52 protein-coding genes (2 of these 52 running past the window's edge) are annotated in these 56,085 nt (G+C 70.0%); 30 read left to right on the plus strand and 22 right to left on the minus strand.

Features of this window, described 5'->3' with window-relative positions; all coding sequences use genetic code 11:
* The 8 genes from tssH to AC07PU_RS13730 all read left to right on the plus strand — a co-directional run.
* A protein-coding gene (gene tssH / locus AC07PU_RS13695) for a type VI secretion system ATPase TssH (protein ID WP_495318099.1) crosses the window boundary here: on the plus strand, positions 1 to 2,212 show its 3' portion. The gene continues 494 nt to the left of window position 1, outside the view; the window shows 2,212 of its 2,706 coding nt (coding positions 495-2,706); the start codon falls outside the window, past its left edge; its stop codon occupies positions 2,210 to 2,212.
* A gap of 742 nt (positions 2,213 to 2,954) precedes the next feature.
* Entirely contained in the window at positions 2,955 to 3,314 is a 360-nt protein-coding gene (gene clpS / locus AC07PU_RS13700) for an ATP-dependent Clp protease adapter ClpS (RefSeq protein ID WP_093342210.1), read from the plus strand.
* Between the two features lie 68 nt (positions 3,315 to 3,382).
* The gene (clpA, locus tag AC07PU_RS13705) at positions 3,383 to 5,704 is read left to right on the plus strand and encodes an ATP-dependent Clp protease ATP-binding subunit ClpA (protein WP_093342208.1); all 2,322 of its coding nucleotides are present in this window, start codon (positions 3,383 to 3,385) and stop codon (positions 5,702 to 5,704) included.
* A 180-nt stretch (positions 5,705 to 5,884) separates the two neighbouring features.
* Positions 5,885 to 7,330 (plus strand): cardiolipin synthase, encoded by a 1,446-nt coding sequence (cls, locus tag AC07PU_RS13710; protein WP_093342207.1) that lies wholly within the window; start codon positions 5,885 to 5,887, stop codon positions 7,328 to 7,330.
* A gap of 46 nt (positions 7,331 to 7,376) precedes the next feature.
* A complete protein-coding gene (gene sbcB / locus AC07PU_RS13715) occupies positions 7,377 to 8,819 on the plus strand; it encodes an exodeoxyribonuclease I (RefSeq protein WP_296801497.1) in 1,443 nt (480 codons plus the stop codon).
* A 16-nt stretch (positions 8,820 to 8,835) separates the two neighbouring features.
* Entirely contained in the window at positions 8,836 to 9,279 is a 444-nt protein-coding gene (locus tag AC07PU_RS13720) for a DUF3574 domain-containing protein (RefSeq protein ID WP_495318103.1), read from the plus strand.
* Positions 9,266 to 9,826: a GNAT family N-acetyltransferase gene (locus AC07PU_RS13725; RefSeq protein WP_495318105.1), complete on the plus strand. Its 561-nt coding sequence runs from the start codon at positions 9,266 to 9,268 to the stop codon at positions 9,824 to 9,826. The genes AC07PU_RS13720 and AC07PU_RS13725 overlap by 14 nt, the downstream gene beginning before the upstream one ends.
* Before the next feature lie 96 nt (positions 9,827 to 9,922).
* Positions 9,923 to 11,605 carry a cyclic peptide export ABC transporter gene (locus AC07PU_RS13730; protein ID WP_495318107.1) on the plus strand — a complete coding sequence of 561 codons (1,683 nt, stop codon included), beginning with the start codon at positions 9,923 to 9,925 and terminating at the stop codon, positions 11,603 to 11,605.
* Positions 11,606 to 11,609: 4 nt separating this feature from the next.
* Here the strand turns inward: AC07PU_RS13730 and AC07PU_RS13735 are convergent, their stop codons facing one another.
* Positions 11,610 to 12,020 carry a GFA family protein gene (locus AC07PU_RS13735; RefSeq protein WP_495318109.1) on the minus strand — a complete coding sequence of 137 codons (411 nt, stop codon included), beginning with the start codon at positions 12,018 to 12,020 and terminating at the stop codon, positions 11,610 to 11,612.
* Between the two features lie 114 nt (positions 12,021 to 12,134).
* On the opposite strand from AC07PU_RS13735, the gene AC07PU_RS13740 reads away from it, so the two are divergent.
* The gene (locus AC07PU_RS13740) at positions 12,135 to 12,977 is read left to right on the plus strand and encodes an NAD-dependent protein deacetylase (protein WP_495318111.1); all 843 of its coding nucleotides are present in this window, start codon (positions 12,135 to 12,137) and stop codon (positions 12,975 to 12,977) included.
* 12 nt (positions 12,978 to 12,989) lie between these two features.
* On the opposite strand, the gene AC07PU_RS13745 is transcribed toward AC07PU_RS13740, so the two are convergent.
* Both AC07PU_RS13745 and AC07PU_RS13750 read right to left on the minus strand, forming a co-directional pair.
* Positions 12,990 to 14,270, minus strand: a complete 1,281-nt coding sequence (locus AC07PU_RS13745; RefSeq protein ID WP_093342198.1) for an amidohydrolase family protein — start codon at positions 14,268 to 14,270, stop codon at positions 12,990 to 12,992.
* A 58-nt stretch (positions 14,271 to 14,328) separates the two neighbouring features.
* Complete coding sequence (locus tag AC07PU_RS13750; protein ID WP_093342197.1) at positions 14,329 to 14,778, minus strand: hypothetical protein; 450 nt, start codon at positions 14,776 to 14,778, stop codon at positions 14,329 to 14,331.
* A gap of 176 nt (positions 14,779 to 14,954) precedes the next feature.
* On the opposite strand from AC07PU_RS13750, the gene cysC reads away from it, so the two are divergent.
* Positions 14,955 to 15,491, plus strand: coding sequence for an adenylyl-sulfate kinase (gene cysC, locus AC07PU_RS13755; RefSeq protein WP_256222447.1), 537 nt, complete (start codon positions 14,955 to 14,957; stop codon positions 15,489 to 15,491).
* Positions 15,488 to 16,384, plus strand: coding sequence for a hypothetical protein (locus tag AC07PU_RS13760; protein ID WP_093342194.1), 897 nt, complete (start codon positions 15,488 to 15,490; stop codon positions 16,382 to 16,384). Before cysC ends, AC07PU_RS13760 begins: the two co-directional genes overlap by 4 nt.
* Here the strand turns inward: AC07PU_RS13760 and AC07PU_RS13765 are convergent.
* The 11 genes from AC07PU_RS13765 to AC07PU_RS13815 all read right to left on the minus strand — a co-directional run bounded on the left by AC07PU_RS13765 (position 16,363) and on the right by AC07PU_RS13815 (position 27,264).
* On the minus strand, positions 16,363 to 17,286 hold the full coding sequence (locus tag AC07PU_RS13765; protein ID WP_093342192.1) for an ABC transporter permease: 924 nt from the start codon (positions 17,284 to 17,286) through the stop codon (positions 16,363 to 16,365). The genes AC07PU_RS13760 and AC07PU_RS13765 overlap by 22 nt on opposite strands.
* Positions 17,283 to 18,347, minus strand: coding sequence for an ABC transporter permease (locus AC07PU_RS13770; protein ID WP_495318307.1), 1,065 nt, complete (start codon positions 18,345 to 18,347; stop codon positions 17,283 to 17,285). Before AC07PU_RS13770 ends, AC07PU_RS13765 begins: the two co-directional genes overlap by 4 nt.
* Complete coding sequence (locus AC07PU_RS13775) at positions 18,347 to 19,942, minus strand: ABC transporter ATP-binding protein (RefSeq protein WP_495318115.1); 1,596 nt, start codon at positions 19,940 to 19,942, stop codon at positions 18,347 to 18,349. Before AC07PU_RS13775 ends, AC07PU_RS13770 begins: the two co-directional genes overlap by 1 nt.
* Positions 19,939 to 20,676 (minus strand): alpha/beta fold hydrolase, encoded by a 738-nt coding sequence (locus tag AC07PU_RS13780; protein WP_495318117.1) that lies wholly within the window; start codon positions 20,674 to 20,676, stop codon positions 19,939 to 19,941. The genes AC07PU_RS13775 and AC07PU_RS13780 overlap by 4 nt, the downstream gene beginning before the upstream one ends.
* Positions 20,667 to 21,614 carry a 5'-methylthioadenosine/S-adenosylhomocysteine nucleosidase gene (locus tag AC07PU_RS13785; RefSeq protein WP_495318119.1) on the minus strand — a complete coding sequence of 316 codons (948 nt, stop codon included), beginning with the start codon at positions 21,612 to 21,614 and terminating at the stop codon, positions 20,667 to 20,669. The genes AC07PU_RS13780 and AC07PU_RS13785 overlap by 10 nt, the downstream gene beginning before the upstream one ends.
* An 8-nt stretch (positions 21,615 to 21,622) precedes the next feature.
* Positions 21,623 to 22,624, minus strand: coding sequence for a BMP family protein (locus AC07PU_RS13790; RefSeq protein WP_057594817.1), 1,002 nt, complete (start codon positions 22,622 to 22,624; stop codon positions 21,623 to 21,625).
* 128 nt (positions 22,625 to 22,752) lie between these two features.
* Positions 22,753 to 23,382 (minus strand): uracil phosphoribosyltransferase, encoded by a 630-nt coding sequence (upp, locus tag AC07PU_RS13795; RefSeq protein WP_093342184.1) that lies wholly within the window; start codon positions 23,380 to 23,382, stop codon positions 22,753 to 22,755.
* 58 nt (positions 23,383 to 23,440) lie between these two features.
* The gene (locus AC07PU_RS13800; RefSeq protein WP_495318122.1) at positions 23,441 to 24,850 is read right to left on the minus strand and encodes a URC4/urg3 family protein; all 1,410 of its coding nucleotides are present in this window, start codon (positions 24,848 to 24,850) and stop codon (positions 23,441 to 23,443) included.
* Positions 24,847 to 26,199 (minus strand): GTP cyclohydrolase II, encoded by a 1,353-nt coding sequence (locus AC07PU_RS13805; RefSeq protein ID WP_495318123.1) that lies wholly within the window; start codon positions 26,197 to 26,199, stop codon positions 24,847 to 24,849. The genes AC07PU_RS13800 and AC07PU_RS13805 overlap by 4 nt, the downstream gene beginning before the upstream one ends.
* A 107-nt stretch (positions 26,200 to 26,306) precedes the next feature.
* The gene (locus tag AC07PU_RS13810) at positions 26,307 to 26,789 is read right to left on the minus strand and encodes a DUF6152 family protein (RefSeq protein ID WP_296782862.1); all 483 of its coding nucleotides are present in this window, start codon (positions 26,787 to 26,789) and stop codon (positions 26,307 to 26,309) included.
* Between the two features lie 43 nt (positions 26,790 to 26,832).
* Positions 26,833 to 27,264: a hypothetical protein gene (locus AC07PU_RS13815; RefSeq protein ID WP_203206202.1), complete on the minus strand. Its 432-nt coding sequence runs from the start codon at positions 27,262 to 27,264 to the stop codon at positions 26,833 to 26,835.
* A 162-nt stretch (positions 27,265 to 27,426) separates the two neighbouring features.
* On the opposite strand from AC07PU_RS13815, the gene AC07PU_RS13820 reads away from it, so the two are divergent.
* The 3 genes from AC07PU_RS13820 to AC07PU_RS13830 all read left to right on the plus strand — a co-directional run bounded on the left by AC07PU_RS13820 (position 27,427) and on the right by AC07PU_RS13830 (position 31,134).
* A complete protein-coding gene (locus tag AC07PU_RS13820; RefSeq protein ID WP_203201135.1) occupies positions 27,427 to 28,005 on the plus strand; it encodes a sigma-70 family RNA polymerase sigma factor in 579 nt (192 codons plus the stop codon).
* Positions 28,002 to 28,643 (plus strand): DUF1109 domain-containing protein, encoded by a 642-nt coding sequence (locus tag AC07PU_RS13825; RefSeq protein ID WP_296799299.1) that lies wholly within the window; start codon positions 28,002 to 28,004, stop codon positions 28,641 to 28,643. The genes AC07PU_RS13820 and AC07PU_RS13825 overlap by 4 nt, the downstream gene beginning before the upstream one ends.
* 148 nt (positions 28,644 to 28,791) lie before the next feature.
* Entirely contained in the window at positions 28,792 to 31,134 is a 2,343-nt protein-coding gene (locus AC07PU_RS13830; RefSeq protein ID WP_495318126.1) for a DUF6351 family protein, read from the plus strand.
* Between the two features lie 37 nt (positions 31,135 to 31,171).
* Here AC07PU_RS13830 and AC07PU_RS13835 read toward each other — a convergent pair whose 3' ends face one another.
* Together AC07PU_RS13835 and AC07PU_RS13840 are read right to left on the minus strand one after the other, a co-directional pair.
* Positions 31,172 to 31,879, minus strand: a complete 708-nt coding sequence (locus AC07PU_RS13835; protein WP_495318128.1) for a Crp/Fnr family transcriptional regulator — start codon at positions 31,877 to 31,879, stop codon at positions 31,172 to 31,174.
* Positions 31,880 to 31,901: 22 nt separating this feature from the next.
* Positions 31,902 to 33,416, minus strand: a complete 1,515-nt coding sequence (locus AC07PU_RS13840; protein WP_495318130.1) for a helicase HerA-like domain-containing protein — start codon at positions 33,414 to 33,416, stop codon at positions 31,902 to 31,904.
* Between the two features lie 101 nt (positions 33,417 to 33,517).
* Here AC07PU_RS13840 and AC07PU_RS13845 point away from each other — a divergent pair, with 101 nt between their 5' ends.
* From AC07PU_RS13845 to fabG, 10 genes are read left to right on the plus strand one after another with little or no spacing between them, the layout of a single operon-like run.
* Positions 33,518 to 33,823 carry a phosphopantetheine-binding protein gene (locus AC07PU_RS13845; RefSeq protein WP_057596224.1) on the plus strand — a complete coding sequence of 102 codons (306 nt, stop codon included), beginning with the start codon at positions 33,518 to 33,520 and terminating at the stop codon, positions 33,821 to 33,823.
* A gap of 5 nt (positions 33,824 to 33,828) precedes the next feature.
* Positions 33,829 to 34,479 (plus strand): COG4648 family protein, encoded by a 651-nt coding sequence (locus AC07PU_RS13850; RefSeq protein WP_093342169.1) that lies wholly within the window; start codon positions 33,829 to 33,831, stop codon positions 34,477 to 34,479.
* A gap of 46 nt (positions 34,480 to 34,525) precedes the next feature.
* Positions 34,526 to 36,253 carry an AMP-binding protein gene (locus AC07PU_RS13855; protein ID WP_495318133.1) on the plus strand — a complete coding sequence of 576 codons (1,728 nt, stop codon included), beginning with the start codon at positions 34,526 to 34,528 and terminating at the stop codon, positions 36,251 to 36,253.
* Positions 36,250 to 37,266 carry a lysophospholipid acyltransferase family protein gene (locus tag AC07PU_RS13860; RefSeq protein ID WP_093342166.1) on the plus strand — a complete coding sequence of 339 codons (1,017 nt, stop codon included), beginning with the start codon at positions 36,250 to 36,252 and terminating at the stop codon, positions 37,264 to 37,266. The genes AC07PU_RS13855 and AC07PU_RS13860 overlap by 4 nt, the downstream gene beginning before the upstream one ends.
* Entirely contained in the window at positions 37,241 to 37,876 is a 636-nt protein-coding gene (locus AC07PU_RS13865; RefSeq protein WP_495318135.1) for a LolA-related protein, read from the plus strand. The genes AC07PU_RS13860 and AC07PU_RS13865 overlap by 26 nt, the downstream gene beginning before the upstream one ends.
* Positions 37,873 to 40,290 carry an MMPL family transporter gene (locus AC07PU_RS13870; RefSeq protein ID WP_495318137.1) on the plus strand — a complete coding sequence of 806 codons (2,418 nt, stop codon included), beginning with the start codon at positions 37,873 to 37,875 and terminating at the stop codon, positions 40,288 to 40,290. Before AC07PU_RS13865 ends, AC07PU_RS13870 begins: the two co-directional genes overlap by 4 nt.
* A 16-nt stretch (positions 40,291 to 40,306) precedes the next feature.
* On the plus strand, positions 40,307 to 41,128 hold the full coding sequence (locus tag AC07PU_RS13875) for a polysaccharide deacetylase family protein (RefSeq protein WP_495318139.1): 822 nt from the start codon (positions 40,307 to 40,309) through the stop codon (positions 41,126 to 41,128).
* A complete protein-coding gene (locus AC07PU_RS13880; RefSeq protein WP_495318141.1) occupies positions 41,125 to 41,889 on the plus strand; it encodes a class I SAM-dependent methyltransferase in 765 nt (254 codons plus the stop codon). Before AC07PU_RS13875 ends, AC07PU_RS13880 begins: the two co-directional genes overlap by 4 nt.
* Before the next feature lie 2 nt (positions 41,890 to 41,891).
* Positions 41,892 to 42,368, plus strand: coding sequence for a hotdog family protein (locus AC07PU_RS13885; protein WP_495318310.1), 477 nt, complete (start codon positions 41,892 to 41,894; stop codon positions 42,366 to 42,368).
* On the plus strand, positions 42,365 to 43,096 hold the full coding sequence (gene fabG / locus AC07PU_RS13890; protein WP_495318143.1) for a 3-oxoacyl-ACP reductase FabG: 732 nt from the start codon (positions 42,365 to 42,367) through the stop codon (positions 43,094 to 43,096). The genes AC07PU_RS13885 and fabG overlap by 4 nt, the downstream gene beginning before the upstream one ends.
* Before the next feature lie 7 nt (positions 43,097 to 43,103).
* Here fabG and AC07PU_RS13895 read toward each other — a convergent pair whose 3' ends face one another.
* The 5 genes from AC07PU_RS13895 to AC07PU_RS13915 all read right to left on the minus strand — a co-directional run bounded on the left by AC07PU_RS13895 (position 43,104) and on the right by AC07PU_RS13915 (position 46,696).
* A complete protein-coding gene (locus AC07PU_RS13895; protein WP_093342156.1) occupies positions 43,104 to 43,796 on the minus strand; it encodes a P-loop NTPase family protein in 693 nt (230 codons plus the stop codon).
* Positions 43,797 to 43,845: 49 nt separating this feature from the next.
* Complete coding sequence (locus AC07PU_RS13900) at positions 43,846 to 44,076, minus strand: hypothetical protein (RefSeq protein ID WP_495318145.1); 231 nt, start codon at positions 44,074 to 44,076, stop codon at positions 43,846 to 43,848.
* Positions 44,077 to 44,197: 121 nt separating this feature from the next.
* Positions 44,198 to 45,493 carry a type II toxin-antitoxin system HipA family toxin gene (locus tag AC07PU_RS13905; RefSeq protein ID WP_495318147.1) on the minus strand — a complete coding sequence of 432 codons (1,296 nt, stop codon included), beginning with the start codon at positions 45,491 to 45,493 and terminating at the stop codon, positions 44,198 to 44,200.
* Positions 45,490 to 45,846 carry a helix-turn-helix domain-containing protein gene (locus AC07PU_RS13910; RefSeq protein ID WP_495318149.1) on the minus strand — a complete coding sequence of 119 codons (357 nt, stop codon included), beginning with the start codon at positions 45,844 to 45,846 and terminating at the stop codon, positions 45,490 to 45,492. The genes AC07PU_RS13905 and AC07PU_RS13910 overlap by 4 nt, the downstream gene beginning before the upstream one ends.
* Before the next feature lie 91 nt (positions 45,847 to 45,937).
* Entirely contained in the window at positions 45,938 to 46,696 is a 759-nt protein-coding gene (locus AC07PU_RS13915) for a hypothetical protein (RefSeq protein ID WP_296782825.1), read from the minus strand.
* A 148-nt stretch (positions 46,697 to 46,844) separates the two neighbouring features.
* Between AC07PU_RS13915 and smc the strand changes: the two genes are divergently transcribed.
* From smc to def, 5 genes are all read left to right on the plus strand, one after another.
* Positions 46,845 to 50,360, plus strand: a complete 3,516-nt coding sequence (smc, locus tag AC07PU_RS13920) for a chromosome segregation protein SMC (RefSeq protein WP_495318151.1) — start codon at positions 46,845 to 46,847, stop codon at positions 50,358 to 50,360.
* A gap of 13 nt (positions 50,361 to 50,373) precedes the next feature.
* The gene (locus AC07PU_RS13925; protein WP_093342147.1) at positions 50,374 to 51,471 is read left to right on the plus strand and encodes a cell division protein ZipA C-terminal FtsZ-binding domain-containing protein; all 1,098 of its coding nucleotides are present in this window, start codon (positions 50,374 to 50,376) and stop codon (positions 51,469 to 51,471) included.
* 80 nt (positions 51,472 to 51,551) lie between these two features.
* Positions 51,552 to 53,645, plus strand: coding sequence for an NAD-dependent DNA ligase LigA (gene ligA / locus AC07PU_RS13930; protein ID WP_495318153.1), 2,094 nt, complete (start codon positions 51,552 to 51,554; stop codon positions 53,643 to 53,645).
* Between the two features lie 111 nt (positions 53,646 to 53,756).
* Positions 53,757 to 54,218: a hypothetical protein gene (locus AC07PU_RS13935; protein ID WP_256222437.1), complete on the plus strand. Its 462-nt coding sequence runs from the start codon at positions 53,757 to 53,759 to the stop codon at positions 54,216 to 54,218.
* A gap of 69 nt (positions 54,219 to 54,287) precedes the next feature.
* Positions 54,288 to 54,827 carry a peptide deformylase gene (def, locus tag AC07PU_RS13940; RefSeq protein ID WP_495318155.1) on the plus strand — a complete coding sequence of 180 codons (540 nt, stop codon included), beginning with the start codon at positions 54,288 to 54,290 and terminating at the stop codon, positions 54,825 to 54,827.
* Positions 54,828 to 54,866: 39 nt separating this feature from the next.
* On the opposite strand, the gene AC07PU_RS13945 is transcribed toward def, so the two are convergent.
* Entirely contained in the window at positions 54,867 to 55,256 is a 390-nt protein-coding gene (locus tag AC07PU_RS13945; protein WP_093342144.1) for a DoxX family protein, read from the minus strand.
* 221 nt (positions 55,257 to 55,477) lie between these two features.
* On the opposite strand from AC07PU_RS13945, the gene AC07PU_RS13950 reads away from it, so the two are divergent.
* Positions 55,478 to 56,085, plus strand: the 5' portion of a protein-coding gene (locus tag AC07PU_RS13950) for an amino acid ABC transporter substrate-binding protein (RefSeq protein ID WP_203201111.1). 427 nt of this gene lie beyond the right edge of the window; the window shows 608 of its 1,035 coding nt (coding positions 1-608); its start codon is at positions 55,478 to 55,480; its stop codon lies beyond the right edge, outside the window.

Genomic DNA, 56,085 nt, shown 5'->3' on the forward strand with positions numbered 1-56,085 from the left:
TGGCTCGGACACCGTGTCGGTGTTTCCCGGCGAAGCCGGTCTCGCGATGGCAGCAGTCACCCCGGCCAGCTCCGCGCTGGCCGCCTACTGCGCCGATCTCACCGAGCATGCACGCGCGGAGCGGATCGACCCCGTCATCGGCCGTGGCCAGGAGATCGCCACCATGGTCGACATCCTGTTGCGTCGGCGCCAGAACAACCCTTTGCTCACCGGCGAGGCCGGCGTGGGCAAGACCGCGGTCGTCGAGGGGCTCGCGCTGGCGATCGCCAGAGCCGAGGTCCCGCCGAAGTTGCGCCATGCGCGACTGCTGAGCCTCGACGTCGGCGCATTGTTGTCCGGGGCCGGCGCGCAGGGCGAGTTCGAGCACAGGCTCGAGGCGTTGCTGCAGGAAGCGACGCAGTCGACTCGGCCGGTGATCCTGTTCATCGAGGAGTTGCATGCGTTGGTCGGCGCAGGTGACCGGGATGCAGCGCGAGATACCGCCAATCTCCTGAGGTCGGTTCTTGCGCGCAGTGCGTTGCGCGTCATCGGCGCCACCAATCGGCGCGAATGCAGGCGTCACGTCGAACAGGATCCGGCGCTCGCGCGCCGCTTCCAGGTGCTGCAGATCATGGAGCCGCAGGCGGCAGACGCCATCGACATGGTGCGGGGATTCGCCGCCACCTTCGCCGTGCACCATGGCGTGACCGTGCTCGACGAAGCGGTGCGCGCCGCTGTCGTGTTGTCGCATCGCTACCTGCCTGCGCGGCAGTTGCCCGACAAGGCCATTGGCCTGCTCGACACGGCCTGTGCGCGCGTAGCCATGTCGCTGCACGTGCCGCCACCGGCCGTAACGGGCCTGCGACAGCGGATCGCGGCGCTTGCGGTCGAGGTCGGGCTGCTGCGCGACGAAACCAGGATGGCCCGGGGTTGCGAGACCCGGCTGGCACGGCTGATCGCGGTGCGCGATTCGCTCGAGCAGATCCGCGATGAGCTCAGGGCGCAGAAGAACAAGTGGCGGGGGGAGAAGGCGCTGGTCCGGCAGATCCAGGCGCTGAGGGTAGAAGAAAGAACGGAGGGGGAGGGTGAGCCGGACCATCTTCCGCACCTCGATTCATCGGTGCTCGAGCAGGAGCTTCAAGGCCTTCAGCAAGACACGCCGCAAGTCTTCCTTCAGGTCGACGAAGCGGTGGTTGCAAAGATCGTCGCCGAGTGGACCGGTATCCCCACCGGGCGGCTGCTCACCGACGAGGTCCTGGCCATGCTTCAGCTGCGGCAGGTGCTCGAGCAGCGCGTGCTCGGGCAGGCGGGCGCGCTCGACATCATCGCGCGGCGCATCCAGGCGGCGCACGCGCGATTCACGGATCCGTGCAAGCCCGCCGGCGTGTTCCTACTGGCCGGGCCTCCCGGTGTCGGCAAGACCGAAACGGCGCTGGCCTTGGCCGAGGCGATGCACGGCGGCGAGCAGACCCTCATCACCCTGAACATGAGCGAGTTCCAGGAGCCTCACAGCGTGGCGATGCTTCGGGGCGCACCTTCGGGCAGCGTCGGATACGGGGAGGTCGGCGTGCTCACGGAGGCCGTTCGCCGCCGGCCCTATGGCGTCGTGCTGCTGGCCGAGGTCGAGAAGGCCCATCCCGACGTGCACGAGGTCTTCTGCCAGGTGTTCGACAAGGGATGGCTGGAGGACGGCGAAGGACAACGCGTCGACTTTCGCCACACCACGATCTTGCTCACCAGCAGCGTCGGCTCGGCTTTCATCGAGCACGCCTGCAGGAACCCGGCGGCGATGCCCTCGGCCGACGCCTTGTGTTCAGGCCTGGCGGTTCCGTTGCGCCGCGTCTTTTCCGCTGGCTTTCTCGACCGCGTGACGGTGGTGCCATACCTGCCGCTGTCGACGCCCGTCATGGCCGGCATCGCCGCGCTGCATCTGCAGCGCATCGCGGACCGGATGGGTGAGCAGCACGGCATCGATCTGAGCTACGCGGACGATCTCGTCGCTCATGTCATCGGGCGATGCCGGGTCCATGACACCGGCGCGCGGCAACTCGTCGCGTTCATGGAGCAGCAGCTGTTGCCGGTTCTGTCGGGGCATTGGCTCGACGCACTGCGGGACAAGCGCGAGATCGTCCGCATGCATGTGAGCCTCCGAAGCCATGGCGCCGAGATGCTTGCGGACGGATCGCCAAGCGGTGCCGGGAAACGCATCGCCTGCCACATCGAGTACGCCTGAGGTGCTTTCACCTGGGTTCATCCCTCGGCTTGAATTTCAACCGGGCGTGACATACATCTGCGGGTGGATTGCTACGGATTTCCGTTGAAAACGGACGCCTGAACCCAGGCGGCTGTCGGGTGGCGACCCGAGGCGGCGCCGAATCGGTTGGCGAGCGCTGCGCCGACGCACCCGAACCGCGTCAGTTGGAACAGTTTGGCAAGCCATTTGCGTCTCCGACGGGGCGGCGCTGCAGGGGGCATTCCGCTGGCGCACCTCGCCGGTGCCGGCCGTGCTGCCTGCCGAAGTTGTTGCAGGTGAACCCCCGGGCTTGTGAACGCTCTGGCTGCCGACGGGTGAGACGGCGGGCTGTCGGCGTGATGTTTACGGACAGGACGCAGGGGCGAGGACCCCGAGGCAGGCGGTGGAGGAAGCCATTCGGCCCGATAGGCGCGGCGAAAAAAGGCGGACGCGCTCTCGAGCTGTGGAGCCCATTCCGGCCCAGAACCCCGGCTGCAAGACCTCGGCGCCAAGGAAATCACCGATTTCCCAGCGGAACTGCCGCCCGCCGAACACGCCCAAAGGCCCAAATTGCCGGTCCCCCGAAAGCCTGTTCCGCGGAATATCCGCGCTGGATATCGTCAAAATCCGTTGAACGGATTTTTGACGGCGTATGAGACGCAAGCCTCTTGATTTGTCGAATTCTCGCCACCAGCTTTTCCCGAGCCGGCACGGCGCTTGCACGCTCTATAGAATCTTTTTCATGGCAACGAGAATTCCTTCGACCCCTCCCACGCCACCGGTGCGCAAACCGGCGCGAGACGACGGAGATTCGGTCGTCCTCGAGCGGCGTCCGCAGAAAACGGCGCCTCCCCAGATGTACCAGGTGGTCATGCTCAACGACGACTACACGCCCATGGAGTTCGTGGTCGTCGTCTTGCAGGAGTACTTCAGCAAGGACCGCGAAAGCGCCACCCAGATCATGCTCAAGATCCACCTCGATGGCCGCGGCGTCTGTGGGGTCTATTCCCGCGACATGGCGGCCACCAAGGTCAACCAGGTGATGGAGGCGGCCAAGCAGGCAGGGCATCCTTTGCAATGTGTCAGCGAACCCGTGGAATGAACCTGTTGATTTAGGCAAGCTCCAACCCATCTGAGAACTTATTTACAGCAAGGCAAAAAGGAAATCACATGATTGCCCAGGAACTGGAAGTCAGCTTGCACATGGCCTTCGTCGAGGCCCGGCAACAGCGCCACGAGTTCATCACCGTGGAGCATTTGCTGCTCGCTTTGCTGGACAACCCGAGCGCCGCGGAAGTTCTGCGCGCCTGCTCGGCCAACGTCGACGACCTGCGGGCGTCGCTCACCAACTTCATCAAGGACAACACGCCCCAGGTGGCGGGTACCGACGATGTGGACACCCAGCCCACGCTGGGCTTCCAGCGCGTGATCCAGCGCGCCATCATGCACGTGCAGTCCACCGGCAACGGCAAGAAGGAAGTCACCGGCGCCAACGTGCTGGTCGCGATCTTCGGCGAGAAGGACTCGCACGCGGTCTACTACCTGCACCAGCAGGGCGTGACCCGCCTCGACGTGGTGAACTTCATCGCCCACGGCATCAAGAAGAGCGATCCGCCGGAAGCTGTCAAGGGCAACAGCGAAGCCTCTTCGAACGAGAGCGAAGAGGGCGGCGGCGAGAAGAACGAGAAGGCCTCGCCGCTCGAACAGTTCACGCAGAACCTCAACCAGATGGCCAAGGACGGCAAGATCGATCCGCTGATCGGCCGCGAGTACGAGGTCGAGCGCGTGATCCAGATCCTGTGCCGCCGGCGCAAGAACAATCCGCTGCTGGTCGGCGAGGCCGGCGTGGGCAAGACCGCGATCGCCGAGGGCCTGGCATGGCGCATCACGCAAGGCGACGTGCCCGAGATCCTGGCCGAGTCGAACGTGTTCTCGCTCGACATGGGCGCGCTGCTCGCGGGCACCAAGTACCGCGGTGACTTCGAACAGCGCCTCAAGGGCGTGCTGAAGTCGCTCAAGGACAAGCCGAACGCGATCCTGTTCATCGACGAGATCCACACCCTGATCGGCGCCGGCGCGGCCTCGGGCGGCACGCTCGACGCCTCGAACCTGCTCAAGCCGGCGCTCTCGAGCGGCCAGCTCAAGTGCATCGGCGCGACCACCTTCACCGAATACCGCGGCATCTTCGAGAAGGATGCGGCCCTGTCGCGTCGTTTCCAGAAGGTCGACGTGGTCGAGCCCTCGGTGCAGGAAACCGTCGACATCCTCAAGGGCCTGAAGTCGCGCTTCGAGGAACACCATGGCGTGAAGTACGCGGTGGCCGCACTGCAGGCCGCGGCCGAGCTGAGCGCCAAGTACATCAATGACCGTCACCTGCCCGACAAGGCGATCGACGTCATCGACGAAGCGGGCGCGGCACAACGCATCCTGCCGGCGAGCAAGCGCAAGAAGACCATCAGCAAGACCGAGGTCGAGGAAATCGTCGCGAAGATCGCGCGCATTCCCCCGGCCAACGTCAGCAACGACGACCGCGGCAAGCTGCAGACGATCGAGCGCGACCTCAAGAGCGTGGTGTTCGGCCAGGACAAGGCGCTCGAGGTGCTGGCCTCGGCCGTCAAGATGGCGCGTTCGGGCCTGGGCAAGGGCGACAAGCCGATCGGCTCGTTCCTGTTCTCGGGTCCCACGGGCGTCGGCAAGACCGAGGCGGCCAAGCAGCTCGCCTACATCATGGGCATCGAGCTGATCCGCTTCGACATGTCGGAGTACATGGAACGTCATGCGGTGAGCCGCCTGATCGGCGCGCCTCCGGGCTACGTCGGTTTCGACCAGGGCGGTCTGCTGACCGAGGCCGTCACGAAGAAGCCGCACTCGGTGCTGTTGCTCGACGAAATCGAGAAGGCGCACCCGGACATCTTCAACGTGCTGCTGCAGGTCATGGACCATGGCACGCTGACCGACAACAACGGGCGCAAGGCCGACTTCCGCAACGTCATCATCATCATGACGACGAACGCGGGTGCCGAGACCATGAACAAGGCGACCATCGGCTTCACCAACCCGCGGCAGGCCGGCGACGAAATGGGCGACATCAAGCGCCTGTTCTCGCCCGAATTCCGTAACCGGCTGGATGCCATCGTCAACTTCAAGGCGCTCGACGAGCAGATCATCCTGCGCGTGGTCGACAAGTTCCTGCTGCAGCTCGAAACGCAGCTGGCCGAGAAGAAGGTCGAGGTCACGTTCACCGACAAGCTGCGCAAGCACCTGGCGAAGAAGGGCTTCGATCCGCTGATGGGCGCACGGCCGATGCAGCGCCTGATCCAGGACACGATCCGTCGTGCACTGGCCGACGAACTGCTGTTCGGCCGCCTGACCGAAGGCGGGCGCCTGGAAGTCGACCTCGACGAGAAGGACGAGGTGCTGCTCGACATCCAGCCGCTGCCGAAGAAGGAAGGCAAGTCCAAGCCCGAAGCCGAGGAAGCCGCGACCGGCTGATCCCCGCCGATCGACGGGACATTCGCCCTCAAAAGGCCGGTAGCATCGCGCTGCCGGCCTTTTTTCTTTTCCTCGGGCGGGCGCTTCAGGGATGGAAAGCGGCGTGCGGCCAGGCCGATCGCGCCTTTTCCCGATGCCTGCGGTGTCCTCGGGCCGGCCCCGACGTCCGATCGCTTCGCCTTGATCCTCCCCGAACTCAGTCCCGAATGGAAAACCGGCCTCTCCCTGGCATGGAGCGGCTACATCGCCGTGCTGTCGGTCTGGATCGTGATGCAGAAGCGCGCGCCGGTGTCGACGATGAGCTGGATCCTGTCGCTGGCGCTGCTGCCGTTCGCGGGCTTCGTCATCTACTACTTCCTCGGGCCGCAGCGCCTGCGCAAGCAGCGGCTCAAGCGCCTGCGCACCCGCGCGAACGCCAATGCGCAGGCCGACCTGGCGCGGCTGCGCGACGCGGCCGAGCATGCGCCACCGGCGCTGCAGCAGATGGCGCGGCTGGGCACCGCGACCTGCGGCATCCCGGTATCGAGCGCCACCGGCGTCGAACTGCTCTCGGGCGGGGCGCGCACCTTCGACGCGATCTTCGAGGCGGTGCGCGCGGCGCGCGACCACGTGCATCTCGAGTACTACATCTTCGAGCCCGACACCATCGGCACCGCGCTGCGCGACCTGCTGGTGGCGCGCGCGGGCGAGGGCGTGAAGGTGCGGCTGCTGATCGACGCGCTGGGCTCCCAGCGCATCGGCCGCAAGTTCATGGCGCCGATGCTGGCCGCAGGCGTGCAGGTGGCGCTGTTCCACGACACCAAGATCGGCCGTCGCCTGCGCCCGGTGACCAACTACCGCACTCACCGCAAGATCGTGGTGTGCGACGGCCGCGTGGGCTTCACCGGCGGCGTCAACATCACGGACGAGGAAGACAAGCGCACCCGTCCCGACGCCTACCACGACGTGCACCTGCGCGTGGAAGGCAGTGCCGTGCGCTGGCTGCAGACCACCTTCATGGAGGACTGGACCTATGCCACCGGCGAGGACCTGCACAGCTTCGGCGACGGGCTCGATGCCATGCTGCCCAAGGTGGAGGCCGGCGAGATCCCGGTGCAGATCGTCACCAGCGGGCCCGACAACACGCTCGAGGCCATCCACCGCATGCACGTCGAGGCGATCCACAACGCCAACCACCGCGCCTGGCTCACCACGCCTTATTTCGTGCCCGGCGAGCCCGCGCTGATGGCGCTCACCAGCGCCGCGCTGCGCGGCGTCGACGTGCGGCTGCTGGTGCCGCGGCGCAGCGATTCGGCCATCGTGAGCGCCGCCGCGCGCTCCTACTTCGACGAACTGATCGCCGCCGGCGTGAAGGTGTGGGAGTACAAGGCGCGCATGCTGCACTCCAAGACGCTGGTGGTCGACGACGACTGCGCGATGATCGGCACCGCGAATTTCGACAACCGCAGCTTCCGGCTCAACTTCGAGGTCTGCGCCGTGGTTTATGGTCCGGCCCTGGCCCGGCCGCTGGCGGCGCAGTTCGAGACCGACCTGCACAGCTCGGCCGCGGTGCGCGCGCATCGGCCGCAGCCCTTTTGGCAACGGCTCGGCGACTCGATCGCGCGGCTGTCGTCGCCGCTGCTCTGAGGCCGGGCGCCGCACCCGGTATCCGCTTTCGCTTTCCCACAACGACATGACCGCTCAAACCTTCCTCTGGCACGACTACGAAACCTTCGGCGCCGTGCCGCGCCGCGACCGGCCCTCGCAGTTCGCCGCCATCCGCACCGACGCGGCGCTCAACGAGATCGGCGAGCCGCTGATGATCTATTGCAAGCCCGCGCCCGACTACCTGCCGAGTCCCGAGGCCACGCTGATCACCGGCATCACGCCGCAGCTGTGCCTCGAACGCGGCCTGCCCGAGCACGAGTTCGCGGCGCAGATCGAGCGTGCCTTCTCGCAGCCCGGCACCATCGGCGTGGGCTACAACACCATCCGCTTCGACGACGAGGTCACGCGCTTCCTGTTCTGGCGCAACCTCATCGATCCCTATGCGCGCGAGTGGCAGAACGAGTGCGGTCGCTGGGACCTGCTCGACGTGGTGCGCCTGACCTATGCGCTGCGGCCCGACGGCATCCAGTGGCCGAAGAAGGAGGACGGCAGCGCCAGCTTCAAGCTCGAGGACCTCGCCAAGGCCAATGGCCTGCTGCACGAGTCGGCGCACGATGCGCTGTCGGACGTGCGCGCCACCATCGCGCTGGCGCGGCTGATCCGCAACGCGCAGCCCAAGCTGTTCGATTTCGCCTTCGCGCTGCACCGCAAGGACCGCGTGGCCAGCGAGCTCGGCCTGCCGGCGGTGCGCGAGACCGCGAAGCCCTTCCTGCACGTCTCGGGCATGTTCCCGGCCGAACGCGGCTGCCTGGCCGTGATGTGGCCGCTGGCCAGCCATCCCACCAACAAGAACGAGCTGCTGGCCTGGGACCTCGCGCACGACCCGAGCGAGCTGCGCGACCTCGATGCCGACACCGTGCGGCTGCGCATGTTCACGCGCGCCGCCGAACTGCCCGAGGGCGTGGTGCGGCTGCCGATCAAGGGCGTGCACCTCAACAAGTCGCCGATGGTGGTGGGCAACCTGCGCACCTTGGCGGCGCCCATGGCCGAGCGCTGGGGCATCGATCTCGACACGGCCATGCGCCATGCCGCGATCGCGCGCGACCTGCCCGACATGAGCGCGATCTGGGCCAAGGTCTACGAACGGCCGAAGGAGGCCACGCCCGATGTCGACGAGGACCTCTACGGCGGCTTCGTCGGCAACGGCGACCGGCGCCGGCTCAACCAGCTGCGCGCGCTCTCGCCGGCCGAGCTCGCGAAGGACCGCACCGGTTTCGACGATGGGCGGCTCGAGGAGATCGTGTTCCGCTACCGCGCGCGCAACTGGCCCGAGACGCTGAGCGAGGAAGAGACGCAGCGCTGGGAAGAGCACCGCGCGGCGCGGCTGTTCGAGGGCGAGGGCGGTGCCCGCACGGTCGAGGGCCTGTTCGCCGAGATCGATGCGCTGTCCGAGACGGTGGACGAGCAGGGCGAGGAACTGTTGGGCGCGCTCTACGACTACGCCGACGCGATCGCACCGTCGCGCTGAACCTGCGGGGTCGTTCATGCCGATGCCATCGACGCGACGATTCCCGCGCGGACTCGCAGCCGCGATGCTGGCGCTGTCGCTGGCGGGATGCGGCTCGCTCCCCGCATCGCCAAGTGCAGCGGCCTGCGCCCCAGGCCTCTCGCCCTTCGAACGCGACACCCTCTATTTCGGCCGCGCCATTCCCACCGGCGGCCAGGTGTCCGAGGCCGAGTGGTTGCGCTTCCTCGACGGCACCGTGACCCCGGCCTTCCCGCAGGGCCTCACCGTGATCGACGCCGTGGGCCAGTGGCGCGGCGAGGCGGGCGCGGTGGTGCGCGAGCCCTCGAAGATCGTGGTGCTGCTGCATCCGCGCGACGACAAGGCCGACGCGGCCATCGCCCAGGTCATCGCGGCCTACCGCCAGGCTTTCGCGCAGGAGGCCGTGCTGCAGGAAAGGCAGGCCGTCTGTGTCCGGTTCTGAACAGAAGACCGCAACGGATGTCGTCCGGCGACTGGTGCCGGCCGATGCGATGGCCTATCGCGCGCGCATGCTCGATGCCTACGAGCGGCATCGCAGCGCCTTCACCTCGACGGCGGCCGAGCGCGGCGCCTTGCCGCTGCGCTGGTGGGAAGAGCGGCTGGCGCCGGGCGACGACACGGCCGACGTGGTCTATGGCGCCTTCGACGCCAGCGGGCTGGTCGGCGCGGCCGGCCTGAGCTTCGAGCGGCGCGAGCGCGCGCGGCACAAGGCGACGCTGTTCGGCATGTCGGTGGCCGAATCGGCCCGGCAGGCGGGCTTCGGCCGCCGGCTGGTGCTGGCGCTGCTGGACCATGCCCGCCAGCGGCCGGGCCTGCGCCTGGTGCAGCTCACCGTGACCGAAGGCAACGATGCCGCCCAGCGGCTCTACGAACGCTGCGGCTTTCAGTCTTTCGGCATCGAGCCGCTGGCGATCGCGCTCGACGGCCAACTGCTGGGCAAAGTGCACATGTGGTGCGACTTGCTGCAGCCCGGCCACTCGCAAGGCTGAGCCCGGGGCAGGGCGGCCTCGCCCGGCTGCTACGATCCGCGGCCTTCTCGCTGCCGGACCGCGCCATGCGGCCTTCGTTTCGCCGAACCAGCCCGAATGCCCCAAGCCTCCACCACCGATCTCTTCCTGGGCCCGAACGGCCTGCTGCGCCGCCATGCGCTCGGCCTTGGCGTGGCGACACTCGCGGGCGTCGGCGGCAGCGCCGCGACGGTCGCGCTGCTCGCGCTCATCAACCGCATGCTGCACGCCGAGGGCGGACTGGCCTCGGGCCTGGCGCTGGCCTTCGTGGGCCTCGCACTGCTCACGCTGGCCGGGCGCGTGCTTTCCGACGCGCTCACCAACCGCATCGGGCAGGACATCCTGCGCAGCCTGCGGACCCGGCTCGCGCAGCGGATCCTCGCGGCGCCCATCGACGAGCTCGAGCGCTTCCGCACCCACCGGCTGACACCCGTCTTGACGCACGACATCGGCATGGTGAGCGGCCTGTGCCTGGGCCTGCCGATGACGGTGGTCTCCGCGACCATCGTGCTCGGTTGCCTGGCCTGGCTGGTCTGGCTCTCGTGGCAGCTCGCGGCGCTGCTGGCCGTGGTGATGGCGGGCGGTATCGCGATCCACCGGCTGGCGCTCGAGCGCGCCATCGCCGGCTTCGACGCGGCGCGCGAGGGCGAGGACGCGTTGCACAAGGCCTGGCGCCGGCTCGGCGACGCGGCCAAGGAACTGCGCCTGAGCCGCGGCCGTCGCGCGCAGGTCTACCAAGGCGAGATCCTGCGCAGCGTCGACGAAATCCGCCAGGCCAGCGTGAAGGCCGGCGATGCCTTCTCGTTCGCGCACGAGGCCGGCTCGGCGCTGTACTTCCTGTTCATCGCCGTGGTCTTCGGCGCGGCCCGGTTCTGGAACCTGTCGGCCGAGGCGCTCAGCGGCTTCGTGCTGGCGCTGCTCTACCTCAAGGGGCCGATGGACCAGGTGCTGGGCTTCCTGCCGTTCTTCGCACGGGCGCGGGTGGCGCTGGTCCGGGTCGCCGAACTGACCGAGCGCTTCGAGAGCCCGGAACCCGGTCTGGCCGATGCCGTCGTCGGCACGGGGTCGCGCCCGGCCTTCGCCGAGGCCATCGCGCTCAGCGGCGTCCGCTACGCCTTCACGCCCGCGGAAGCCGAAGACGGCGCGCAAGCCGCGCAGGTCGCCGCGCCGTTCGTCTTCGGCCCGATCGACCTGCGCATCGCGCGCGGCGAGATCCTCTTCATCGCGGGCGACAACGGCTCGGGCAAGACCACCTTCCTCAAGCTGCTGACCGGCCTCTACCTGCCGCAGTCCGGCACGCTGACGGTCGATGGCGAGGCGGTGACCGACGCCAGCCGCGACACCTACCGCCAGCTGTTCTCGCCGGTGCTCTCGGACTTCCACCTGTTCGAGGCGCTGACCGACGAGCCCGGCCTCACGCACGCGCAGCGCGACGACCTCGCGCGTGCCGGCCTGGCGCGGCTCGCGCTCGAGGGCAAGGTGGCGGTCAACGACGGCGCCTTCAGCACCATCGACCTCTCGACCGGCCAGCGCAAGCGGCTCGCGCTGGTGCATGCCTGGGTCGAGGCGCGGCCCGTGATGGTGTTCGACGAATGGGCGGCCGACCAGGATCCGAGCTTTCGCCACCAGTTCTATACCGAGCTGCTGCCGGAACTGCGCGCCAAGGGCCACACGCTGGTCGTCATCTCGCACGACGACCGCTATTTCGGCGTGGCCGACCGCGTCGTGCACTTCCGCGACGGGCGCATCGCCGCCGCCTGAGATTTCAGGTGGCCTGGCCCTCGACCGCGGGCAGCGCGCCGAGGTCTTGCGACCAGTCGAGCGCCGAGCGGCACCATTGCCGGCGCCGCGGCGGCAGCAGCGCGCGCTGCGCCAGCGGGCCGATGCGCAGCGAGTAGGCCGGCGGCGTGTCGCTGTCCGCACTCGATGCGATCGGCGTGCCGCAGTGCGCGCAGAAGCTCTGGCGCCGCCGCGTGCCGCTCTCGGCCGTCTTCACGTAGACCTTCGGCGTACCGCTGAGGAGCCGGAAGCTCGCGGCCGGCACGGTGGCCGACACGCGGTAGGCGGTGCCCGAGAGCACCTGACAGTCGGTGCAGTTGCACAGCGCGACCTTCTCGGGGTCGACCTCGGCTTCGTAGCGGATGCGGCCGCAATGGCAGGCGCCCTGGACTTTCATGCGAACTCCTCGTGGGGGATGGCGGCATCGTAGGAAGGACCGCGCGCGGCCGCAACGGCGGCCCCGATTTCCCCCGTGCGCACGGCCATGGGCCGGCCCACGTATGCTCCCCGCATGGACGCCACCGCCGCCGCGCTCGCCGACTTCGCCACGCGCCACCGCAAGCTGTTCGTGCTGACCGGCGCGGGCTGCAGCACCGAATCGGGCATCCCCGATTACCGCGATGCGCGCGGCGAATGGAAGCGGCCGTCGCCCGTGACCTACCAGGCCTTCATGGGCGAGGAGGCGACCCGACGCCGCTACTGGGCGCGCAGCCTGATCGGCTGGCCGACCATGGCGCTGGCCCGGCCGGGCGCCGCGCACCGCGCGCTGTCGCGGCTCGAGGCGGCCGGTCGCGTCGGCCTGCTGCTGACCCAGAACGTCGACGGCCTGCACGAGGCCGCCGGCAGCCACGCCACCATCGACCTGCACGGGCGCATCGACACCGTGCGCTGCATGGGCTGCGAACGCCGCCTGCCGCGCGCTGAGCTGCAGCGCGAACTGCGCGCGCGCAATCCGCGCTGGGCCGCGCTCGAAGCGCGCGCGGCACCCGACGGCGATGCCGATCTCGAGGGCCATGACTTCTCGGCCTTCGACGTGCCGGCCTGCGCCCATTGCGGCGGCCTGCTCAAGCCCGACGTGGTGTTCTTCGGCGAGAGCGTGCCGAGGGAACGCGTCACCGCGGCCTTCGCGGCGCTCGACGCCGCCGATGCGGTGCTGGTGGCGGGCTCATCGCTGATGGTCTATTCGGGCTTCCGCTTCGTGCAGGCGGCCGCGGCGGCCGGCAAGCCGGTGGCGGCGGTGAATCTCGGGCGCACGCGTGCCGACGATCTGCTGGCGCTCAAGGTCGAGCGGCCAGTGGGCGAGGCGCTCGCGGCACTGGCCGAGGCGCTGGCGCCCGAACCGCGCGCGGCCTGAGGCAGCGAAAGCTCAGGCCTTCGGCAGGCTCCAGCTCGTCGCGTCGCCGCGGCCCGGCAGGTGCAGCGAGGCCGTCGCCGCCGGCGTCTCGGCCAGCAGCCGGCCCTTGCGGAACACCTTCAGGCGCGTGGCGCGCAGCCGGATCGCCTCGACGGGATCGCGCGCCTGCAGCAGCACGAAGCTCGCATCGCAGCCGGCCTCGAGGCCGTAGTTCTCGAGGTGCATCACGCGCGCGGCGTTCGTGGTCACGGCCTCGAAGCACTGGTGGATGCCGGCCTGGCTGGTCATCTGCGCCACGTGCAGGCCCATGTGCGCCACCTCGAGCATGTCGCCCGAGCCCATGCCGTACCAGGGGTCCATCACGCAGTCGTGGCCGAAGGCGACGTTGACGCCGGCGGCCAGCAGCTCGGGCACGCGCGTCATGCCGCGGCGCTTGGGATAGCTGTCGTGGCGGCCCTGCAGTGTGATGTTGATCAGCGGGTTCGAGACCACGCTCACGCCGGCCTCGGCGATCAGCGGCAGCAGCTTGCTCACGTAGTAGTTGTCCATCGAATGCATCGAGGTGCAGTGCGAGCCCGTGACCCGGCCCTGCAGGCCCAGGCGCTGCGTCTCGAAGGCCAGGGTCTCGATGTGGCGCGACAGCGGGTCGTCGGATTCGTCGCAGTGCATGTCGACCAGCTTGCCGCGCTCGGCCGCGATCTCGCACAGCCGCTTCACGCTGGCCGCGCCGTCGGCCATGGTGCGCTCGAAGTGCGGGATGCCGCCGACCACGTCCACGCCCTTGTCGAGCGCGCGCTCGATGTTCTCGAGCCCGCCCGGGATGCGCAGCGCGCCGTCCTGCGGGAAGGCCACCAGCTGCAGGTCGAGGTACGGCGCCACGCGGCGCTTGACCTCGAGCAGCGCATCGACCGCCAGCAGGCTGGCATCGCTGGTGTCGACATGCGAGCGCACCGCGAGCAGCCCCTTGGCCACGGCCCAGTCGCAGTAGGCCAGCGCGCGCTCGATCAGCGCCTCGGCCGTCAGCAGGGGCTTGAGCTCGCCCCACAGCGCGATGCCCTCGAGCAGCGTGCCGCTCTGGTTGACGCGCGGCAGGCCGTAGCTCAGCGTGGCGTCCATGTGGAAGTGCGGGTCGACGAAGTGCGGCGCGACCAGCTGGCCGGTGGCATCGAGCGTGTCGTGCGCCGGCGCGGCCAGGCCGGCCGTGACTTCGGCGATGCGGCCGTCCTGCACGGCGATCGACATGCCGGTGCGGCCGTCGGGGAGGGTGGCGTTGGTGAGGAGGAGGTCGAGCATCGTGGGGCTTGGGGATCGTTGTGGGGAGATTCGGCCTGGCGTGGCCGGTTGGCTGGCCTCAGCGCGTGCGCTGCGGCCGGAAGCGGTACTGGCCCGGTGCCGGGCCGACCTCGATGGTCACGCGCCGCAGCTTGTCGTCGTGCCCCGAGTCGGCCTTGGCCGTCAGGACGATGCCGCGCGGCGTGGCGCGGCAGGTCAGCTCGCTGAGCGCGATCTCGGCATGGTCGTTGTCGAGCTCGGCGATGGGGACCGTGTGCGCGGCCTGCAGGCTGCCGTTGGCGTCGCGCGCCATCCATTGCACATAGAGAAAAGACTGCGCGTACTGCTCGGCATGCACCACGCGGTAGGTGCCCTGGTGGTTCGGTCCCCAGGTGCCGCAGAGCTGGACCCAGGTGACGGCATCGGGCGTCTGGAAGCGGTCGTAGCCATAGTCGGTGCCCAGCGCATGGGCGGCCGTGCCGCACGCGAGCACGGCGGCGATCGAGGCGGATTGGAGGAAGTTCGGCATGGTGTGTGGAGGGCGATGGCGGGCCGTCGTAATTCTCTACTCAGAATTTTTTACCTTGCAGAGACAAAAGTCCGAGGGGTGCCGCTTACGCTTTGAAAACAATGAAGCGCGATGACCTTGACTTCGGACCTGGCGTCCTGGCACTGCCGGGGCATCCCGGCGGTCCATCATGCGTCATGTGGATGACCGGGCTGTCCGGCGCGGGCAAATCCACCATCGCGCAGGGCCTGCGGGCCCGTCTGCAGAGCGAGCAGGTGGCCAGCGTCGTGCTCGACGGCGACGAGGTGCGCGCCGGCCTGAGCCAGGGGCTGGGATTCAGCCAGGCCGACCGCAGCGAGAACATCCGCCGGATGGCCGAGGTCGCCCGGCTGCTGAGCCGGCAGGGCATGGTCGTGATCGTCGCGGCCATCACGCCGTTGCAGGCGCAGCGCGCGATGGCGCGCGAGATCGTCGGCGAGGCCTACCGCGAGATCCACGTACATGCGCCGTTCGCGCTGTGCGAGCAGCGCGACGTGAAGGGGCTCTATGCCCGGGCGCGCCGCAACGAGATCGCGGCGTTCACCGGCATCTCCGACAGCTACGAGCCGCCCGTGGCGCCCGACCTGGTGATCGACACCTCGGTCTGCCGGCTGGCCGACGCCGTGGAATCGCTGATGCTGGCTTTCGGCACGGCCCCGCGCGCGGCCGGTGCGCCGATCGGCGTGCACGCATGAAGCACCACCTGCTGATCGCCGGCACGGGCCGCGCGGGCACGACATTCCTGGTGCAGTACCTTGCCGAATGCGGCCTGGACACCCACATCGCGCGCGACCAGTACCGGGGCTACGACGAGGACGCCAACGCGGGCCTCGAGGACCTGCCGCTGAACGACCCCGACGCGCCCTACGTGATCAAGTCGCCCTGGCTGTTCGAGTACGTGGAGCGCGTGCTGGCTGACGAGCAGACGGTGGTCGACGCCGTCGTCATCCCGATGCGCGGCATCGTCGAGGCGGCCGCCAGCCGCACCGTCAACGAGCTGCGCGCGCGCCATGCCATGCCCGGCCTGCACGATGACTGCAAGCAATGGGAGACCTGGGGCACGACGGCTGGCGGGGTGGTCTATTCGCTCAACCCGATCGACCAGGCGCGCCTGCTCGCGCTCGGTTTCCACGAGCTGCTGCATGCGCTGGTGAAGCGGAACGTGCCGATCGTGCTGCTCGACTTCCCGCGTTTCATCGAGGACCCGGACTATCTCCACGATGCCTTGAGCGCCACGCTGGGCGACGGCGTCGACCGCGCTTCGGCCCTGCGCGCCCATGCCCGCGTCGCGGAGCCGTCGAAGGTGCGCATCGGACGCGAGCTGGCCGAGCCGGCCGCCGATGCCGAGGCCGTGGGCACGCCGCGTCTCGCGTTCCCGAACCATGCCGCGCTGGACCGCAGCGCGCTCAAGCGCGAACTGGCCAACGCGAGCCGCCGCGTCGCGCAGCTGGAACGGCAGATCGCCGAGCTGCGCAACTCGCGTTCATGGCGCATCACCGCACCACTGCGTGCACTGGTGCAGCTGCTGCGCCGCGGCGGCGAACCGGCGCTGCCGGCCGCCACCCCTCAGCGTTCGCCCTTGCGGTAGGGCTTCATCAACGCCTGCGGATAGCTGGCCTTGCGGGCCACGAGCACCAGCGCGAGGATCGACAGCAGGTAGGGCAGCATCAGGTACAGCTGATACGGCAGGAAGGCATCGCCCGATTGCTGCAGGCGAAGCTGGAGCGCATCGAAGAAGGCGAACAGCAGCGCGCCCAGCAGCGCCTTGCCCGGCCGCCACGAGGCGAACACCACCAGCGCGACGCAGATCCAGCCGCGGCCGTTGACCATGTTGAAGAAGAAGGCGTTGAAGGCCGACAGCGTGAGGAAGGCGCCCGCCACGCCCATCAGCGCCGAGCCGGCCACGATGGCGCCGGTGCGCGTGGCCGCGACCGACACGCCCTGGCTCTCGGCCGCCTGCGGGTTCTCGCCGACCATGCGCAGCGCCAGGCCCAGCGGCGTGCGGTAGAGCAGCCAGGCCACCGCGGGCACCAGCGCCAGCGCGAGCAGGGTCAGTGGCGTCTGGGCGCCGAGCACCGGGATGTGCAGCCACTCCATGGGCGCGAAGGGCACGATGGTCGGCGGCGTGTTGACCTTCGGGAAGCTCACGCGGTAGCCGAAGTAGCTGAGCGCGGTCGCGAGCATGGTGATGCCCAGCCCCGACACGTGCTGCGAGAGCGCCAGCCCCACGGTCAGGAAGGCATGCAGCAGCCCGAACACGGCGCCCGTGAGCGCCGCGATGCCCACGCCCGCCCACAGCGGCGCGCCCAGGTACACCGCGAGCCAGCCGGTGAAGGCGCCCGCGACCATGATCCCCTCGATGCCGAGGTTGAGCACGCCGGCGCGCTCGCACAGCAGCACGCCGAGCGTGCCGAGGATCAGCGGCGTGGCGATGCGCAGCACCGCGACCCAGAAGGCCGGGTTGGCGAGGATGTCGAGCAGGTCGGTCATCGGCTCCTCCGCACGCGGTACTGGGTCAGCAGGGTCGCCACCAGCACCGCGATCAGCGAGGCCGCGACGATCACGTCGGCGATGTAGGTCGGCACGCCGACGGCGCGGCTCATGGTGTCGGCGCCGACCAGCACGCCGGCCACGAACACGCCGGCCGCGATCACGCCCAGCGGATGCAGGCCGGCCAGCATCGCGATCACGATGCCGGTGTAGCCATAGCCGGGCGACATGTCGAGCGTGACGTAGCTGGTGCGGCCCGCGACCTCGATCGCGCCCGCCAGCCCGGCCAGCGCGCCCGACAGCAGCGCCACCGAGACCACGGTGCGCGTCACCGGCACGCCGGCGAAGGCGGCGGCGCGCGCATTGGCGCCGACGGCGCGAATGTCGAAGCCCAGCACGGTGTACTTGAAGACCGCCCACACCATCACCGCGAGCGACACCGCCCACAGCAGCCCCGTGTGGACGCGGGTCTGGGCGATCAGCTTGCCGAGCTCCAGGTCCGACTGCAGCGACACGCTCTGCGGCCAGCCCATGGCGGTCGGGTCCTTCATCGGCCCGTCGAGCATCGCCGACACGCCCAGCAGCACGATGAAGTTGATCAGCAGCGTGGTCACGACCTCGTCGACGCCGAGCCTGTTCTTCATCAGCGCCGGGCCCAGAAGCATCAGCGCGCCGGCCACGGCGGCGGCCAGCATCATCAGCGGGAACAGCAGCCAGGGCGACAGCTCGAAGCCGGTGCCGCCGTGCATGCCGCCCACGGCGACCGCGGCCAGCGCACCCGCGTAGAGCTGCCCCTCGGCGCCGATGTTGAACAGCCGCGCCTTGAACGAGACCGTGGCGGCCAGCCCGGTGAGGATCAGCGGGATCGCGCGCGTGAGGGTCTCGCTCCAGGCGAACACCGAGCCGAAGCCGCCCTGCAGCAGCAGCGCATAGGTGCGGCCCACGGGCGCGCCGGCCCACAGCACCAGCAGCGCGCTGATCGCGAGGGTGAAGGCGACCGCGCCGATGGGCGCCAGGACCAGCGCGGTGCGCGAGGCCTGGTGGCGTCGTTCGAGCCGCATCATGGCGTGGCCTCCTTCGCGGCGGTGGAAGCGGTGGCGCCGGCCATCGCCAGGCCGATCGCCTCGCGCGTCCAGGCCGAGGCGGCGCGTGCCTCGCCCAGGTGGCCGCCGTGCATCACCGCCACGCGGTCGCCGAGCGCCAGCACCTCGTCGAGGTCGTCCGAGATCACGAGCACGGCCGCGCCGGCATCGCGCGCGGCGATCAGCTGCTGCTGCACATAGGCCACGGCGCCGATGTCCAGGCCCCAGGTCGGCTGGTGCGCCACGATCAGGCGCGGGGCCTGGGTCGGGTACCTGCGTTCCTCGTCGCGGCCGGGCTCGGGCTGCTCGGGCGGCAGCAGCGCGCGGCCGAGGATCAGCTTCTGCATGTTGCCGCCCGACAGCGAGCGCGCCGGCGCCAGCAGGCCGGCGCCGCGCACGTCGAAGGCCTGCTCGATGCGGCGCGCATGCAGCCGCGCGGCCGCGCGCTTCACGAACATCGCGCCGCGCGAGAACACCGGGCTGCGCAGCCGCTCCGACACCGCGTTCTCCCACACCGGCAGGTCGCCGACCACGCCGACCGCATGCCGGTCCTCGGGAATGCGCGCCACGCCGCGCTGCACCAGCCGCGCGGGCGAGGGCGGCAGGGCGCGGCCCATGAGCTGCGCGCGGCCCGCGGTGGCGCGGCGGGTGCCGCACAGCAGCTCGGCCAGCGCCACCTGCCCGTTGCCCGAGACGCCCGCGATCGCGGTGATCTCGCCCGCGCGCAGCGTCAGCGAGACCTCGCGCAGCCGGTCCTGGCCGCCGCTCTTCGAGGCCGCGGTGCTCACGCGGTCGAGCACGCAGACCGCGTCGCCGACCGACTTGGCGGGCCGGCGCTGTGGCGCCTCGACCGCATGCCCGACCATCCACAGCGCGAGCTGCGCCTGCGTGGTGTCGGCCGTGGCCGCCTCGGCCACCAGCTTGCCGCCGCGCAGCACGGCCACGCGGTGCGACACGCGCAGTACCTCGCCGAGCTTGTGGCTGATGAAGATCACCGACAGGCCCTGCGCCACCATCTGCGAGAGCGTGGCGAACAGCGCCTCGCTCTCCTGCGGCGTGAGCACGGCGGTCGGTTCGTCGAGGATCAGGATGCGCGCGCCGCGGTACAGCGCCTTGAGGATTTCGACCCGCTGGCGTTCGCCCACCGACAGGCTGCCGATGGTCGCCTCGGGCCGCACCGGCAGCCCGAAGCGCTGCGCCACCTCGAGCAGCCGGGCGCGCGCGGCCGCGCGGCGCGACAGCGGGAGCCACAGCGACTCGGTGCCCATGGTCACGTTGTCGAGCACGCTGAGGTTGTCGGCCAGCGTGAAGTGCTGGTGCACCATGCCGACGCCCGCGGCCAGCGCGGCCTTGGGGTTGCCGGGCGCGAGCGGCGCGCCGAAGACCTCGATGCGGCCTTCGTCGGCGACGTAGTGGCCGAACAGGATCGACATCAGCGTCGACTTGCCGGCGCCGTTCTCGCCGAGCAGCGCCAGCACTTCGCCGGCGCGCAGGTCGAGGGAGATGGCATCGTTGGCGACCAGGCTGCCGAAGCGCTTGGTGATGCCTTCGAGCCGGAGCACGTTGGGATTCATGGTGTGGCGGGCGCGTACAGGGCGCGCTCGCGGCAGAAATTGTCGATGACCCGGGCCGCGGCGGCGGGCGAGGCCTGCAGCAGTCCGTGCGGCCCGTCGAGCCGGACGATGCGCAGCGCCGGCAAGGCGCGCTCGATGATCGCGGCCGCCTTCGCGGGAACCAGGCGATCCTGCAGCGCCTGCAGGTACAGCGCGGGCACGCGGATGCGGGGCAGCAGCGCGGTCACGTTCACGCGCTGCACCGCCTGCAGGCGATGCGCCATCACGGCCGTCGAGACCTTGCCGAGCGCGGCCTGCAGTTGCGCGCGCAGGCGCGGGTCGGCGTCGCGCCCCAGCAGCATGCGTTGCATGGGGCCACGCAACGGTGCCGCATGCAGGAACTTCATCGCCAGCCCGAGCAGGCCGCCGCGCAGCAGCGCGAGCCCGGGCGCGGGGGCTCGCGCGAAGCTGCAGCACAGGATGAGGCCGCGCAGGCCCGGCGGTGGCGTGGCCGCGATCGCGATGGCGAGCGGGCCCGAGAAGGATTCGCCGAGCAGCACGAAGGGCTCGCCGGCCGGCAGCTGCGCGCGGATGCGGGGCTCGAGTTCGTCGTAGCCCTGCGGCTCGGAGCCCGGGTAGCGCACGATGTCGACTCGCGTGTGCGGGTCGAGGGCTTCCTGCAGCGGTTCGAAGAGATCGCCCGTGCCATCCATGCCGGGCAGCAGAACGAGGCGGATCGGCGCCGTCACTTCCACGCAGCCAGGAACGCCAGCATGACCTTCGCGGAGTTGTCGGCCGCGATGTTCATGAAGGTGCCCATCTCGTTCTCGCCATCGCCGCCGCCGGCCAGGTCGCTGAGCGAGCGGAAGGCGATGTAGGGCACGCCGTTGCTGTAGGCCACCATGCCCACGGCCGCGGTCTCCATGTCGAGCACGTTGGCCTGGAAGGTCTTGAAGGTGTATTCGCGATAGGCCTTGTTGTCCATGAAGGCCTGGCCCGAGACGCCGTTGCCGCCCACCACGAGCTGAGGCTTGCGCGCGAGGCACTTGCCGGCGCTGCAGCTCGCTAGGTCGACGTTGCGGATGCCGCGCGCCACCTCGAGCATCTTCGGGTCGGCCTCGAACCAGAACTTGCGCTCGATGCCGGGCCGCGCGGCCGAGCGCACCTCGACCGGTCGCGGGAACATCATGCCGAAGTTGGGCAGGGTGGCGTCGGTGATGAAGGGCGGGGCCGCGTACTTGCCGGGCGCGGTCTCGCGTGCCATCAGCACCTCGAGGTACTGGCCCCACTGGGCCGGCACCGTCACGTCGCCGACGTGCAGCGCGGGGTTCACGCCGCCCGCGATGCCGCTGAACACGATGTTCGTGACGCGAAAGCGGTCGAGCGCGAGCTGCGTGTTCATGGTCGCGTTGGTCATGCTGATGCCCGAGAGGAACAGCACGACCGGCTTGCCCTCGAGCGTGCCGGTGGTGAATTCGACGCCGTTCACGCCGTGCTTCGCCGCGCCCTGCAGGCGCGCGAGCAGCAGCTTGAGTTCGGGCTCGAAGGCCGAGATGACCGCGATGCGCGGCGTGTCGTCGAGCCGGGTGCCGCTGTTGATGCTGACGCCGGTGCCCTTGTAGACACCGACGCAGCCCGCGAGGCCGAAGGCCAGCACGCCGGCCGCGAGCAGGGAACGCCAGCGCGGGGTCATCGGGCGGCTCACTTCGCGGTGGACTTGGGTTGGCCGTCGTCCACCTTCACGGTGAACTTGCCGGCGAGGATGTCCGCCTGCTTGGCCTTGACCTTGGCGACGATCTCGGCCGGCACCTTCTTCTCGAAGGTGCCCAGCGGCGCGAGCTCGGAGCCCTTGTACTTCATCTGCGAGTAGATGCCGTAGTCCTCGGCGGCGAACTTGCCTTCCTTCACCAGCTTGATCGCGCGGTCGGCCGAGGGCTCGAAGTTCCACAGCGCCGAGGCGACCACGGTGTCGGGGTACTGGGCCTGGGTGTCGATCACGTTGCCGATCGCGAGCTTGCCCTTTTCCTTGGCCGCGTCCGAGACGCCGAAGCGCTCGGCGTACATGATGTCGGCGCCCTTGTCGATCATCGCGAAGGCCGCTTCCTTGGCCTTGGGCGGGTCGAACCAGCTGTTGATGAAGCTCACGCTGAACTCGACCTTGGGATTGGTCTCCTTGGCGCCGGCCATGAAGGCGTTCATCAGGCGGTTGACCTCGGGGATCGGGAAGCCGCCGACCATGCCGATGCGGTTGCTCTTGGTCATGCCGCCGGCGACCATGCCGCTGAGGTAGGCCGGTTCCTGGATGTAGTTGTCGAACACGCTGAAGTTGGGCGCCTGCGGCTTGAGCGAGGAGCCCATCAGGAAGGCGACCTTCGGGAAGTCCTTGGCGACCTTGCGCGCCGCGGCCTCGACGCCGAACACCTCGCCGAGGATCAGCTGGTTGCCGCCGGTGGCGTATTCGCGCATCACGCGCTCGTAGTCGGCGTTGCTGACGTTCTCGGTGGCCTTGTACTCGATCTCGCCGCGCGCCTCGGCGGCCTTCAGCGCCTTGTGGATGCGGCCGACCCATTGCTGCTCGAAGGGGACGGTGTAGACCGCCGCCACCTTGAGCTTGGCCTGCGCGAGGGCGAGGCCGGGAAGGCCGGCCGCGAGGGCCGCGGCGATGGCGATGGAACGAACGATCAGGGGGCGGCGTGCTGTCACGGTGCTTCTCCTCGGGTGATGGATCTGGTGGAACTGGTGCGGGCTCGGATCGTCGCACCGCGCCCTGCGCGGGGCGGTGGACCGATGCTGCGAAGCAGGAACCGGGCCGCTTCTCTTCTTGTCTGCGTTTACTTGGTGCCGAAGATGCGGTCGCCGGCGTCGCCGAGGCCCGGCAGGATGTAGCCGTGGTCGTTCAGTTCGCGGTCGATCGCTGCGGTGTAGATCGGCACGTCGGGGTGTGCCTTCTGCATGGTCGCCACGCCCTCGGGGCAGGTCAGCAGGCAGACGAACTTGATCGACTTGGGATTGAGTTCCTTGAGTCGCTCGACCGCCGCCACCGCCGAGTTGCCGGTGGCCAGCATCGGGTCGACCACGATCACGTCGCGGCTGTCCATCTCGCCGGGCATCTTGAAGTAGTACTCGACCGCGGTCAGCGTCTTCGGGTCGCGGTACAGGCCGATGTGGCCGACACGTGCACCGGGCACCACGGTGAGCATGCCGTCCAGGATGCCGGTGCCCGCGCGCAGGATCGACACCAGCACCAGCTTCTTGCCGTCGATGACCTTGGCCTGCATGGTCTCGAGCGGCGTCTCGACCTCGACGTCCTGCATCGGCATGTCGCGCGTGACCTCGTAGGCCATGAGCATGCTGATCTCGTTGAGGAGCCGGCGGAAGCTGTTGGTGGACGCGTCCTTGCGGCGCATCAGCGTGAGCTTGTGCTGGACGAGGGGGTGGTCGAGGAGGTGGACGTTGCTCATTGGAATTCTTCGATTCGTTCTGCGTTGGCGAAACCCGGAAGTCTAAAAGACTGGCGAACTAGAACACGGTACCGTCGCTCTCGATCTGCAGCGGTGGCGCACCGTCGCGCAAGCGCTGTGCCAGTGCCCGGCCCGCGGCCCAGGTGCCGCCCTCGAGCACGCAGGCCAGCGGCAGCTGTTCCTCGCTGCGGCCGAGCACCTTGCGCACGCGCGGCGCCAGTTCGTCGAGCAGGGCCACGGTGAGCGCGCGCCACTCGACGATGAACTCGTCGCCGGCCTTCCAGCGCCGTTCGAGCAGCGCCGCGTCCTTGGGCACGATCACGCCGCTGTCGATCAGCAGGCCGCCGTTGCGGTACTCGGGCAGCGCGGTCAGGGCCTCGAGGTGGCGCACCTTCACGCCGGCCCACTCGAAGGGCTCGAGCAGCGAATAGGTCAGCCACTGCGAGAGCTTGTGGAAGGGCATCCAGCCGTTGGTGAGGCCCGGGCCCGGCACCGCGCTGTGGCGCCAGCAGTCGCCGAGCGCCAGCGCGGGATCGCCCGAGCCGATGCCGCCGGGGTTGTCGCTGCCGTCGGCCGCGATGCTGTCGACCGCATTGGCCGAGGGCCAGATGCGCGACAGCGCATCGAGCAGCAGCGACAAGATCGCGTGCGCGCCGATCTCGGCGGTGGGCGGCGCGGCCGGGCCGAAGGGGCCGACCAGCGCGTCGAACAGGTTGCCGGGCCGGCCGTCCTCGCCGAACACTTCGGGCTGCTCGGCCAGCGCCTCGCCGAGCCGGCGCAGCAGCGTGGCACGGCCTGCGAGGCCGACCAGCGGATTGACCTCGCTGACCTGGAAGGCGGCGCCGAGCCGGTCGGTGACCAGGCTGCGCAGGCCGGCGGCATCGGCCTGCAGCGGACGCTCGGGGTCGGAGGAGAACAGGCCGCTGGTGAAGGCGTGGAAGCTCGCCACGCCCAGGCCCTCGGAACGCGTGAAGCGCTCGCCGCTGGCCGGTTCGGTGTAGTGCCAGTCGGGGCCGGCACCGGCATCGAGCAGCACGCTGACCAGCACCAGGTCGATGTGGGCGCGCGCGCGCTGCCGCGCGTCGGCCTCGCCGAGCAGTTCATTGAGCTGGGCCAGGCGGTCGACGCCGCCGGCCTCGAAATGGCGCCAGCGGCTGTGATACGGGATGGTGTCCCACGGATAGCGCTCGCGCGTGACCTCGGCCACGGTGCGCGCAGCGTCCTCGAGCGCGTTGTCGTCGCCGATGCGGAACCAGCGCGATTCGCCTTGGCGCGCGCGCGCCAGCAGGCCGGCGGCGCGGCGGCGCACTTCGGCGGTGCTGCGCAGCAGGCGCGCGGCGCCCGCGGGATGGCAGGCATCGACCGCGAACTCGATCGCGGGATCGACCCGGCCCTCGTCGCCGGGCCGCAGGCTGCCCGAGCCGTCGACGGGAAGATGGTCGCGAAAATCGTTGTTGCTGCTCGTCATTCGTTCAGTCCCCGGCCCTTGGCCTTCTTGAGTTCCTCCGCGTCCGGCACCGGGCCCGGCGTGAAATAGCCGGCGGCCATCTTGGCGTCCATCTCGACGCGCGCGTCGGCGGGAATCAGTTCGTCCGGAATGTTCACGCGTTCGCCGATCTCGATGCCCGAGCCGACGATGGCGTCGAACTTCATGTTGCTCATCGACACCAGCCGATGGATCTTGCGGATGCCCAGCCAGTGGAAGACGTCGGGCATCAGCTCCTGGAAGCGCATGTCCTGCACGCCGGCCACGCATTCGGTGCGCGCGAAGTACTGGTCGGCGGTGTCGCCGCCGACCTGGCGCTTGCGCGCGTTGTAGACCAGGAACTTGGTGACCTCGCCGAGCGCGCGGCCTTCCTTGCGCGAGTAGGCGATGAGCCCGACGCCGCCGCGCTGCGCGCCCTGGATGCATTCCTCGATGGCGTGCGTGAGGTAGGGCCGGCAGGTGCAGATGTCGGAGCCGAACACATCGGAGCCGTTGCACTCGTCGTGGATGCGCGCCGTGAGCTCGACCTCGGGATTGGCGAGGTCGCGCGGGTTGCCGAAGATGTAGAGCGTCTGCCCGCCGATCGGCGGCAGGAACACCTCGAGGTCGGAGCGCGTGACCAGCTCGGGGTACATGCCGCCGGTTTCCTCGAACAGCACGCGGCGCAGGTCGGTCTCGGAGCAGCCGAAGCGCCGCGCCACCTCGGGCAGGTACCAGACCGGCTCGATCGCGGCCTTGGTCACCATCGCGGCGCCGCCGGCCGTGAGGAAGTGGCCGTCGGCCTTGAGGCGGCCGCTCTGCAGCGCCTCGATCACCTCGGGCAGGATCACGTGCGCCTTGGTGATGGCGATGGTCGGGCGGATGTCGTAGCCGGCCGCGAGTTCGTTCTTGAAGGCATCGGCCACCAGCGCGCCCCAGGGGTCGAGCGAGACGATGCGCCCGGGTTCGCCCCACTGCGGATAGGGGCCGATGATGTCGGTGGGCGCGGTGTTCGTGAGGTCGGCCTTGTGCTCGCGCTTGAGCGCGCCCGCGGCCACGGCGAGGGCGCGGTAAACGCTGTACGAGCCGCTGTGCGTGCCGATGACGTTGCGGTGCGCGCGCTTGGTGGTGGTGCCGACGATCGGCCCGCGCTCGGTGGCGGTGGCCGCGCCCCAGCGGATCGGCAGTGCGCCGAAACCGCCGCTGTGCGAGGTCAGCCGGATGTGGCCGCTGGGCGTGGGGATGACGGTCTGGACCGGGAGCGCGGCGGCCGAGGGAACCGGTGGCACCGGCGCGGTGGGAGGAACGGGGGAGGCGGAGGACGAAGGGATCGCAGTGCTGTCGACGGACATGAATGGCCCTCAAAAAATGCAATGTACCGATCGACCGCATGGCTTGCAAGCCGGGGAACGACGGACAACGCCGCGTGCGCGGCGCGGCGGAGGGCGCGAGAAGAAGCTCAGGCCGGCGAGGAGCGCAGCCCGTAGACCTTGCCGTCGACGAACAGGTATTCGGCGCGCAGCACCGCGTCGCCTTTCTCGCCGGTGAAGGTGAAGCCCAGCACGCCGAGCTGCGTGCCGGTCTTGATCTCTTCCACGCCCCAGGCCGACAGCCGCGTGAGCGGCGCGAGCTCGACCAGCCACTTGCGGTCGCGCCGCGTCGGCAGCTGGGCCTTGGCGAGCAGCGCGGGGCCGTCGACCGAGGCGCTCTGCTTCGGCAGCGCGCGCTGCTTCAGGTCGGCCGGCAGCGCGGGTTTCTCGGGCAGCTCGAGTTCGAGCTCGCCATGCGGGTTGCGCCACATCACGCGGGTGGCGCGGCCCTCGAGGTAGAGCGGACGCTCCTGGTCGAAGCTGCTCCAGCCATGGTGCGCGCGTGCCGGCAGCGCGAAGCCCAGGCCGAGGCCCAGCGAACTGGCAACGAAGGCGCGTCTTGGCAGCGGCATGGCGTTCTCCTCGGAGGAAAGGTGGGAGCGGGCCGAGGCCCGCTCAGGCATAGGCGATCCAGCGCCCGCAGATGATGACAGCGAGCCAGAAGGCCAGCGACAACAGGCACTGCAGCCGTCCGGTCTTTGCGGCGGGCCCGTCGAGCAGGGCGGAGCCCCCGCGCGCATGGAACAGCGCCGCGTTCGCGCCGGCCAGCGCGATCAGCAGCAGCTTGATGCGGAAGGCCGGGTTGGCCAGCAGCTCGCCGGGCTGGCCCGCGAACATGGCCAGGCCGGTGGCGGCGCACAGGCCGAAACCCGCCAGCGCGGGCGTCAGCGTGAGGCGCGCGAGCCGGGCCGCGGGCAGGTCGCGGCCCAGGCCCAGCGCGCGCAGCTCGAACACCAGCAGGCCGCCGAACAGCATCGCGATGCCGACGATGTGCACCGCCTCCAGCGCCGGGTAGGCCCAGGGATGCGAGACGAGTCCTTTGAACACCGGGGCGATGCCGGACGACATGGGCGCTCCTTGCAGGGGTGCGGCGCAGCTTAGTCCAGCGAACGGCGCGGCAGGGCCAAGGCCCGCGGCCGCGCGGGCTCTTGCGGCGGCGCGGCACAATCCGTCGGAACTTTTTCGACGAGGCTGTAACCAGCCGGTCCGATGGCACGAAACAACGAAGGCAGCAGGATGCAAACGAGCGACGCCGAGGCGGCGCTGCGCAGCCTCTTCCTTCGCGGCCTCGACGGCGACGCGAAGGCGTACCGCGACTTCCTGCAGCGACTCAGCGCGCACCTGCGCGCTTTCCTGGGCCGGCGGCTGTTCGGCTGGCCCGATGATGTGGAAGACCTCGTCCAGGAATGCCTGCTCGCCATGCACAACCAGCGCCATACCTACCAGAGCGACCAGCCTTTGACGGCCTGGGTGCATGCGATCGCGCGCTACAAGATGATCGATCTGCTGCGCGCCAAGTCCTCGCGCGAGGCGCTGCAGGACCCGATAGACGATGAACAGGGCCTGTTCGCGGCCTCCGACATCGAGGCCAGCGATGCGCGTCGCGACCTCGGCGGCCTGCTCGAGACCCTGCCCGAGCGCCAGCGCCTGCCGATCGTGCACGTGAAGATCGAGGGCCTGTCGGTGGCCGAGACCGCGAGCCTCACGGGCATGTCCGAATCGGCGGTCAAGGTGGGCATCCACCGTGGGCTCAAGGCATTGGCCGCGCGCTTCGGGAGCGCCGCATGAAGACCGACGATCTGGTCGCCATGCTCGCCGCCGGCCCGGTGGCCGTGCCGCGCCAGGCGGCGAGCCGGCGGCTGGGGCTGGCGCTGGCCATCGGTGCGCCGCTGTCGCTGGCGATCCTGCTGGTCGAATACGGGCCGCGGCGCGACCTGCTGCAGGCCCTGTTCTGGCCGATGTTCTGGGTCAAGCTGCTGTTTCCGCTGGCGATCGCGGGCGCGGCCTTCGTGATGGTGCAGCGGCTCGCGCGGCCGGGCGTGCCGGTGCGCCGGGCCTGGATCGGTGCCGTGCTGCCGGTGCTGGCGGTCTGGGCGCTGGCCGTGGTGGCCTGGTTCGATACGCCGATGGAAGGGCGCATGCCCTCGCTGATGGGCCAGTCGTGGCGCGTCTGCGCCATGAGCATCGCGGTGATGGCGCTGCCGGTGTTCGTCGGCGCGATGGCCGCGCTGCGCAGCCTCGCGCCGACGCGGCCCGCGCTGGCCGGCGCGGCGGCCGGTGCGCTGGCCGGCGGGGTGGGCGCGGCCGTCTATGCGCTGCACTGCATGGAGCTCACGGCGCCGTTCCTCGCGGTCTGGTACGTGAGCGGGATCGCGGTGCCGGTGCTGGTGGGCGCCTTGCTGGGGCCGCGGCTGCTGCGCTGGTAGAGGCCGGCGCGGGCAGCGCCTGCGAGCGCTCGTACGTCTCACTGGGACAAACCCTGTCCCGCGGCGAAATGTCGTTCGCTGAACAGTTCGAAAAGAGCGAAAGGATTGCAATCGCGTCGCGTTTCTCTCACAACAACAGGAGACATCGATGCGAGACATCCTCAGAACGGGACTGCGGGTCCTGGGCCTGTGCGCGGTCGTCACCCTCGCAAGCTGCGGCGGCAGCGGCGGCGGCGGCGTGGCACTGCCGATTCTTCCGCCCTCCGGCTCGCAGCCGGAATCGCCACCGCCGGCGGCGACGGGCGAACTCAAGATCAGGACGCTGTCGAACCGCGCCGACATGATCAGCGACGGCGATGCCTACGTCGAGATCGTGCTGCCCGAAGGCAAGAGTGCGCTCGACCTCGCGGTGGACCTCGACGGCAAGGACATCTCCTCCGCCTTCGCGCTGCGCGCCAACGGCCGCGTGCTCGGCACCGTGACCGGGCTGCGCGTGGGCAGCAACACGCTCACCGCCACGCTCAAGTCGACCAAGACGGGCGCGAAGCTCGCGATCGAGAACTTCGCCCGCGGTGGCAATATCTTCGCGGGCACGCCGGTGCAGCCGTGGATCTGCGCCACGAAGGCCGGCTCGGTCACGACCGTGACGGTGCCCGGCACCGGCCTGTCGGCCAGCGCGACCACGCAGGTGAGCGGCCTCGACGCCGACCCGGTCGACGCCGACTGCAATGCGCCCACCATCTACACCTACTACTACCAGCCCAAGGCCAAGGAGGGCACCGACTGCGGCCAGCAGCCCTTCGGTCCCTACGCCTGCTTCCTGCAGTACGACCCGGCCAAGCGCCCGAAGGACGCCGAGATCGCGAACTTCACGACCGACCGCGGCGACACCGTGAAGGCGCTGCTGCGCGTGGAGCTGGGCACGATGGGCCGCAGCGAATACCAGGTGGCGGTGTACTTCGATCCCGCCAAGCCGTGGACGCCGTGGGAGCCGCAGAAGGGCTGGAACGGCAAGGTGCTCTGGAAGATGGGCGCCTCGGCCTCGGGCAACCGCTTCCAGCAGAACCCGGGCACGGCGCTGTTCGACGACAACGCGCTGCGCGCCGGCTTCATGACGGTCAATTCGCAGCTCACCAACCACAACGACAACAACAACGAGTTCCTCGCGACCGAGAACATCATGATGGTCAAGGAACACATCATCGACACCTATGGCGAGATCCGCTACACCATGTCCGACGGTGGCTCGGGCGGCTCGATGATGCAGACCGTGCCGGCCTCGGTGATGCCCGGCCTGCTCGACGGCCTGCAGACCGGCTACAGCTACCCCGACGCGGTGACGACCTGGATCGAGACGCGCGACTGCGGCAACCTCTGGCGCTACTACGGCACCGGCCCGGGTGCCGGCCTGTCGCCGGCGGCGCGCGCGGCCATCGAAGGCCATCCGACGGCCGACTACTGCACCAACTGGGTCTATTCCTTCCTCGCGCCGCAGAACCCGGTGCAGGCCACCAACTGCGGACTCGGCTTTCCGGCGGCGCTGGTGTACGACCCGGCGCTGCGGCCCAACGGCGTGCGCTGCACGATCCACGACGTGATGACCGCGATCCTCGGCACCACCGAGCTCAACGGCAACACCGTGCCGAACCTGCCCTACGACAACGCGGGCGTGCAGTACGGGCTCAAGGCCCTGCGCTCCGGCGCCATCACGCCCGAGGAATTCGTCGCGCTCAACGAAGGCATCGGCAGCTGGGACGCCGACATGATCTGGTCGGGCGACAAGGCCGTCATTCCCGCGGCGCGTGCCCGGATGCAGACCAGCGCGATGACCGCGCTCTACCGCAGCGGGCTCGTCAGCTACGCGAAGAACCTCGCGAAGGTGCCGGTCATCGACCTGCGGCCCGAGCTCGGCGCCGACATCCACATGGCCTGGCGCACGTACCAGCAGCGCGCGCGCCTGGACGCGGGCAACGGCGGGCACGACAACCACGTGGTGCTGGCGAGCAACGCCGGCACCGGCGTCGCGCTGACCCGGCAGGCCTTCCTGATGATGGACCGCTGGCTCAGCGCCATGGAGGCCGACAGGTCCGCCGACACGAAGGAGAAGAAGGTCGTGAAGAACAAGCCCTCCGACGCGGTCGACCAGTGCATCGCGACCGCGGGCATGACCACCGCCGAGCTGGTCGACATCGGCTTCGGCAGCGCCGCCTGCCCGGTCAAGCCCTACGAGTCGGTGCGCATCGTGTCGGGCGGACCGTTGTCGGAAGACGTGTTCAAGTGCCAGTTGAAGCCGATCGACTTCGCATCGGCCGACTACGCCGGCGCGGTCTTCACGGGCGGCCAGCAGGTGCGGCTGCAGGCGACCTTCCCCGATGGCGTGTGCGACTGGAGCAAGCCGGGCGTGGGGCAGGTGCCGTGGACGCCGACCACCTTCCGCGGCGGCCCGGGCGGGCAGGACCTGCCGGCCGCGCCGGTGTCGACGCCGCTCTGAACGGTCGACGCGCCGCAACGCCCGCCACGCGGGCGTTTCAGCCCGGCTGGTTGGTCGGATAGCGCGACAGGCGCTGCCGGTCGAGCACGTTGATGTAGCCGTAGCCGGTCTTGATGAGCTGCGCGGCCTCGAGCTCGTGCAGCGCCACGTTCACGCGCTGGCGCGACACGCCGACCATCCAGCCGATTTCTTCCTGGCTGATCTGCAGGGTGGCGTCGGTGTTGGGATAGAGCACCGGATGGAACAGGCTCGCGATGCCGCGCGCGACGCGGCCCGTGGGTTCGAGCAGGCGGTCGAACTTGACCGTGGCGATGAACTGGCTGAGCCGCTCGTTCAGGTGCGACAGCATGAAGTGGTTGAACGGCACGCTCCTGTCGAGCAGCCAGGTGAAGGTGTCGCGCGGCAGGTGCAGGGTGACGGTGGGGCGGGTGGCGGCGATCTCGTACTTGCGCTGCTCGACCTTCAGCAGCGAGCCTTCGCCGATCCAGCCGCCCGCGGCCACGCCCGTGAACATCACGGGCTTGCCGTCGGCCGAGGTGTCCTGCACGCGCAGGAAGCCCTCGATCACGCCGATCCAGCTGTCGGCGATCTCGTTGCGCTGGCAGACGAATTCGCCCTGGCCGTGCTCGCGCGTGTAGAGCGCCTTGTAGGCGGTCTCGCGTTCGCACTGGGTGAGCACGCGCGGCCAGATGCAGCGCTCCCAGAACGCCGCGATGTCCCTGGTCGGAGGCTTGCCCGAGGACACGGGGGTGTCGTCGCCGCGCGGCTCAGCGCTTCTTCGAACCGAAGATGCCGCCGAGCACGCCGCGCAGGATCTCCTTGCCGACCGAGGTGCCCATGGTGCGCACCGCCGACTTGGCCATGGTCTGCACCAGGCCGTCGTGCTTGGCGCCGCGCGGGCCGGTGTGGCCGAACAGCAGGTCGTTGAGCATGCCGCCGGCGCCCGAGCCTTCCTCGGCCGGCTTGCCGGGCGCCGCTTTGCCCGCCGCGGGGGCCCCAGGCGCGGTCTCGGCGCGGCCCTTGAGCTTCTCGTAGGCCGACTCGCGGTCGACCGCCTTCTCGTAGACGCCCGCCACCAGCGAGTTGGCCAGCAGCGCCTGGCGCTGCGCGGCGGTGATCGGGCCGATCTGGCTGCCGGGCGGCAGCACGTAGACGCGCTCGGTCACGCTCGGGCGGCCCTTCTCGTCGAGGAAGCTCACGAGCGCCTCGCCGACCGCGAGCTCGGTGATGGCCTTCTCGATGTCGAGGCCGGGCTTCTGCCGCATCGTGGTGGCGGTGGCCTTCACCGCCTTCTGGTCGCGCGGCGTGAAGGCGCGCAGCGCATGCTGCACGCGGTTGCCGAGCTGGGCCAGCACCGAATCGGGAATGTCGAGCGGGTTCTGGGTCACGAAATACACGCCCACGCCTTTGGAGCGCACCAGCCGCACCACCAGTTCGATGCGTTCGACCAGCGCCTTGGGCGCCTCGTTGAACAGCAGGTGGGCCTCGTCGAAGAAGAAGGCCAGCTTGGGCTGGTCGGGGTCGCCGATCTCGGGCAGTTGCTCGAACAGCTCCGACAGCATCCACAGCAGGAAGGTTGCGTACAGCCGCGGCGAGTTCATGAGCTTGTCGGCCGCGAGGATGTTGACCACGCCACGGCCGCCCTCGGTCTGCATGAAGTCGGCGATGTTGAGCATGGGCTCGCCGAAGAACTTGTCGCCGCCCTGGGTCTCGATCTGCAGCAGACCGCGCTGGATCGCGCCCACGCTGGCGGCGCTGATGTTGCCGTACTCGGTGGTGAACTGGCTCGCGTTCTCGCCCACGTACTGCAGCATGGCGCGCAGGTCCTTGAGGTCGAGCAGCAGCAGGCCGTTGTCGTCGGCGATCTTGAACACCAGGTTCAGCACGCCGGCCTGGGTTTCGTTCACGTCGAGCATGCGGCCCAGCAGCAGCGGGCCCATGTCGGAGATGGTGGCGCGCACCGGGTGGCCCTGCTCGCCGAACACGTCCCACAGCGTGACGGGGCAGCCCAGCGGCTCGGGCAGGTCGATGCCGCGCTCCTTGAGCGCGGCGGCCATCTTCTCGCCGATGGCGCCTTTCTGGCTGATCCCGGTCAGGTCGCCCTTGACGTCGGCCATGAACACCGGCACGCCGATGGCCGACAGCTTTTCGGCCATGGTCTGCAGCGTGACCGTCTTGCCGGTGCCGGTGGCGCCGGTGATGAGACCGTGGCGGTTGGCGAGGGCCGGGAGGAGGGCGCATTCCACGCTCTCGTGGCGGGCGATCAGAAGAGGGTCGGCCATGGACGGTTCCGGGTCGTGTCGAGGCGGCCAGTCTAATCAAGCTGCCCTCCTATAATCCACGGCCCACGCGCCCTTGCGGCAAAAGTTTCTGGAGGTTTTTCTTGTCTTCGACTGCTCAGCCCCCCATTCCCGCCGATGGCGATGCCGAACAGTCGCCGATCGAGCAGGAACTGGCCGTGCTGCTGGTGAACGCCCTCAATCTCGAGGTGGCACCAGCCGACATCGTCCCGACCGAGCCGCTGTACGGCGAAGGCCTCGGCCTCGATTCGATCGACATCCTCGAGGTCGCGCTCGAAGTCTCGCGCCGCTATGGCTTCCAGCTGCGTTCGGACGACGAGCGCAACCAGCAGATCTTCCAGTCGTTGCGTACGCTCGCGGCCCACGTCGCCCAGAACCGCGCGGCCTGAACCCCATGTCACGATGGCGCCTGGCGCTCCTGCTGCTGGTGGGGGTGGCCTATGCCGGTGCTTCCCACTGGATGATGCTGTTCCACGCCACCGAGCCGTGGGCGGTGGTCGTGCTGCTCGGGCCGCTGTGGCTCGCCGCCATGGGCTTCGCCGCCAGCCGCTTCGGCCGCTGGGGCTTCGCCGCGGTGGTCGCGCTGGGCCTGGCCGGTTTCGCGCTGGTGCTCAGCGGCGAAGCGGGCGACACCAACCGGCTCTACGTGTTCCAGCACGTGGCCATCAATGCCTTGCTCTGCGGCTGGTTCGGCTCCACGCTGCGCGGCGACAGCGTGCCGCTGATCACCCAGTTCGCGCAGCGCGTGCATCCGCTGCGCGGCGCGATGCGCGCCTACACCACGCAGCTCACGCGCATCTGGACCGGCTATTTCGCGCTGGTGGTGCTGTCGTCGATCGTGGTCTACCTCACGCTGTCGTTCTCGGCCTGGTCGCTGCTGGCCAACGTGCTGACGCCCGCCAGCGTGGCGCTGCTGTTCGTCGGCGAACACCTGCTGCGCTACCGGCTGCACCCCGAGTTCGAGCGCACCCGCATGGTCGATGCGGTGCGCGCCTTCTACGGCAGTTCGTCGGCCGACAGCAGCGCCGGCGGCGGCCCGCGCTGAGCCTCGCCGGCCCGGCGGACCGACACGAGAGAGGAAAAGGCACCGCGTGACACCGAATCCTGGCCTGCTGCCGCTGCTCGCCGAGCGCGATCCCGATGCGCCGCTCGCCTGGCGCGCCGGCGTGCCGCTGAGCACGCGCCAATTCCTGGCCGACGTGGCCCGCCTCGCGCCGCAGCTGCCGGCCCATGGCGCCGCGGTCAATCTCTGTTCCGACCGCTACGATTTCATCGTCGGCATGGCCGCGGCCCTGGTGCGTGGCCATGCCAGCCTGCTGCCGCCCGACGCGCGCGCCGACACCCTGTCGCGGCTGCGCGAATCGCATGGCGACGGGTTGTTCGCGCTGGTCGACGACCCGGCGCTGCAGACGCCCGGCATGGCGCGCCTGGTGATCGAGAAGGCGGCCGGCCCAGCGCCGAGCGATGCCGGCGGTGCTGCCGACACGGCCGCCGTGCCCATGATCGACGCCGAACGCCACGCGGCCAGCCTGCTGACCTCGGGCTCCACCGGCGCGCCCCAGCCGCATGCCAAGACCTGGCGCACGCTCACCGGCGACGTGGCGGTGGCGGTGGAACGCCTGTGCCGCGTGCTCGATCTTCCTTCGCTCGCGGGCCTGACGCTGGTCGCCACGGTGCCGGTGCAGCACAGCTACGGACTCGAATCCTCGGTGCTGCTGGCCATGCTCGGCGGCGCCGCCTTCGACAGCGGCCGGCCCTTCTTTCCGGCCGACGTGGCGCAGGCCCTGGCCTCGGTGCCGCGGCCGCGCGCGCTGGTGACCACGCCGTTCCACCTCAAGACGCTGCTGCTGTCGGGCATCGCGCTGCCCGAGGTCGACCTAATCCTCTCGGCCACCGCGCCGCTGTCGCCGCAGCTCGCCGCCCAGGCCGAGCAGGCGCTGCACGGCGTGCTGCTCGAGATCTACGGCAGCACCGAATCGGGCCAGGTCGCGATGCGCCGCACCACCGAGAGCGAGGTCTGGGAGACCTTCGGCGAGATCCGCGTGCATGCCGAGCCGGGCGGCGAGGACGGCAACGAGCGCTTCATCTTCAGCGGCGACTTCCTGCCCGAGCCGACGCCGATGGCCGACGTGCTCGAGCTGCTCGACGAGCGCCGCTTCCGGCTGTTCGGGCGCGCCAACGACCTGATCCACGTGGCCGGCCGGCGCAGCTCGCTGGCCCACCTCAACTACCACCTCAACAGCATCCCCGGCGTGGACGACGGCGCCTTCTGGCTGCCCGACGAGGTGGCCGACGGCGTGGTGCGGCCGATCGCCTTCGTGGTCGCGCCTGAGCTCACGGCGGCGGTCATCGTTGCTGCGCTGCGGCAACGGCTCGAGCCGGTCTTCGTGCCGCGGCGCGTGGTGCACGTGAAGAGTTTTCCGCGCGAGGGCACGGGCAAGCTCACGGTGCGCGCGCTGCGCGAGTTCGCGCTGGCGCAACTGGCCGAGGACGGCACGCCGGTGCGGCTTGTGCACACGGTGCCGGTCGACCATCCGGCGTTCGCCGGCCACTTTCCCGGCCAGCCGCTGCTGCCGGGCGCACTGGTGCTGGCCGAGGTGCAGGAGGCGATCCGCCGCGTGCCGGTGCTGGTGGCCCGGCTCGGCGCCAATCCCACGCTGGCCGCGGCCAAGTTCCTGGCGCCGGTGCGTCCGGGCGCCGTGCTGGCGATCGAGCTGAACCCCGAGGCCAGCGGCGGCGGTGTGCGCTTCGACGTGCGCTGCGATGGCGTGGTGGCTGTCACCGGCCGCTGGACCCCCGTGGCAGAGTCGCCGCGATGAAGCACACGGAGGCCGAGACCCGCGCGGTGAACGCCGCGGCCCGGACGGAGGCCGAGGCGGCCGACTGGACCCGTGCCCCCGAGCGCAGCAACATGCTCGCGCTGCGCTTCATCTGCTTCATGGCGATCTTCTTCGGCCGCCGCATCACGCGGCTGCTGCTGCCGCCGATCGCGCTGTACTTCCTCTTGTTCGCGCCCACGCCGCGGCGCCACATCAAGCGCTACCTGTTCCGCGCCATCGGCCCGCAGGCCGGCTGGGTCGACGGCTTCAAGCTGCTGCATGCCTTCGCCTCGACGGTGCTCGACCGGGTGTATTTCCTGCGCGGTCGCATGGACCTGTTCGACTTCCGCATGGACGGCCAGGTCGAGCTCGAGAATGCGGCGGGCGAGGGGCGCGGTGCCTTCCTGCTCGGCGCGCACGTGGGCAGCTTCGAGGCCATGGGCGCTTGCAAGCGTCAGCAGCCCGACCAGGCGCGCATGCGCCTCGCGATGCTGATGTATCCCGACAACGCGCAGCGCATCACCGCCATCCTCAACGCGATCAGCCTGCCCGAAGCGCGGCCGCACGTGATCGCGCTGGGCCGGCCGCACTCGATGCTCGCGCTGCGCGACTGGCTCGACGGCGGCGGCATGGGCGGCATGCTGGCCGACCGCACGCTGCCCGGCAGCGAGGACCAGCCGGCGCAGCAGCGCGGCAACAACATCGTGCTGCCGTTCCTGGGCCGGCCCGCCAGCTTCAACGACGGGCCGTTCCGGCTCGCGGCGCTGCTGCGGCGGCCGGTGTTCTTCATGGCCGGGGTCTACCACGGCGGTGCGCGCTACGATGTCCGCTTCGAACGCCTGGCCGACTTCGGCCAGCGCCCGGCCGATGCCGCCGAGCGCGAACGGCTGATCCGCGCCGCGGTCGAAGCCTATGTGGCGCGCCTGGAGGCGCTGTGCCGCGCCTACCCCTACAACTGGTTCAATTTCCATGATTTCTGGCTCGAAGATGCAGATGCGCCCGCGGCGGCTTGAACGGTTCATAAAGGCCCTGCTGCTCGTGCTGGCCTTCGGCGCCGCGCCGGCCTGGGCCTTCGACCTCAACGAACTGATGGGCCTGCTGGCCAAGCAGAAGAGCGGCGAGGCCCGCTTCACCGAGCAGCGCTTCGTGCACGGCCTCGAAGGCCCGCTCGATGCGCGCGGCACCTTGAGCTTCGATGCGCCCGACAAGCTGGTGCGCCGCACGCTGTCGCCGCGCGTCGAGACCATGGCGGTGGAGGGCAACACGCTGACCCTGTCGCGCGGCGGCCGCAACCGCACGCTCGCGCTCGACAGCATGCCCGAGCTGCTGGGCTTGGTCGAAGCCATGCGCGGCACGCTCAGCGGCGACGGCACCACGCTGCAGCGCTATTTCCGCAGCACCGTGACCGGTTCGGCCAGCCAGTGGGCGCTCGACCTCACGCCGATCGACAGCCGGCTCGCGGCCCAGGTGCGCAGCATGCGCATCAGCGGGCGCGCGAGCGACGTGCTCGGGCTCGAGATGGAGTTCGTCGGCGGCGACCGCTCGGTGATGAACATCGTGCCCGACCGTCCCGCGGCTGCCCCCGCACCGGCGGCGGCGCCGGCCGGGCGCGGCACGCCGTGAGCGCGACCGCGCCGCAGGGGCCGCCGAGCTGGCAGCGCCGCGCGGTGGTGCTGCTGGTTTGGGTGGCGCTGCTGCTGGCCGGCGTGTTCGAGATCTCGCGCACCCATTTCAACGCCGACCTGTCGGCCTTCCTGCCCAAGAGCCCGGATGCGCGCCAGCGCGTGCTGATCGAGCAGTTGCAAAGCGGCGTGGCCTCGCGCACCCTGATGCTGGGCCTCGAGGGTGGCACGCCCGAGGCGCGCGCGCAGGTGTCGCGCGCGATGGCGAAGAGCATGCGCGAGAGCCAGCTGTTCGACCTGATCCAGAACGGCGACACCGGCGACTGGACCGAGGCCGGCACCTGGGTGTTCCAGCACCGCTACCAGCTCTCGCCGGGCGTGGCGCCCGAGCGCTTCACGGTCGAGGGCTTGCGCGACGCGATCAACGAGACGCTGTCGATGCTCGGCACGCCGGCCGGCAACGTGATCAAGCCCTTCCTCGACCGCGATCCCACGGGCGAGACCACGCGCATCGCCGAGGAGCTGGTGCCGGCCAGCGCGCCGCGCAGCGAAGGCGGCGTGTGGATGTCGCGCACCGCGCCGCGCGCGCTGATGATCCTGACCACGCGCGCCGCCGGCAGCGACCTCGACGCGCAGGCGGTGGCGATCGCGCGCGTGCACGCGGCCCACGAGGCGGCCACGCGCGATCTGGGCGAAGCCAAGCCGCAGCTGCTGCTGACCGGCCCGCCGGTGTTCTCGGTGCTCAGCCGCGACAAGATCAAGACCGAGGCGATCCATCTCGCGATCGTCGGCGGCATCGTCATGGGCGGACTGCTGCTGCTGGCCTTCGCCTCGCCGCGCGCGCTGGTGATCGCCTTCCTGCCGGTAGCCACCGGCGTGGTGATCGGCACCGCGGCGGTCAGCTGGGTCTTCGGCTCGGTGCACGGGCTCACGCTGGGCTTCGGCAGCACGCTGATCGGCGAGACCGTCGACTACGCCATCTACTACCTGATCCAGGCGCGCGGCGCGGCCGTGCCCGGCACCGGCTGGCAGCGCTGGCGCACGGTGCACTGGCCCACGGTGCGCATCGGGCTGCTGACTTCGGTCTGCGGCTTCGCGGCGCTGGTGTTCTCGGGCTTCCCGGGCCTGGCCCAGCTCGGCGTGTTCTCGATCGCCGGCCTGGTCGCGGCCGCCGTCGCCACCCGCTACGCGCTGCCGATGCTCGCGCCCGACGGCGCCACCGGCATGGGCATGCGGCGCCAGATGGCGAGCTTCGCCGGCCTGCTGGTGCGCAACCTGCCGCGCCTGCGGTGGCCGCTGGCGGCGCTGGGCGTGGCCGCGGTGGCGCTGGTGCTGTGGCAGGGCGGCCACCTGTGGCGCGCCGACCTCAGCGCGATGAGCCCGGTGCCGCGCGCGCAGCAGCAGCTCGACGAGATGCTGCGCAACGACATCGGCACCAGCGACGGCGGCATCATCGTGATGGCCAACGGCGCCGACGCCCAGGCGGCGCTGCGCAACAACGAGGCCGCGAGCGCGAAGCTCAGCGCGCTGGTCGATCGCGGCGAGCTCGGCGGCTTCGAAACCGTGACGCGTGTGCTGCCGAGCATCGCGGCCCAGCAGGCGCGCCTGGCGAGCCTGCCCGATGCCGACACCCTGCGCACCCGCCTGGCCGAGGCCACGCAGGGCCTGCCGCTGCCGGCCAGCCGGCTCGCGCCCTTCATCGCCGACGTCGAGGCCGCGCGCCAGCTCAAGCCGGTGCAGCTCGACGAACTCCGCGAAGGCCCGCTGCGCGCGGTGGTCAGCTCGCTGATGTACGAGCGCCCGGGTGGCGGCTGGTCGACGCTGATCGCGCTGCATCCGGGGCCGAAGTTCGAGCAGGCGAAGCTCGAGGCCGCGCTCGCCGGCGTGCCCGAGGTGCAGGTGGTCGACGTAGGCCGCGAGCTCGGCAGCCTCTACCAGCGCTACCTGCACGAGGCCTTCGTGCAGGTGCTGCTCGGCGCACTGGCGGTGGTCGTGCTGCTGGGCATCTACCTGCGCTCGGGCCGGCGCCTGCTGGCGGTGTGCCAGCCGCTGCTGTTCGCCGTGATGCTCACGCTCGGCGGCATGGCCGTGATGCAGGCCGCGCTCGGCATCCTGCACCTGGTGGGGCTGCTGCTGATCGTGGCGGTGGGCTCGAACTACGCGCTGTTCTTCGACCAGTTGCGCACGACGGGCCGGGCCGACGAGGACACGCTGGCCTCGCTGATGCTCGCCAACCTGACGACCGTGGTCTCCTTCGGCCTGATCGCGATCTCCGACATTCCCGCGCTGTCGTCGATCGGCCGCGTGGTGGCGCCGGGCGCGCTGCTGGCGCTGCTGCTGTCGGCCGCCTTCGCGCGCCGCGTGACGCCACCCGCGGGCGAGGCGGGGTCTTCGGACGGCGGCACGCGCAGCTGACGCACAATCCCGCGCCATGTCGACCGCACCCGTCGTCCCCGAATCCTGGCCGTGGCCGCCGGCCATCCGCGCCAGCGCGGCCTGGCACGCAGCCGCCGTCGGCGCGGGCGTGCTGGTGCCGGGCGCCTGGCCCTGGGCCCTTGGCGCGATCGTGCTCAACCATGCGTTGATCACCGCGGCCGGGCTCACGCCGCGCAGCCGCCTGTTGGGCCCCAATGTCACGCGGCTGCCCGCGGCGGCCGTCGCGCGCCGCGAGGTGGCGATCACCATCGACGACGGCCCAGAACCCGCGGTGACGCCGCGCGTGCTCGACCTGCTCGATGCCCATGGCCAGCGCGCCACCTTCTTCTGCATCGCCGAGCGCGTGCGGGCCCAGCCGGCGCTGGCGCGCGAGATCGTGGCGCGCGGCCACAGCATCCAGAACCACACGGCGCGGCATCGGCACAACTTCTCTTTTCTCGGCCCACGCGGTTTCGCCAGCGAGATCGCGCAGGCGCAGCAGATCCTGGGCGAGGTCACGGGCCAGCGCCCGAGCTGCTTTCGCGCGCCGGCCGGGCTGCGCAACCCCTTCCTGGAGCCGGTGCTGCACCGGCTCGGCCTGTCGCTCGTGAGCTGGACCCGCCGCGGCTTCGACACCCGCGAGGGCGATGCGCAGCGCGTGCTGTCGCGCCTCACGCGGGGCCTAGCGGCCGGCGACATCCTGCTGCTGCACGACGGCAATGCCGCGCGCACCGCCCGTGGAGAACCCGTATTGCTGGAGGTACTGCCCTTGCTGCTCGACCGCCTGCGCGCCGATGGACTGCGCGCCGTGACCCTGCCCGAGGGGCTTCGGGAATGAGCGCCGTGCTCTCGACCGACGGCGCCTGGCGCGAGCTGCACGAGGCCGCCACCGATCCCTACAAAAAGGGCGGCAGCTTCGCCTGGCACTTCGCGCGCGGCAAGCTCGGGCGGGATCCGGTGTTCCGCGGCCTGCTCGAACGCGGGCTGATCGATGCACAGCATCGGCGCGTGGTCGACATCGGCTGCGGCCAGGGCCTGTTCGCGAGCCTGCTGGCCTCGATGAGCCGCATGCAGCAGCAGGGGCGCTGGCCCGCCGGCTGGGGCGCCACGCCGAGCGCCGCCGAATACACCGGCATCGAGCTGATGCCCAAGGACGTGGCGCGCGCCGAGGCCTCGATCGGCCATCTCGAGCCCGCGCCGCGGCTGCTCTGCGCCGACATGTGCGCGGCCGATCTGCCCGATTGCGACCTGGTCGTGATCCTCGACGTGCTGCACTACGTGGACCATGCCGCGCAGGAAGGCGTGCTGCGCCGCGTGCGCGATGCGCTGCGGCGCGGCGGCAGTCCCCGGGCGCGGCTGCTGCTGCGCGTGGGCGATGCCTCGAGCCGCCGCGGCTTCGCGATCAGCCAGTGGGTCGACCGCACCGTGACGCGCGTGCGCGGCCACAAGGTGTCGCCGACCTGGGGCCGTCCGCTGGCCGAATGGAAGGCGCTGCTCGAACGGCTGGGCTTCGGCGTGCAAAGCATTCCGATGAGCGAAGGCACGCCGTTCGCCAATGTGCTGCTGGTGGCCGACCTCGCACCGGAGGGCGCGCGATGACGATGAGCTTCCTGCCGCAGACGCTCGAGCGCGACGGCATCGCGCAGCGCATACCGCACCGCGGCAGCATGTGCCTGCTCGAACGGCTCGAGGGCTGGGATGCCGAGACGATCCGCTGCAGCACCACGACCCACCGCCAGGCCGACAACCCGTTGCGCACGGCCAGCGGGCTGCTGGCGCCGAATGCCGTCGAGTACGCCGCGCAGGCGATGGCGCTGCATGGCGGGCTGCTGGCGAGCGAAGGCGACAGGCCCTCGGCCGGCTTCCTCGCGAGCACGCGCAGCGTGCGCACGACGGTGGCGCGGCTCGACGAGGTCGAGGGGCGCTTGCAGGTCGAGGCGCGGCGGCTGTCGGGCGACGCCCAGCAGGTGATGTACGAGTTCTGGCTCAGGGACGGCGAAGGCCGTGCGCTGGCCGACGGCCGCGCGGTGGTGGTGCTGAACACGCCGCTGGCCCTGGACACCCCGAAGGAATCATGAGTCTCCAAGGAAAACGCGCCCTGATCACGGGCGCCAGCGGCGCGCTCGGCGCCGCCATGGCCGAGCGCTTCGCGCGCGACGGCGCGACCGTGCTGCTGCATGCGAACTCGCGTCCCGACGCGGTCGAGCAACTGGCCGCGAAGATCGCCGCGGCCGGCGGCAAGGCCGAATGCCACGTCTTCGACCTGCGCAGCGACGAGGCCTGCGCGGTCGCTTGCGCGCGCATGCTGGAGGCGGGGCCGGTGCAGGTGATCGTCAACAACGCGGGCGTGCACGACGACGCGGTGCTGCCGGGCATGCGCGCCGAGCAGTGGCACAAGGTGATCGACATCTCGCTCAACGGCTTCTTCCGCGTGACCCAGCCGCTGCTGCTGCCGATGCTGCGCACCCGCTGGGGACGCGTGCTCAACATCTCGTCGGTGGCGGCGCTGGTGGGCAACAAGGGCCAGGTGAACTACGCGGCGGCCAAGGGCGCGCTCAACAGCGCGACCAAGGCGCTGTCGCTCGAGGTGGCCTCGCGCGGCGTGACGGTGAATGCGATCGCGCCCGGGATCATCGCCTCGCCGATGGCCGACGCGGCGTTCGATCCGGCGCTGATCCAGCAGATGGTGCCCGCCAAGCGCGCCGGCAAGCCCGAAGAAGTGGCGGCGCTGGCCGCCTTCCTCGCGAGCGACGAGGCGGCCTACATCACCGGGCAGGTAATCTCGGTCAACGGTGGGATGATCTAGCTGGCGCTCAGAGCGGCAGCGTGTCGAAGGCCGCGTAGGCGGTCGCCAGCCACGACTTCACGCGCTGGCGTTCGAGCAGCCCCAGCGCGTGCGGGCCTTCGCGGTCGTTCACGGCCTTCCAGAAGCTGGTGCTCTGCGCATCGATCTTGCGCATGCTGGCCTCGTGCAGGCGCGGCAGCGCGATCACGCGCGCGCCGTTCGCGGTGGCCTTGGACATCGACTGCGACCCGAGCAGGGTGCCGAAGTCGCTGCCGCGGCCGTAGTTCTGCACCACGATGTAGTTGGGCCGCTTGCCGAAGGTGTCGACCAGCGTGCCGAGCAGGTCGGAGGAATCCTTGCCGTCGTCGAGCACGTGCCAGAAATTGACGGTGACGCCGATCTCGGCGAAGACGTCGAACAGGTCGGATTCCTTGATCCAGCGCGCCAGTGGTGCCAGCGTCTGCGCCGCGAGGTCGACGATCACGCTCTGCTGCGGATGGGTCTCGAAGCCGTTGACCACGGTGTCGAGCCCTTCGAAGCTGTCGACCACCACGGGCGAGGCGAAGCCTTCGTAGAAGCGGGTGAACGAGCTGTGCGAGCGGTCGGTGTCGAAGCCCGTGAAGGAGCGGCTGTGGTCGATGAAGTACTGGGCCAGGACCCGTGCCGTGACCGACTTGCCGACCCCGCCTTTTTCGCCGCCGATGAAATTGATGGAGCTCATGGTGTCGCTGGTAGATGTGGAAGATTCAGGAAGCCGGCGACAGTTTGCCTCAGCTTCTGGGGGCGGACTCCCGGCGCGAGGACGAATCGCCTGAATGGCCGTCGTCGACGTGGTCGTCGGGCTGGTTGTGTGGGGAGGGCGTCGCGAGGCTGCCGTCGCCGCCGATGTAGCGACGCCTCGCGGCCGTGAAGGCGGCGCTGCCGGCACCGAGCAGGCCCAGGGCGGCGCAGGCCGCGCCCGCGTCGATCAACAACTCCAGAACCACGATACCGACTCGCATGCGCCAATTCCCGTCATGTTGCGTTGAACTATGTCATCTGGGCGGGAAGCATCATCGCGGAAAGTTGTGCGCGTGTGTATCTCGTGCCTCGCGGCGATGCCGGCTCCGCCAGACCCGGGGCCTATTGGCCGCGCCGGGCCATTCCCTGCAGCAAGGGGTGGGATTGCAGGCGCTGCTGCAGCCGCGCCTTCCAGGACGCGGGCAGGGTGGAGCCGTCGATCATCGCGGGCCACTGCTCGCGCGCGCGACGCGCGGTGTCGCTGACCACGCGCCGCACTTGAGGTTCGTGCAGGCCGGCCGAGAAGCAGAAGGCGCGCACGTTGGCGGGGCTGAACAGGCCGCTGCGCCGTGGCGCGGCATTGCTCGTGGCGGGGAGCAGCGGGAGCGCATGGCCTTCGACGCCCTGCAGCGCCGCATAGGCCACGATGTCGTAGGCCGGCGCGAAGCGCGGCGAGGCGCCGTCGGGGTAAAGCACGCCGAAGTTCTTCAGGTGCGCATCGGGGTTGCCGAGCAGCTCGTTGACCGCGAGCCGGCGCACCAGCTCGAGCACGGCCTCCTCGCCGAGCGAGGGAAAGGCCCGCATCGCGAGCGCCATGTTGAGGTAGCTGCCGCCGTACTTGTGCAGCGGGTCGAAGCCCAGCACCTGCGCGAAGTCCTCGAAGTGGATGCGGCGCGCGCCTTCGCGGTCGAAGCGCGTGACCGCGAGGAACTCGGGCTCGTCGGGCAGGGCGTAGCTGTGCTCGGCCGAGATCGCCGCAAGCGGCGCGAGTTCGGCATGGCAGACCTCGACACCCGCGGCGGCGGCCATCTGCAGCGAGAGCATCTCCAGCTGCGGCATGTGCGGCCGCCCGGCCACGGGCAGCTTGGCGATCACACGCGTGCTGGCGCCGGCGCGGGTGCGCGCCACGTAGCGCCCGCCCTGGCGGCGCAGGCCCAGCTTGGGCTGCACGCCCGACACCGAGATGCCCTGCGGCATCGGCAGCTCGACCACCGACATCTCGAGCGCGTCCTGGTCCTGCGTGATGAGCCGCTGCAAGGTGGCGCGGTCCACCGACACCGGGCGCGCGCTCACCGCGCCCGGCAGGTCGCCGCCGCAGGCCGCTAGCAGCTCGAAATGGTCGTTCTCGCGGCAGCCGCGTAACTGCGCGATGTGGGTGCGCAGCACGCCTTCGGGCAGCAGGTTCTGGAAGAAGCGCGGCAACTGGCCGCCCTGCGCGTTGAACAGCGGATTCTTGATGTCGCTCCAGAGGGCCGCCTGCGAGGCGGCATCGTTCGCCACCATCGACAACGACAGCACCTCGGCCGGCGGCGTCGCGACGATCTCGGGCTCGGCCACGAAGCGACACAGGTCGGCGTACTGGAACAGCTTGCCGAAGCGGCGCGTGCCGAGCGCGATCTCGAGGATCTTGACGTTCATGGCGAGCGCTTGCGCGAGCCGCGGCGGGCCGGAGTTTCGCGTAGGTAGGGCGGCGGCTCGGGCGGCAGCGCCAAGGCGGCCACCGCGGTACCTACGCGCGTGGCAACGGGGCGGTAGCCGGCATCGGTGTCGAGCACAGCGCTGGCGCCGAAGCCCTTGGGCACCAGCTGAAGCTCGAGCCCCAGCGCATCGACCAGTGCGAGCAGCGAGGACATCTGCGGATTGCCCTGCGGCCCGAGCGCGTTGCGCACCGAACGCTCGGTCAGGCCCGAGCGCTGCGCGACCTCGGCGCCGGAGAGGCCGGAGGCCTCGCGGCGGGCGATCAGCGCGGCGATCAGTTCCTGCTTGGTCATGGAAAGATATTACCGCAAATGACCAATTCGGAAATATGTTTCCCAAGGCATCTCTGGGCCGAGGCGACGGCGGCGTGCCGTCCGCCCAGATTCAGCGCGGCACCAGCGTGAAGAAGGGCATCACCACGCCCATCACCCAGTTCTGCCCGAAATCGAGCGCCGCGCGCCGGTACTTTTCGTCGGCCTGGGCCGCCAGCAGGTCGAGCCGCGCGACCACTTTCGACAGCTCGCGGTCGGCCACGAGGTTGCGGCCGCGTTCGCTGATCTCGGTGGCCAGCAGCAGCGGCTGGCCGTCGGGGCCGGTCTTGGAGGCGATCAGCCACAGCGAGATCTCGAAGTTGCGCGCGGCCCGGTAGCTGTTCTCGGCATTGATGCCGTCGATCATGCTTTGCTCCCAGGTGTCGCCATTGGCCTGCTTGAGCATCGAGGCCCAGCCCACCACCAGTGCCGCCACGCGGTCGCCCTGGTAGCCCTGCGGCCCGGTGTCGAAGGCCAGGCGGATCGCCTCGATGCCGGTGACGCCGTGCAGCTCGGGCAGGTCGGGGCCCTGCGTCACGGCGGCCCAGGCGCGCTGGCTGGCGGCGTCCATGCTGGCGGCCGATTTGCGCCATTCGCGAGGATTGCGCCGGTAGAGCGTGGTCTGCACGCGCCGTATCGATTCGAGGTTGTCGCGCAGCGAGAGGTTGGCGATGCGGTTGGCGCTCGACTGCAGCCATTCTTGGTTGGCGTAGGGCTCGGCGCGCTGGGTGTTCTGGAACGCGCCGCAGCCGCCGAGCCCGAGCAGGGCACCGGTGCCCGCGAGCAGCCAGGCGCGGCGGTCTTTCAGGGGAGAAACCGAGGATTCGCTCATGCCCTGACGTTATCATCCACGGCTGGGGCGGCGGCCTGCTTCAAGCGGCGGGCCCGTGCAATTTTCCTTACAAATCAATACCTTGGCGTTAATTGTTGAGCCGCCTTTCAAGGCGGGGACGCACTGACCCAGGACAGGCCGACAAGTCGTGCGTCTCAATTCCATCAAGCTCTCGGGCTTCAAGTCGTTCGCCGAACCCACCAACTTCCTGCTGCCGGGCCAACTGGTCGGGGTGGTCGGGCCCAACGGTTGCGGCAAGTCGAACATCATGGATGCGGTGCGCTGGGTGCTGGGCGAGTCGCGCGCCTCGGAACTGCGCGGCGAGTCGATGCAGGACGTGATCTTCAACGGCACGACCACGCGCAAGCAGGCCAGCCGCTCGAGCGTGGAACTGGTGTTCGACAACGCCGACCACCGCGCCGGCGGCCAGTGGAACCAGTTCGGCGAAATCGCGGTGCGGCGCGTGCTCACGCGCGACGGCACCAGCAGCTACTTCATCAACAACCAGCCGGTGCGCCGGCGCGACGTGCAGGACGTGTTCCTCGGCACCGGCCTCGGCCCGCGCGCCTACGCCATCATCGGCCAGGGCACGATCAGCCGGATCATCGAATCGAAGCCCGAGGAACTGCGCCTGTTCCTCGAGGAGGCCGCGGGCGTCTCGAAGTACAAGGAACGCCGCCGCGAGACCGAGAACCGCCTGGGCGACACGCGCGAGAACCTGACCCGGGTCGAGGACATCCTGCGCGAGCTCAACGCCAACCTCGAGAAGCTCGAGAAGCAGGCCGAGGTGGCCGCGCGCTACAACGCGCTGCAAGGCGATGCCACCAAGAAGCAGCACCAGCTGTGGTTCCTCAAGCGCGCCGAGAGCGAGAGCGACAAGGCGCGCATCAAGGCCGAATCCGAGAAGGCGATCAACGACCTCGAGTCGCGCACCGCCGACCTGCGCCACATCGAGAACGAACTCGAAACCGTGCGCCAGGCCCACTACGGCGCCGGCGACCTGGTCAACCAGGCCCAGGGCAAGCTCTACGAAGCCAGTGCTGAGGTCGGCCGGCTCGAGGGCGAGATCCGCTTCGTGGTCGAGGGCCGCCAGCGCGTGGAGCAGCGGCTGGTGCAGTTGCGCGAGCAGATCGCGCAGTGGGACAACCGCCGCGTCGAGGCCGAGGCCGAGATCGAGACGCTGGCCGGGCAGGGCGTTGACGCCGAGGAACAGGCCGTGCTGCTGGCGGCCCAGCTCGAGGAGCACGACGCGCGCATGCCCGAGCTCGAGGAAGCGCAGCAGCGGGCGCAGGACCAGGCCAACGCGCAGCGCACGGCCGTCGTGCAGGTGCAGCAGCAGATCCAGGTGCTGGCCGCCGACCAGCGCAACATCGAGGAGCAGTCGCGCCAGCTCAACCAGCGCAGCGAGCGGCTGCGCGCCGACCAGAAGGGGCTGGCCGCGCCCGATGAGGCGAAGCTGGTGGCGATGCAGGAGCAGCTCGAGGCCGCGCAGGAAGCGGCCAGCGAGGCCGATGCGCGGTTGCAGGACCTGCAGGAAGCGGTGCCGCGGCTCGACGACGACCGCCGCACGCGCCAGCAGGCGGTGAACAGCGAGGGTGCGCGCCATGCCGAGCTGTCGGCGCGACTCGAGGCGCTGCGCGCGCTGCAGGAAAAGGTCAAGACCGACGGCAAGCTCGCGCCCTGGCTCGCCAAGCACGGGCTCGACGGCCTGCAGGGCCTGTGGAGCCGCATCCACATCGAACAGGGCTGGGAGAACGCGCTCGAGTCCGCGTTGCGCGAGCGCCTGGGCGCGCTCGAGGTCAGCCGGCTCGACATGGTCCGCGCCTTCGCCAACGACGCGCCGCCGGCCAAGCTGGCCTTCTACAGCCCGCCGGTCGCCGGCGTGCCCGAAGGCGCCGCCAACCTGCCGCGGCTGTCGAGCCTGCTGCGCCTCAACGACGCGGGCCAGCAGGCGCTGCTGGCCGACTGGCTGCATGGCTGCTACACCGCCGCGAGCTTCGAGGAGGCGCTGGCCCAGCGCGGCACGCTGCAGGCCGGCGAGACGATCTACGTGCAGAGCGGCCACGCCGTGAGTTCGCACGGCGTCAATTTCTACGCCCCCGATTCCGAGCAGGCCGGCCTGCTGGCGCGCCAGCGGGAAATGGAGAACCTCGACCGCCAGCTGCGCGCCCAGGCGCTGATCAGCGAAGACGCGCGTGCCGCGCTGGTGCGTGCCGAAGCCGCCTACGCCGACGCCGCGCAGCGACTGGTATCGGCACGCCGCGAAGCCGCCGACACGCAGTCGCGCGCGCACGAGCTGCAGGTCGAGACCCTGCGCCTCACGCAGCTGGCCGAACAGACCCGTGCGCGCAGCGAGCAACTCGCGGCCGACCTCGGCGAGGTCGACGCCCAGCTCGAGGAGCTGCAGGAGCGCCGCATCGCCGCCGAGGGCCGCTTCGAGGAGCTCGACATGCAACTGGCCGATAGCCAGGAGCGCCATGCCGAGCTCGACGAACGCGTGATCGAGGCTGGCCGCGCGCTGACCGCCAGCCGCGAGCAGCACCGCAGCCTGGAGCGCCAGGCGCAGGAAGCCACCTTCGCGCAGCGCACGCTCGACGCGCGCCGCGGCGAGCTCAACCGCTCGATCGAGACCGCGTCGCAGCAGACCGTGGCGCTGACCGACGAGGACGAACGCGCCCGCGGCGAACTGAGCCGGCTGTCGGACGCCGCCGCCCAGGCTGGGTTGCAGGATGCGCTGTCGCTCAAGCTCGAACGCGAGACCGCGCTGGGCGCCGCGCGCAGCCAGTACGACGACCTCACGCTCAAGCTGCGCGCGAGCGACGAGCGCCGGCTGCAGCTCGAGCGTGAACTCGATCCGCTGCGCCAGCGCATCACCGAATTCCAGCTCAAGGAGCAGGCCTCGCGCCTGGGCTTCGAGCAGTACGAACAGCTGCTGGCCGATGCCGGCGCCGACCTCGAGGCCATCGCGCTCTCGATCGAGACCGACAAGGTGCGGCTGACCGGCCTGCAGGGCGAAATCGACCGCCTGAACCGCGAGGTGGTGGCGCTCGGCGCGGTCAATCTCGCGGCGCTCGACGAGCTCGCGGTGGCGAGCGAGCGCAAGGTCTTCCTCGACGCTCAGTCGGCTGACCTCAACGAGGCGATCACCACGCTCGAGGACGCCATCCGCAAGATCGACGCCGAAACGCGCGACCTGCTCGGCGGCACCTTCAAGACCGTGAACGAGCACTTCAGCCGCATGTTCCCCGAGCTGTTCGGCGGCGGCAACGCCAAGCTGATGATGACCGGCGACGAGATCCTCGACTCCGGCGTGCAGGTGATGGCGCAGCCGCCCGGCAAGAAGAACCAGACCATCCACCTGCTGTCGGGCGGCGAGAAGGCGCTGACCGCGATCGCGCTGGTGTTCGCGATCTTCCAGCTCAATCCCGCGCCTTTCTGCCTGCTGGACGAAGTGGATGCGCCGCTGGACGACGCCAACACCGAGCGCTACGCCAAACTCGTGACCGCCATGAGCCGCGAAACCCAGTTCCTCTTCATCAGCCACAACAAGATCGCCATGGAAATGGCCGAGCAACTGATCGGCGTGACGATGCAGGAGCAGGGCGTCTCGCGCATCGTCGCGGTCGACATGGAAGCGGCGGCCTCGATGGTCGAGGCAGCCTGAGGCGCGCGCACCCATGAGCAATCTCACGCTTGCCCTGGCCATCCTCGGTGGCCTCGTCCTCGCGGCCGTGATCGGCTACGACGCCCTGCGCTCGCGCCGCAACGCACCGCGCCAGCCCGATGCGGCCGACGGCGAACCGGCCGATGCGCAGCGCGCACCGTCCGAAGACGGCTACGAGCCGGTGATGCACATCGATCCGCGCCAGGTGCCGACGCACGACCGGCACGAACCGCTGTTCGATCCCGACCTGCCGGCGCCCGGCACGCTGCCGGTGCCCACGGGCGAACGGCGCGGCGGGCTCGATCCCTTGATCGACGTGATCGCGCCGATCTCGCTCGACGGCCTGGCCTCGGGCGATGCCGCGATCGCCGCCATGCCGCCGACGCGCCGCGCGGGCAGCAAGCCGGTGGCCATCGAGGGCCTGAACGAGCACTCGCGGCAATGGGAGCCGCCCGTGCCGGGACAGCGCTACGGCGCGTTCCAGGTCGGCGTGCAACTGGCCAACCGCACCGGCGCGCTCAACGAGATCGAGTATTCCGAGTTCGTGGTGAAGGCCCAGGCCTTCGCCGACACGGTGAACGGCGCGCCCGAATTTCCCGAGATGCTCGACGAGGTGGCGCGCGCCCGCGAACTCGACCAGTTCGCCAGCGCGCACGATGCGCAACTGGGCTTCGTGCTGCGCGCGCTGCATGCGGCCTGGAGCCCGGGCTACGTGCAGCAGAACGCGGCGCGGTTGGGCTTCGTGGCCGGCATCATCCCGGGCCGCATGGTGCTGCCGACCAGCGAATTGGGCCTGCCGCCGATCCTGGGCCTGGCCTTCGACACCCAGGCCGCGCTGGCCGACGACCCGGCGCAGTCGGCGATCCGCGAACTGAGCCTGAGCCTCGACGTGCCCCAGGTCGACCGCGGCGAGCAGCCGTTCACCCGCATGCGCGAGATCGCCGCCACGCTGGCGCGCGAAATGGACGGCGTGGTGACCGACAGCGACGGCCAGCTGCTGCGCGACGAGACCATGGACGCCATCGGCGCCGACCTCGAGCAGCTCTACGACACGCTCGACGCGCGCGACCTCGCGGCGGGCTCGCCGCTGGCGCGCCGGTTGTTCAGCTAAGCCGCTCCCACCATGCACAAGGCCGCCCCGCCCGCCACGAAGCGGTCGGGCGGCCGCATCGTTTTTTCGGAAGACACCCCATGACCACGCGCGACGAAGCGGCCCACGAAGCCGCCGACCTGAGCGAGAAGCTCCACCACAACGCCTACCTCTACTACGTGCTCGACGCGCCCGCGCTGCCCGATGCCGAGTACGACCGCATGTTCCAGCGGCTGCAGGCGATCGAGGCCGAGTTCCCCGAGCTGCGCACGCCCGACTCGCCGACGCAGCGCGTGGGCGGCAAGGTGCTCGACGGCTTCGTCAAGGTGCGCCACAAGGTGCCGATGCTGTCGATTCGCACCGAGACCGACATCACGCCCGGCGGTGCCAGCAGCTTCGACGCGCGCGTGCGGCGCGAGCTCGGCCTGGCCGAGGACGGTCCGCAGATCGCCTACGTCTGCGAGCTCAAGTTCGACGGGCTCGCGATGAACCTGCGCTACGAGCACGGCGTGCTGGTGCAGGCCGCCACGCGCGGCGACGGCGAGGTCGGCGAGGAGGTCACGCAGAACATCCGCACCGTGCGCGAGATCCCGCTGCGGCTGAAGGGCAACGCGCCGCCGGTGGTCGAGGTGCGTGGCGAGGTCTACATGAAGCGCGCCGACTTCGAGGGGCTCAACGAGCGCCAGCGGCAGAAGATCGCGGCCGGCCAGAAGAACGAGAAGGTGTTCGTGAACCCGCGCAACGCGGCCGCGGGCGCGGTGCGCCAGCTCGACCCAGCGATCGCCGCCGAGCGGCCGCTGAGCTTCTTCGCCTACGGCCTCGGCGAGGTCACGCCGCCGGCCGAGGGCGGGCCCGACTGCCCGACCCAGTTCGACTGGCTGCAGCAGTTCCATGCCTGGGGCTTCCCGGTGGCGATACAGACAGCGCGCGCGACCGGCGCGATCGAGCTGATCGCGTTCCACGAGAACATCGGGCGCCAGCGCGACAGCCTGCCCTACGACATCGACGGCGTGGTCTACAAGGTCGACAGCGTCGAGCTGCAGCGCCAGCTCGGCTTCGTCTCGCGCGAGCCGCGCTGGGCGGTGGCGCACAAGTACCCGGCGCAGGAGCAGATCACCGAGGTGCTCGGCATCGAGGTGCAGGTCGGGCGCACCGGCAAGCTGACGCCGGTGGCCAAGCTGGCGCCGGTGTTCGTCGGCGGCGTGACCGTGACCAATGCCACGCTACACAACGAGGACGAGGCGCGCCGCAAGGACGTGCGCGTGGGCGACCGCGTGATCGTGCGGCGCGCGGGCGACGTGATCCCCGAGGTGGTGGGCGTCACGCCCGAGAGCCTGGCGCGGCCCGAGGGCGAGCGCGGTGCCATCTTCACCATGCCTCACAAGTGCCCGGTCTGCGGCTCGGATGCCGTGCGCGAGGAGGGCGAAGCCGACTACCGCTGCACCGGCGGGCTGTTCTGCGGTGCCCAGCGCAAGGAGGCGATCCTGCATTTCGCGGCGCGCCGCGCGGTCTACGTCGACGGGCTCGGCGACAAGCTGGTCGAGCAGATGGTCGATGCCAACCTGATCCGCACCTTGCCCGATCTCTATAAGCTGGGCTTCACCACGCTGGCGGGGTTGGAGCGCATGGCCGACAAGTCGGCGCAGAACCTGGTCGACGCGCTCGAAGCCTCGAAGAAGACCACGCTGCCGCGCTTCCTGTTCGGCCTGGGCATCCGCCACGTGGGCGAGAGCACCGCGAAGGACCTGGCCAAGCACTTCGGCAAGCTCGACGCGATCATGGATGCGAGCGAGGAACTGCTGCTCGAGGTCAACGACGTCGGCCCGGTGGTGGCGCAGAGCCTGCGCACCTTCTTCGACCAGCCGCACAACCGCGAGGTGGTCGAGCAACTGCGCGCCTGCGGCCTGAGCTGGGAGGAGGGCGAGCCCGCGGCGCGCGTGCCCAAGCCGCTGGCGGGACTGACCTTCGTCATCACCGGTACCCTTCCTACGCTGAGCCGTGACGATGCGAAGGACAAACTGGAATCGGCCGGTGCCAAGGTGGCCGGCTCGGTCAGCAAGAAGACCCACTACCTGGTGGCCGGCGAGGAAGCCGGCAGCAAGCTCGACAAGGCGCGCGAGATCGGCGTCGAGGTGATCGACGAGCCGCGTATGCTGGACATACTCGCCAACGGCGTGCCTCCGGCTGCGGAGTGAGGGGACGGCCTCTCGACTTACCGGCCGTTACGCGACTTCACACCAGCGCAGTCAACAGGGCCTACAAGCTGGTACGTTGAATGAACGCAGAAGGCTGACAAGGAGACCCTCATGCAGAAAACTCGTGTTCTCGGTTTATGCCTCGCGGCCGGCGGCCTCGCGCTGCTCACGGGCTGCGTCGCGGTGCCCGGCGACCCGTACTACAACGGGGGCTACAGCGGAGGGTATTCGGATCCCTACTATTCCGATCCCGTCGTGGTGCAGCCCGCGCCCGTGTACATCAACGGCGGCGGCACCTACTACGACCGCCGTCCCTATTACCGCGATCGGCCGTATTACGGACGTCCCGCCTATCCGTACCCGTCCCGTCCGGGCTGGAACGGCAATGGCGGCGGACGTCCCGGCTGGGGCGGGCGCCCGCCCGCGGTCGTGCCGCCGGTGGCGCTGCCGCGCCCGCAGCCACAGCGAACCGTGCCGGTCACGCCCGGCACCGGCCGCGGCGTTCCGGGGGCCTTGCCGGGCATGCCCGGCTATGTGCCGCAGAACATCGCGCCGTCTCTCCCGGGCCATTAAGCCGACAGGGCAGGGTGGGCGCGACGCGCCCGCCTGCGCGGCCCGCGGGCCCTCGCGATAATCCGCGCCATGGCCATCCACGAAATCCTCAAGATGGGCGACCCGCGCCTGCTGCGCATCGCGCAGCCGGTCACCGCCTTCGACACCGATGAACTGCACCTGCTGGTGCGCGACATGTTCGAGACCATGCATGCGGTCAACGGGGCCGGCCTCGCGGCGCCGCAGATCGGCGTCGACCTGCAGCTGGTGATCTTCGGCACCGATGTCGTGAACCCACGCTACCCCGACGCCCCGCCAGTGCCGCGCACCGTGCTGTTGAACCCGATCATCACGCCGATCGGCGAGGCCGAGGAAGAGGGCTGGGAAGGCTGCCTGTCGGTGCCCGGCCTGCGCGGCGTGGTGCCGCGCTTCTCGAACATCCGCTACACGGGCTTCGATCCCTACGGCGATCCGATCGACCGCACGGCCAGCGGCTTCCATGCGCGCGTGGTGCAGCACGAGGTCGACCACCTGCTGGGCAAGCTCTATCCGATGCGGGTGCGCGACTTCTCGCGCTTCGGCTACACCGAGGTGCTGTTCCCGGGCCTCGACGCGGCCGACGACGATTGAGCGGCGGACCGGGCCCGCGGTCCGGTCGAGCCGCGCAAATTACTTGCTGTTGAGCCCGAAGCGGCCGCCGCCCGTGAACGCGAGCGCGATGGCCGAGAACAGGAACATGCCCTGCAGCTCGAGCGCCCAGCCACCCTGGCCGTTGAGGGCGCCGAGGTCCTTGCGGTGCACCAGCCAGATCGCCACCAGCATGTTGATCGCCACGATCGCGGCCGCGGGCCGCGTGTAGAGGCCGATGATCAGCAGCACCGGCGCGACGATCTCGCCCACGTAGACCAGGTAGGCCAGCACGCCCGGCAGGCCATGCGAGGCCAGCATGCCGCCGATGCCGTCGACACCCTTGGTCACCTTGGCGATGCCGTGCAGAAGGATGAAGATGCCCAGGGCGACGCGAAGAATGAGCTTGCCGGTGTCGTCGGACTTGAACATGGTCGGGGTTCCTCGGTGATGGTTCGAAATGTTGCGAGGGCCGTATGGTAGTGAAGAAACGGCATGCATCCGCGCATGCGCCCACGACGCATGCACGGGGCTTCGCATATGCATCCAACCGGCTGTTCTTTGGCGGCCCGGCGCGCCGCCTCGTACACTGCCTTTTTGCCTTTGCGCAGACACCCCCACCGCAGACCGCGACCCTTGAGGAGAACCCACCCATGACGCCCCGATTCCGATCCGCCTTCGCCCTGGCCGCGGCCGCCGCCGCGCTGGTCGCCGCCGCGCCCGCCTTCGCCGGCAAGACCCTCGATGCGGTCAAGCAGCGCGGCAGCGTCAAGTGCGGCGTGACCAATGGCGTGGCCGGCTTCTCGGCGCCCGACACGCAGGGCAACTGGTCGGGCCTCGACGTCGACACCTGCCGCGCGATCGCCGCGGCCGTGCTCGGCGATGCGAAGAAGGTCGAGTTCGTGCCGCTCAATTCGCAGCAGCGCTTCTCGGCGCTGCAGGCCGGCGAGATCGACATCCTCGCGCGCAACACCACCTGGACGCTCACGCGCGACGCCTCGCTGGGCTTCAACTTCACGACCATCACCTACTACGACGGCCAGGGCTTCCTGGTGCCGAAGAAGCTCAAGGTCACGAGCGCCAAGCAACTGAAGAACGCGACCATCTGCACCCAGTCGGGCACCACCAACGAGAAGAACGTCTCCGACTACTTCCGGGCCCAGAACATCCCCGTCAAGACCGTCGTGTTCGAGAGCTTCGAGGCCTCGTTCAAGGCCTTCTTCTCGGGCCGCTGCCAGGCCTTCACCACCGACGCCTCGGC

It is taken from the genome of Variovorax sp. GW821-FHT10D07 (assembly GCF_059415325.1).

Bases quoted from the DNA above. Each gene is read 5' to 3' on its own strand.
- clpS (WP_093342210.1), top strand. From the start codon at position 2,955: ATGGCAACGAGAATTCCTTCGACCCCTCCCACGCCACCGGTGCGCAAA.
- clpA (WP_093342208.1), top strand. From the start codon at position 3,383: ATGATTGCCCAGGAACTGGAAGTCAGCTTGCACATGGCCTTCGTCGAG.
- sbcB (WP_296801497.1), top strand. From the start codon at position 7,377: ATGACCGCTCAAACCTTCCTCTGGCACGACTACGAAACCTTCGGCGCC.
- AC07PU_RS13720 (WP_495318103.1), top strand. From the start codon at position 8,836: ATGCCGATGCCATCGACGCGACGATTCCCGCGCGGACTCGCAGCCGCG.
- AC07PU_RS13730 (WP_495318107.1), top strand. From the start codon at position 9,923: ATGCCCCAAGCCTCCACCACCGATCTCTTCCTGGGCCCGAACGGCCTG.
- AC07PU_RS13735 (WP_495318109.1), bottom strand. From the start codon at position 12,020: ATGAAAGTCCAGGGCGCCTGCCATTGCGGCCGCATCCGCTACGAAGCC.
- AC07PU_RS13740 (WP_495318111.1), top strand. From the start codon at position 12,135: ATGGACGCCACCGCCGCCGCGCTCGCCGACTTCGCCACGCGCCACCGC.
- AC07PU_RS13745 (WP_093342198.1), bottom strand. From the start codon at position 14,270: ATGCTCGACCTCCTCCTCACCAACGCCACCCTCCCCGACGGCCGCACC.
- AC07PU_RS13750 (WP_093342197.1), bottom strand. From the start codon at position 14,778: ATGCCGAACTTCCTCCAATCCGCCTCGATCGCCGCCGTGCTCGCGTGC.
- cysC (WP_256222447.1), top strand. From the start codon at position 14,955: ATGTGGATGACCGGGCTGTCCGGCGCGGGCAAATCCACCATCGCGCAG.
- AC07PU_RS13760 (WP_093342194.1), top strand. From the start codon at position 15,488: ATGAAGCACCACCTGCTGATCGCCGGCACGGGCCGCGCGGGCACGACA.
- AC07PU_RS13765 (WP_093342192.1), bottom strand. From the start codon at position 17,286: ATGACCGACCTGCTCGACATCCTCGCCAACCCGGCCTTCTGGGTCGCG.
- AC07PU_RS13770 (WP_495318307.1), bottom strand. From the start codon at position 18,347: ATGCGGCTCGAACGACGCCACCAGGCCTCGCGCACCGCGCTGGTCCTG.
- AC07PU_RS13775 (WP_495318115.1), bottom strand. From the start codon at position 19,942: ATGAATCCCAACGTGCTCCGGCTCGAAGGCATCACCAAGCGCTTCGGC.
- AC07PU_RS13785 (WP_495318119.1), bottom strand. From the start codon at position 21,614: ATGACCCCGCGCTGGCGTTCCCTGCTCGCGGCCGGCGTGCTGGCCTTC.
- upp (WP_093342184.1), bottom strand. From the start codon at position 23,382: ATGAGCAACGTCCACCTCCTCGACCACCCCCTCGTCCAGCACAAGCTC.
- AC07PU_RS13800 (WP_495318122.1), bottom strand. From the start codon at position 24,850: ATGACGAGCAGCAACAACGATTTTCGCGACCATCTTCCCGTCGACGGC.
- AC07PU_RS13805 (WP_495318123.1), bottom strand. From the start codon at position 26,199: ATGTCCGTCGACAGCACTGCGATCCCTTCGTCCTCCGCCTCCCCCGTT.
- AC07PU_RS13810 (WP_296782862.1), bottom strand. From the start codon at position 26,789: ATGCCGCTGCCAAGACGCGCCTTCGTTGCCAGTTCGCTGGGCCTCGGC.
- AC07PU_RS13820 (WP_203201135.1), top strand. From the start codon at position 27,427: ATGGCACGAAACAACGAAGGCAGCAGGATGCAAACGAGCGACGCCGAG.
- AC07PU_RS13825 (WP_296799299.1), top strand. From the start codon at position 28,002: ATGAAGACCGACGATCTGGTCGCCATGCTCGCCGCCGGCCCGGTGGCC.
- AC07PU_RS13830 (WP_495318126.1), top strand. From the start codon at position 28,792: ATGCGAGACATCCTCAGAACGGGACTGCGGGTCCTGGGCCTGTGCGCG.
- AC07PU_RS13840 (WP_495318130.1), bottom strand. From the start codon at position 33,416: ATGGCCGACCCTCTTCTGATCGCCCGCCACGAGAGCGTGGAATGCGCC.
- AC07PU_RS13850 (WP_093342169.1), top strand. From the start codon at position 33,829: ATGTCACGATGGCGCCTGGCGCTCCTGCTGCTGGTGGGGGTGGCCTAT.
- AC07PU_RS13860 (WP_093342166.1), top strand. From the start codon at position 36,250: ATGAAGCACACGGAGGCCGAGACCCGCGCGGTGAACGCCGCGGCCCGG.
- AC07PU_RS13865 (WP_495318135.1), top strand. From the start codon at position 37,241: ATGCAGATGCGCCCGCGGCGGCTTGAACGGTTCATAAAGGCCCTGCTG.
- AC07PU_RS13875 (WP_495318139.1), top strand. From the start codon at position 40,307: ATGTCGACCGCACCCGTCGTCCCCGAATCCTGGCCGTGGCCGCCGGCC.
- AC07PU_RS13880 (WP_495318141.1), top strand. From the start codon at position 41,125: ATGAGCGCCGTGCTCTCGACCGACGGCGCCTGGCGCGAGCTGCACGAG.
- AC07PU_RS13885 (WP_495318310.1), top strand. From the start codon at position 41,892: ATGAGCTTCCTGCCGCAGACGCTCGAGCGCGACGGCATCGCGCAGCGC.
- fabG (WP_495318143.1), top strand. From the start codon at position 42,365: ATGAGTCTCCAAGGAAAACGCGCCCTGATCACGGGCGCCAGCGGCGCG.
- AC07PU_RS13895 (WP_093342156.1), bottom strand. From the start codon at position 43,796: ATGAGCTCCATCAATTTCATCGGCGGCGAAAAAGGCGGGGTCGGCAAG.
- AC07PU_RS13900 (WP_495318145.1), bottom strand. From the start codon at position 44,076: ATGCGAGTCGGTATCGTGGTTCTGGAGTTGTTGATCGACGCGGGCGCG.
- AC07PU_RS13905 (WP_495318147.1), bottom strand. From the start codon at position 45,493: ATGAACGTCAAGATCCTCGAGATCGCGCTCGGCACGCGCCGCTTCGGC.
- AC07PU_RS13910 (WP_495318149.1), bottom strand. From the start codon at position 45,846: ATGACCAAGCAGGAACTGATCGCCGCGCTGATCGCCCGCCGCGAGGCC.
- AC07PU_RS13915 (WP_296782825.1), bottom strand. From the start codon at position 46,696: ATGAGCGAATCCTCGGTTTCTCCCCTGAAAGACCGCCGCGCCTGGCTG.
- AC07PU_RS13925 (WP_093342147.1), top strand. From the start codon at position 50,374: ATGAGCAATCTCACGCTTGCCCTGGCCATCCTCGGTGGCCTCGTCCTC.
- ligA (WP_495318153.1), top strand. From the start codon at position 51,552: ATGACCACGCGCGACGAAGCGGCCCACGAAGCCGCCGACCTGAGCGAG.
- AC07PU_RS13935 (WP_256222437.1), top strand. From the start codon at position 53,757: ATGCAGAAAACTCGTGTTCTCGGTTTATGCCTCGCGGCCGGCGGCCTC.
- def (WP_495318155.1), top strand. From the start codon at position 54,288: ATGGCCATCCACGAAATCCTCAAGATGGGCGACCCGCGCCTGCTGCGC.
- AC07PU_RS13945 (WP_093342144.1), bottom strand. From the start codon at position 55,256: ATGTTCAAGTCCGACGACACCGGCAAGCTCATTCTTCGCGTCGCCCTG.